This is a genomic window from Nocardia violaceofusca NBRC 14427, assembly GCF_963869435.1.
Taxonomy (GTDB): Bacteria; Actinomycetota; Actinomycetes; order Mycobacteriales; family Mycobacteriaceae; genus Nocardia; species Nocardia aobensis.
Map to the genome: position 1 here is coordinate 112984 of NZ_CAWMPM010000013.1, position 57671 is coordinate 170654.

The following is a 57671-nucleotide window of genomic DNA, read 5'->3' on the forward strand; positions in this document are numbered from 1 at the left end:
CGCTGGCGCTCACCACCGCGGCGGGATTCGGGCTGGCGGTGGTGGGCGCGTTCGCGCTGGCCCTGCTCGAACACGTCATCGGGCCGTGGTGATCGAGCGCCTTGGTGATCGAGCGCAGTGGTGGTCGAGCGCCGTGGTGATCCGCTCAGTCCGCTGTCGTCATCGGTTCGCGCAGTTCGCGTTTGAGTAGTTTTCCGCTCTGGTTGCGGGGGAGCGCCGCGGCGAAGCGAATGCGCTTGGGCACCTTGAACGGTGCGATCAGATCCTTGACGTGCGCGATCAGTTCATCGGCGGTCGCCTCGCGGCCTTCGTGCAGGACCACGACGGCGGTGACGGCCTCGATCCACTTCTCGTCCGGGATGCCGATGACCGCGACCTCGGCGACGGCGGGATGGGTGTAGAGAGCGTCCTCGACCTCGCGGGAGGCCACCAGGATGCCGCCGGTGTTGATGACGTCCTTGATCCGGTCCACGACGGTGATGTAGCCGTCGGCATCCCGCGTCACCAGGTCGCCGGAGTGGAACCATCCGTCGCGGAACGCCTCCGCGGTCGCGGCCGGATTGTCCCAGTAACCGCGGCACAGCTGTGGCGAGCGGTAGAGGACTTCGCCCGGCTCGCCGGGGCCGACGTCGTTGCCGTCGGTGTCGACGACGCGGGTCTCCACGAAGAACACCGGCCGTCCGCACGACGACGGCCGTTCGGCATGTTCCTCCGGGCGCAGCACCGTGGCGAGCGGCCCGATCTCCGATTGCCCGAAGCAGTTGTAGAAGCCCAGGTCGGGATAGCGTTCGCGCAGCCGGTTCAGCACCGTCACCGGCATGATCGAGGCACCGTACTGTGCCTTGCGCAGCGAGGAGAGGTCGCGGCGGTCGAGGTCGGGGTGGTTGGCCAGCGGCACCCAGACGGTCGGGGCGAGGAACAGCGAACCGATCCGGTCCTGTTCGACCCGGCGCAGAATCTCCGGGATGTCCGGAGTGGCCATCAGGTGCACGGTCGCGCCGACCGACAGGTAGGGCAGCATGAACACGTGCATGCCCGCCGAGTGGTACAGCGGCATGGCGACGAGCGGATTGTCGTCGGGACGCAGGTCCAGCGCGATCACCGACGAGACGTACTCGAAGACGAGCGCCTCGTGAGTCATCATGGCGCCCTTGGGTTTCGACGTCGTTCCCGAGGTGTAGAGCAGTTGGGCGAGGTCGGTCGCGGCCGCCCGGGACGAGAAATCGGAGACCTCGCCCGCCGCGTCGGCGACGGCTCGCAGCGATCCGCCGGCATCGCGCAGCGGTACGACGTACTCGACCGAGGTGAGGTCGCCGCGCACTTGGTCGAGAGTGCCGATCAGCGCGGGGTCGACAAGGACGGCCCGCGCACCCGACTGCGAGACGAGATAACTCAGCTCCCCACCCTTCAGGGCGTAGTTGACCGGAACGTGCACCAGGCCGGCCCGGGCGCAGGCCAGGAATCCGATCACGTACGCGTCGGAATTGGTGCCGTAGGCGGCGACCCGATCGCCCGCGACCAGGCCGAGGTCGAGCAGATGGGTCGCCGCCCGGGTGACCGCGGCGTCGAGTTCCCGGTAGGTGTAGGCCCGGCCGTCGAATGTCAGCGCGGTGCGGCCGGGGACCTTCGCCGCCGAACGGTGCAGCACCCCGTCGATGGTGTGCGTGCGGGGATCGAGACTCATAGGCGGGAGATTATCGGACGTCCAACTAGTTTGGCGGGGAATTCGCGAGGCCGGTGGGCGCCCGGTATTCGCCGCCGCGGCCTCATCGTCGCTCCGGCAGGACCAGGATCTTCACGTGTTCGTCGGGTGCGCGCAGGGCGGCGAACGCGTCGGCGACCCCGTCGAGTCCCACGCGGCCGGTGATGATCGCCTCGGCGTCGATCTCGCCCGACGCCAGGCGCCGCAGCGTGATGTCGTAGGCGTCCTCGTACGGACCGTGCCCGAAATTGACGGCGATGCGGCGGAACTGGCCCACCACCGGAACGATCGTCTCGGTGGCGAATCCCGCGGCCAGTACCTGGATGCGCGAATTGAACGGTAACCCGTGCATGAGGGTGTCGAGCATGCCCGGCCGGCCGCTGCATTCGTAGGCGATCAGCGTGCCCGCGGCGCCCGGGTCGACGAGCGAATGACGCTCCGCGACAAGGTCGTTCCACACCTGTATCGGATCCTGTTCGGCGGGGTCGACGGCGACGTCCGCACCTACCGCGAGCGCCAGGGCGCGGCGCTTGGGAGACGGTTCGGAGGCGACGACCACACCCGCGCCGTGCGCCTTGGCGGCGATGATCGCTCCCAGACCGATGGCGCCACAGCCGATCACGAGGGCCGAATCACCGGCGCGCAGACCGGACTGCTGCACGTGCATCTCGCCGACGTGCAGCGGTTCGGCCAGCGTGGCATGCTCCAGCGACAGCCCGTCCGGCACATGCCGGACCCAGACGCTGTCCACCACGATGTGCTCGCCGAACGCGCCGTGATAGTCGTTGGAATAGCCGATGATCGTCGGGATGCCGGTGCCGGCCTCGGTGGCCAGCCCGATGCCCGCCACGCGGTCGCCGACCGCGAAATCCGTGACGCCCGAACCTGTTTCGACGATCGTCCCGGCGTATTCGTGTCCCAGCACCACGGGTCGCGCGATGTCGAAGGTGGCCAGCGGATAACCGCTGTCCGCCGCGACCTGCACGAACCGCCCGGCATCCTTGGCCATCGACAGGTCGCTGCCGCAGATGCCGCAGGCGGCGACCGCGATGCGCACCTGGCCCGGGCCGGGAGCCGGTGGATCGGCGACCTCGGTGACAGCGAATTCCCCGTCGAGATATCCCACGGCACGCATCGATTCACGCTCCTGTCGCGGCGGATTCGCCGTAGTAGTCGGTGTGGGCCTTGCTGATCGCGGTGACCAGTCCGCCGATGAGGCGGTCGCGGTGATCCTCGGCATACTGCAGACTCGCCTCGCGGCCGCGGTTGCGCAGCCGGAAGTGCGGAATCACCTCCGAGGCGAACAGTTCGTAGCTGCGTTTGGTGTCCTCCCAGTCGGCCATGTCGACATGCAGGATCAGCAGGGTGCCGAAGCCGCCGGTCTTGTCGAGGAGCCGCTCGATCTGCGCGATCGCCTCGTCCGGTGTCCCGATGACGGCCTGGCCGAATTCGCCGAGGCTGTCGTTGCGCCAGTGGTCGATGATCCCCCGTCCGGATTCGGCCCACTCGGGTCGCTGTCCGGTCTGGCGGTTCACATAGGCCGCCATCGAACCGATCCGGCGCGCGACGGCGCGTTCGGCGTCGGCCCGGGTTTCGGCGAGGAACATCGGATTGACCAGCCGCCACCGCGAACGGTCCGCGCTGTGACCGTGCTCCGCGCACACCTTGTCGTAGATTCCCCAATTGCGGTCCAGCACATCGAAACCCGCCGGTGAGCTGGCGGCGAGCGACAGCAGTGAGAGGCCGTGGGTGCCGGCGAGCACCGAGCCGTTGGGGGAGACGGTGGAGGCCGTGGCGATCTCGATCCCGGCCGGGTCGTAGGTGGGTAGCTGAGCGCGAGCGTCGCGCAGCGTGAACCAATCGGTGGACATGTTCACCACGTCGCCGCGCAGCAGCGCCAGGATCGCCTCGAGCGCCTCGCCCTGGCGCCGCCGCTGGTCGGAGGGGTCGATCCCCATCATGTGCGCGTCGAGTGGGATCTTGCCCGGCCCGGTGCCGAAGATCAGCCGCCCCCGGGTCTGCAGATCGAGCTGGGTCATGCGGTCGACGGTGACCAGCGGGTGATGGTAGGGCAGTGACACCACGCCGGTGCCGAAGCGAAGCCGCTGCGTTCGCTCGGCCGCGGCCGCGATGAAAACATCGGGCGCGGGCACGATTTCGGCGCCGGTCGAATGGTGCTCACCCATCCACGCCTCGTCGAATCCGAGGTGATCGAGGTGTTCCATCAGATCGATATCGCGCCGCAGCTGCAGGGCGGGGTCGGCGTTCAGTGGATGGTACGGGGCGAGGAAGGCCCCGAATCGTAAGGATTCGGACGTGTGCACGGAGTCTCCTTCGAACGGCGCGTCTGTGATCTGCTTCACCGCGCTGTGTCCTGCTTAACATGGATCACTTGATCCAAAAGTTTCCTGTCTCGGTGACCGAGATGGATCGAGAATCTCTGCACCCCAACACTTTCCGTGTGCGTATGAGATAGGGTTGCCGGAATATCGGATCGAGCGAACCAGTACGGAGGTGGTCTGATGTCGGCTCCAGCGCCCAACCGCCAGGGCAACGCGACCCGCGGCCGGCTCGTCAAGACGGCCGAGCGTCTGTTCGCCGCGCACGGGGTCGACGCGGTGTCGGTGCGCGCGGTGAACGCGGCCGCGGGCCTGGGGCCGGCGTCGGTCAACTATCACTTCGGCACCAAGGACGACCTGATCACCGCGGTGCTGCTGGATCTCGGCGCCGCGGTGCGCGACAGCATTCGCGCCAATGCCGACCGGCTCGGCGCACGGGACGAGGCGCCGACCACCGAGGAGCTGGTGCGCGCCGTCACCGAGCCCTACCGCGATCTGCTCCTGCGGCACCGCACCCGCGGTATGCGGTGGGTCAGAATCGTCACCCAGGTCTCGGCGCGCGACCATCCCGCCCTGCGCGTGGTGGAGGAGAACCTGCGCGAGCGTCTGCACGTCCAGGTGCGGCGCACCTTTCCCGAGGCCGATCCCGCACGTCTGGAATCGCGCTGGGCCATCGCCCTCATGGGATTTCTGCAGGCGCTCGCCCGTGCGGGGGACTGGCATGGCCATCCCGATCCGCTGCCCGCCGAGGTGCTGACCGCCTACTACGAGGATCAGGTCGCCTTTCTGTCCGGGGGACTCGACCGCCTGCTCCGCGAGAAGAACTGATCTCGAGCCCGATTTCGCTGGTGGAGCATGTGGACCCGGCTTCCGGAGGTACATTCGTGTCCGTGGCGCCTGCCGTCACGGCTCGCGTCGGGAACCGGCTGTGAGGAGGCGAGATGGCGCGGGACAAACGCGAGGTATTCCAAGATCTGGTGGATCGGGTGCTCCACGGCGACGGCAGAACGCCGCGGGAACAGCGGGCGCAAGCCTTCGGAAACGCCGGACCGCCGCAGCTGCGCGAACTGGTCGACAAGGTGGCGACCCGGCCGACCGAGGTGACCGATGCCGACTTCGCCGCGGCGCGCGCCTCGGGGTTTGGTGAGGGCGAACTCGTCGAATTGGTGATCGCGGCAGCGGTCGGACAGTCCGCGCGCCAGTACGACGCGGGACTCGCCGCGCTCGTCGACGCGACCCGGGAGCGTGGCTGATGCGACCGGACGTCCTGAACCACGACTATCGGCCCGGAACCAAACTGCTGTTCAGGGCCGTTCGATTGTTCTCCGGTCAGCCGCTGCCCGATGCCGCGAAGCTGGTGTTCTACCGGCCGGACTTCTACGGCGCGCGAGCGAAGGCGTTCACGCACGCGGCGATGCGCGGCCCCTCCGAGTGGTCGGTCGCCGACCGGGAGCTGATGGCGGCGTATGTGTCGAAGGTCAACGCCTCCGCGTTCTGTATCGGTGCGCACACCGCGACCGCGGGACAGGCCTATGCCGACGAGGCGAAAGTCCGTGCGGTGCTCGACGATCCGGAATCCGCGCCGATCGGTGCGGGCCTGCGCGAGACGCTGCTACTGCTGGGCAAGCTGTCCCGCGACGGAGAGATCTCCGCCGACGATGTCCGAAAGGTGCTGTCCGCCGGGGTGTCACCACACCAGGTCGAGGACGCCATGGCGGTCTGCGCCGCCTTCAACACGACCAACCGGCTCGCCGATGCCTTCGGATTCGACGTGCTGAGTCCGGAGGGTTTCGGCGCGGGGGCCAAGTACCTGCTGAAGCGGGGTTATCGGTAGCGCCGGAGCGGTCCGCAGGTGTCTGCCCGGCGGAAATCTAGAACAAGTTCTCGCAATGGGTAGACAGTTTTGGTAAGTTGTCTACTAAGTCACGAGGGCCGCCCGCCGTGCGATCGATGCGGTTGCGACAACCCTTGTGTGACAACCGAAATCGCACTGGAATGCCAGTTCCGACCGAGGGGAAGATCATGGCCATCGTCCACCCACTGCCGACGACCGAGGGCGACCGGCGCACGCTGGCGCTGGACAGTCCGGTGGATCGCCGGCGCATCGGCGAACTCGAGGTGGACACCACCGCCGAGGTGCGGAGCGCGGTCGCGCGTGCCCGCGCCGCTCAGCCGGCCTGGGCCGCGCGCGGCATCGCCGAACGTGCCGAGATCCTGCGCGCCGCCGTCGGCGTGATCGTCGCCCGGCGCGCGGAGATCGCCGAGACCATCCGCACCGAGACCGGTAAGCCCGAGGCCGAGGCGCTCGGCGTCGAGATCGTGCCGGCCTGCGACTTCCTCAACTACTGGACCGCACGCGCCCGGCGTGATCTGCGCTCGCACCGGCAGCGGCTGCACGGCTATCTGAAACCGCTCAAGAAGCTGTACATGCAGTATCAGCCGCTGGGCGTGGTCGGTGTCGTGACGCCGTGGAACGCCCCGTTCGTGCTGTCACTCAATCCGGTGGTGCAGGCACTGGTCGCCGGCAACGCCGTGGTGTTCAAACCGTCGGAGGTGACGCCGCGGTCGGGTGAGTGGGTGGCGCGCGTGCTGCACGAGGCCGGAGTGCCGGAGGATGTCGTGCAGGTGCTGCACGGCGACGGCGAAACCGGTGCGGCACTGGTCGATTCGGAAATCGACAAGGTGTGCTTCACCGGCAGCGTCGGCACCGGCCGCAAGATCGCGGCCGCCTGCGCGACCCGGTTGCTGCCGTGCACCCTGGAACTGGGCGGCAAGGACGCCATGATCGTCTGCGCGGACGCCGATCTCGAGCGCGCCGCCGCCGGTGCGGTGTATCTGTCGATGTTCAACACCGGCCAGGTCTGCATGAGTGTGGAACGCATCTATGTGGTCGACAGCGTCGCGGACGAATTCATCCGGCTGGTCACCGAGAAGGCCGCGGCGGTCACCTACGGTCCCGGTGACACCGATATGGGCCCGCTGTTCTGGGATCGCCAGCGCGACATCGTGATCCGGCACATCGACGATGCGAAGGCCAAGGGCGCCGACATCGTGGTGGGCGGGGCCGCGGACACCGGTGACGGCCTGTACTTCCAGCCCACCGTCGTGGTCGGCGCACATCACGACATGGACCTGATGACCGAGGAAACCTTCGGTCCGGTGACCGCCATCATGCGGGTCCGTGACGAGGACGAAGCCATCCGGCTGGCCAACGACTGCAAATACGGGCTGAGCGGCTCGGTGTTCACCAAGGACGCCGCCAAGGCCCGGCGGATCGCGGCCCAGCTCACCACCGGTTCCGTCGTGCACAACGATGCGGCCGTCATCTACGGCGTGCCCGAGGCGCCCTTCGGCGGCCGCAAGGACAGCGGTGTCGGCCAGGTCAACGGCCCGGGAGCGCTGCGCGGCTTCACCCACGCCCAGCCGGTCCTGATCGATCGCTGGCAGCCCAAGCAGGAAAGCATCTGGTACCCGTACTCGGAGAAGACCATTCGCAACCTCGACGGTCTCATCCGCTACGGCTTCGGCAACAAGATCATGCGCAAGCTGCTGTCCTGACGAGCGCCCTCACGCCGTGCCCGGGCCGGGCAGCAGGGCGAGCAGATTGTGGACCAGCGGTCGCTCGTCGCCGGTGCGGTGCGCGGTGTAAATGGTTGTGTCGGCATCGGTTTCGGTCAGCGCGATGATGCGCGCCGAGGCCGGTGCCGTGAAGGTCGCGCTGCGCGGCGCGACCGTGATGCCGAGGCCCGCGGCGACCAGATAGAGAATGATGGTCCAGTTGGTGGCCTCCTGCACGATGCGGGGCCGGCGGCCCGATCGCAGCAGGGGCGCCAGGTTCCGGTCGTGGGCCAGCGAGCCGGCGGCGCGGGGGAAGAAGACCATCGGGTGGTCGACCAGATCGGCGCCGGTGACGGTATCGCGCGCGGCGAGCGGATGGTCGTCGGGCACCACGGCGACGAACGGCTCGGTCATGAGCGGTGTGGTGGTGGTCCCCGGCTGCGGGTCGGGATCGCGCACGATCGCGAGGTCCAGGGCGCCGTTGGCGAGCCGCTCCATCAGATGGCTGGTGAATCCCTCGACCAGGTCGACCTCGACCAAGGGATAGCGGTCGCGGAACGCGCGCACCCCGCGCAGTGGTTCGAGCGGCAGTACCGACGGCACGAAGCCCAGGTAGAGCGTCCCCTGTCCACCCTGCCCGATGCGGGAGACCTCGGCCAGATCGCGCTGCGCATGCCCCAGCAGGGCCTCGGCGCGCTCACGCAGTACGACGCCGGCGGGCGTGAGCGCCACCGTGCGCGAGGTGCGATCGAACAGGCGAGCGCCGAGCAGCGTCTCGAGCCGCCGGATCTGCTGGGTCAGGGCGGGCTGGGCGATGTGCAGGCGGGCGGCCGCGCGTCCGAAATGCAATTCCTCCGCGACGGCCAGGAAGTAGCGCAGGTGTCGCAGCTCTACCCCGTCCATATGCCGCCATCCATAAGTTCAAGATATCAATCGGAGCTATCGAATATTGGACGCTATGGGTTCCGGCGCGCATCCTGGTGAAGTGATTCTCGTCGAACCGATGTCCGGGCCGGCCGACGCCGCCGCCTTCAAAGAACTCAATCTGGAGTGGATCACCGCTCTGTTCGGCGTCGAACCGGCCGATCTCGCCACTCTGGACAATCCGCAGCGGATCGTGGCGGACGGCGGGCAGGTGCTGATCGCACGCGACGGTGACGACCGCGTCGGGTGCGTCGCCCTCATCGCGGAGGATCCGGGTGTTTTCGAGATCTCGAAAATGGCGGTCGCGCCGCGGGTTCGGGGCCGGGGGATCGGCCGCCTGCTGCTGAACGCCGCCATCGATCGCGCTCGCGCAGCCGGCGCGACCTCGCTGTTCCTGGCGAGCAACGGGCGTCTGGCCGATGCCGTGCACCTGTACGAATCGGTGGGATTCGTGCACGTGCCGCCGGCGCAACTGCGGCCGATTCCCTACGATCGGGCCGACGTCTTCATGAAATTCGATCTCACGCACCAGGTTTCGGCCGTCTGAACCCTTCTCGGGGATCAGTTGATCGGCGGACGTCCCTGCGTGTCCACGCCCGAGCCGTTCCAGTGGAACGACACCGTCGTATAGGTCCCGTCGGGGCAGGCGTTGCAGCTGCCCGGCGTCTTGTAGGTCAGTACGACGGTGTCGTCGGTACCGGCCCGGGAATCGACGGTGGTGAACGCCTGGGCTTTCGGCGTGGCGGTGCCGACGTAGTCGCCCCGGTGGAACAACAGTGCGTGCTCCGGGGAGCTCGCGGTGGCGCCCTGGGTGGTCACCACCACGACCGACAGTGTCGAACACCGGTTGTAGGTGCCGCGCAACGCGGGTGGGTTGTCGTTCCACGCCCAGGTGGCACCGCCACCGGCGTCGTACGGCGGCAGGGTCGCTACGGCCCGGCGGATCTCCGGCGCCGCGAGGTCGGTGGTGCAGTCCGCCGAGCCGGAACTCGTGGTGGCGGCGGCGGTTTCGCGCGTGGTGTGGCCGACCGGCGTCGGCGAAGAGTTGGCGGAACAGCCGGTCAGCGCGACGAGAGCCACGCCGGCGAGCACCGGCAGCCATGCCCTCCGCAGTGGTCGGCGCGGGATACGAGTGGCGGGGGAGCGTGGCGCAGCGACGGTCATATGTCGAGTGTGGCCGATGAGCTTGGTGACTCCTTTCGTTTTCCGAGCGAACGGTGACCCCAGTTTTCGTGTCAAGCAACTGGAACCTGCCGGGCGGCACGGCAACTGCGTAGCGTTCGACGGACACGTCGCCGGGGGAACGGCGACGCCGTCGGCTTCTGCAGAACAGGAAGACATCGTGTCCGAATTGTCGCCGGTTCCGGCCTGTCTCGCCCCCGCGATCGCCGATCGCACCTCGCTCGCCGCCGCCCCGGAACCGCGGCCGCAGCTCAGCGCCCGGGAAGTGGAAGTACTGCTCGCGTGGATTCTCGGCGAGACCAAAGGCGAGGTCTGCCGCAAGCTGTTCATCGCGCCCGGAACGGTCAACACTCACCTCGCCCGGATCCGGGAGAAGTACCGCACCGCGGGCAGGCCGGCACCGACGAAGGCCGCCCTGCTGGCGCGCGCCCTGCAGGACGGGTATCTGGATCTCGACGACATCTGACGTCGAGGCGGCGGATCAGCCCTGGTCGCCGGCGCGCGGTCCGGGGGCGTCGATCTCGATCCGCCGGATGCCGGAGCCGGGATCGTTGACCACGACCGTGGCCAGAATCGCCCTGCGCGGCGGCAGAATTCGAACATGGACCGTCCCGGCGACCGCGGTGGCCAACGCCGCGGCGACGGTGCCCAACACCCGGCGGCGGGCGGCGGCAGGCAGGTCGTCCAGGCCGTGGTCGTCGATCAGGACGACATCGACGCCACGCAACCGGGCATCGCGCGCCGCCGTCGTGACCGGTTCGGCGGCGAGCACGGGGGCGCGCAGCGTATCGCGCAGATGCGCCTCGATCAGGCGGCAGTCGTCGCGGGTGCGGTCGTCGAGCGGCTGCGGGCCGGCGATGCGTTCCAGAATCGGGCGAACCATATCGTCGAGACGCTGGATCTGGTCGCGGCGCTCGTCGAGCGCGGCGGCCGCCGCGGCTTCGGAACCCACCTGCCGGGTCGATTCCTCCCGCAGCCGGAAGATGGCCCGCGCCGCGGGACGAAGGGTGTAGGCGAAGAAGGTCGCCATCATCAACGGCCCCAGATTGATCGCCGAAATCGCGACGCCGTGACCGAAACCCTGACCGCTCTGCCACGACCACACGGCGGAGGTGGCGATCATCGACAGCAGACCGGCCCATGCGGCGCCGGTCCGCCCGCGCACGCACATGAACGTCGCGGTCACCGTCCCGCACCCGAACGACCACAGTTGCGCGACCGAGGTCGGGGGAATCGGCAGGTTGAACAGGGTCAGCGCCGCGGTCGCCGGAATCGAGACGGCCAGCACGGCGGTCGCGGGCAGGGGCAGCGGGTCGGGCTGGATGCGCAGCAGTGCCGCGGTCGCGGCGGCGGTGACGGCCAGTCCGGTGAGCACCGGCCACAGATGCCGGGTCTGCTGCACGGACGAAAGGCTCAGCGCCGCTTCCGAAATAAGGTAGAAGGCCGCGATCAGCCAGGCGGGCCGGGTATCCATGCCCAGGAGGGTGCGAGCATCGCGGACGGGTCCGGTGGCCGCGCTCATCGCTCGACCGCCCGCCACGACAAGTGAATCCGGGTGCCGGCGCCCGGACGGCTGCGCACCTCGACCTCGCCGCCGGGCAGACGGCGCACCCGTTCCACGATGCTGACGGCCAGTCCGAGGCGGTGGGAGGGGACCTTCGCCGGATCGAATCCGCGGCCGTCGTCGGTCACGACGACCTCGATCCGCCCCGCGTCGAATCGCATGCTCACCGTGCGCGCGGCGTGTGCTCCGGCGTGAATGACGCTGTTGCGCACGGCTTCCGCGACGGCGGCGCCCAGGACCTGGATCGGCTCGGCGGGAAAGCAGCGGTCGCCGCCGTCCGGGTCCTCTCGCACCGTGACCGGCAGCCGGTCGTCGACGTCGGCGACCGCGGTGCGGATGTGCGCGGCGGCCGTCGCGATCGTAAAACCTTGTGCGCCTTCGGAACCCACGTCGTCCAGCTTGCCCAGTGCGAGTTCGGCCTGGTGGCGTACCTCCGACCGCTGGGTTCCGCGCGCGGCGGCCAGCAGGGTCGACATCACCCAGTCGTGCAGCAGTGCGTTGAACCGGGCGCGTTGGACGGTGCGCGCGCTCGCCGCCGCGGCGGCGGCCGCGGCCTCGTGGGCTTCGGTCCGGGTGGCGTCCAGAATCCGTCCGGTGCGCATCGCCATCACCCCGGCCGCGACGAAGAGCAGGCAGAAGCTGATCGCGAACATGAGGTCCGGGACGAAGCGGCCGTTGTGGCCGGGCGCGCGGCAGAAATGGTTGATGAGCTGGACCGGGATCACCGCCGCGAGCAGTACGGCGACGGTGCGGCCCGCGGGCCAGACCAGTGCCGCGGACAGTCCGGCCAAGCCGGGGATGGTGGAGATCCACGCATCGGCGCGCAGCAGTTCGCCGTTCCACGCCACGGGCCACAGGGCGGCGGCGACCACGAAGCCCAGAGCGGTCACGGCGGCGGTCGCGCGAACCCACCGAAGGTCGGGATGAAACGAGAACAGACCCATCACCACGGCCGGACCGTAGACGATGCCCACGGCGAGCACCGTCCACCACAGGGCCAGGTCGTCGGCCTGGCTGATGATGGTCGCTGCCATCAGGAACAGATAGGCCACATACCCGGAGGACAGGAAGCGGGCGAACAACCGGGTGATGCGGTCCTCGGCCGGGCCGACCGTCGGCCGTGCGTCACCGGCGTCCGGATCTACCGGCGTCGACGTGGTATCGGCAGCCACCCGTCCTCCAGAGCGCGTTTGAACAGTTCGGTTTTGGTGCGCGACGGCCGCCCCGCCTCCGCGTACTTCTGCCGGATCCGGGCCAGATAGGCGTTGACCGTGTCTTCGGTCAGGCCGGTGAGCCGCGCGACGCGGGCCGCCGGTTCGCCGGAGGCGTACAGGGCCAGGACATCGCGCTGGCGGGGGCTGAGCGTGACCGTGGCGAAATTCTCGTCGGAGTCGATCGCGACCGCCCACTCCGTCGTAGGCACCTGGCGGCCGGCCGCGGCATCGCGCACGGCGGCGGCGACCACCCCGTCGCGTTCCGACTTCCGCACCACGCCGAGAACGCCGGCCCGGGCGGCCGCGCGCACCAGGAACGGTTCGTCACCGGAGGTGAACACCAAAGTTTCGATGCCGGCGGCCCGCAGGTGCTCGATATTGATGGCGGGGGAGGATCCGTCGGGAAGCCGCAGGTCGAGCACGACGAGTGCCAGATCCGTTGTAATGGACAATAATTCGGTCACCGATGCGGCCGTGGCGGCGATGGTGACGGTGGGCTCGCCGGCGAGGATCTGGCGCAGGCCCGCGATGGTGACCTGGTGATCCTCGACGACACCGATGCGATACGGGTCCCCCGCGACATTCTCCTGCACCCTGCCCCTCCTGTGCCGACCGTGCCCGGCGGCGCCGGTCCCGGCGCGCGAATACGGCAACGGATGATGATTGTTATTCACTCCGCCGGGGTAATTCATTACGTCCAGCCGTTCGAGCCTCCACGCACAACTGACCAGTCGTCGTGCGAAACACCGACTGGCGCACTCGCCGCGGCGGGGCAGACTGAGCGGTACGGGATGGCAGCGCCCCAGGTTCGAGGAAGGAGGCGTGGATGTCGTGACGGCAGAACCGCGCCACGTGCCCACGGTGACGGTGGATTTCGACGATCTCGCCGAACTGATCCTTGCCGTGCATACCGTGGTCACCGATGTGCCGCGCCGGCTACGCCGCCGGCACGACAACGTCGTCGACATCGTCGCGGCGACGGTCAGCGATATCCGGCCCACGGACGCGGGACGCCGACATCGTCTGCTGCGCACCCCGGCAGCTGCCTTCGCGGTGACCCAGCGCGGCGAAACGATCGACGTCGTCGTCGAGCAGGGCGATACCGTCGCCTACGCCAGCTTCTTCGATCAAACGCCCGCGGCTCACACGGATTTCGCGGCCTGGCTAGCCGAACACACCCACGACGCCCTCCGGGACCGGCACATCCACTCGATCCTGTCCTGAGCGTTGCGCCGAGGCCCGGTCAGCTTATTCGCTACTGCCCGAATCTGTTACTGCCCAACGGGTTTGCCGAACAGATCGAGCATGAACGGGGCGATCTGCGGCAGCAGGGTGGTCCACAATTCCGGGGCGAGCAGGACCGAGCCGGCGTCTTCGGTGTGGCAGCCCGCGGGCGCGGGTGTGCCGTCGAAGCGGTCGGCGAGGAATCTGATCATCAGCGGGACGGCGAAGGTGTCGAGGGTGAGATGTTCGCTGAAATGGTCGCGCAGATAACGGATGCGGGCGGTGGCGTCCGCGCAATAGGTCGCGACCAGATCGTTGACGGGCCCGACGGGAAGTAACCAGTCGGGGTTGGCGTGCAGCATGAACATCGGCATATCGGGGGTGTGGTGGCCCATCTTGATCTCGTCCATCACCGCCACGGCGCGCGGGTCGTCGAGCGGGTGTGGGATCGTGAAGAGGCTGTCGTAGTCGACGAACGGCACGACCAGGGAGGTCGGGACCTGGCAGAGGTTCTGTTTCGCTGCCACGAGCGCCCGGCCGGCGGGAGTCAGGTACTTGTCGAAAAGGTCTGCCAATTCGAGATATTCGCGGCTCGCGCCCACCGCACCGGCGAAGACGATGCCCGCGCCCGCGTTCGTGCTCGCCATTTTCAGCGCCCCGCCGACGTCGGCGGGGATACCGCCTTCGGCGGCGCCGACGATGGTCAGCTCCGGGGCGTAGTCGCGATGCAGTTCGGCGGCGTGGCCGGTGGCGAGCGCACCGCCGGAATACCCTATCATGCCCACCCGGGTGCGCGGCCCGTCCAGGCGCATCGGCGCGAAGTTCTCGGCGGCGCGGATACCGTCGAGGGTGATCCGGCCTTCCAGCGGACCCGCGCCGAAAGCCTGATCGGGGCCCTCGGTATCGGTGACGACGACCGCCCATCCCATCTGCGCGGCGGCGATCGGGACCGCGAACAGACTGCTGGTTTCGGCGGAGCCGGCGAGCGGGCCGAGCGAGCCCACCTGGCTCAGATACGAAGGGCGGCAATACTGTCCGAGCGAGTCCTCGGCGAACTGATACGACAGCAGGGGCCGAGGGGCCGGGCTGTCGGCGTGCGGTCTCATCACCGTGGTGACCGCGGGAATCGCGCGGCCGCGGGTGTCGGTCGAGCGGAACGACAGCTGCCAGGCATCGATGCTGAAGGGCAGGACACCGAGGTAGGCGAGGTGGACCTGCCGCGCCGCGATGATCTCGCCCGGCTGCTTACCGTCCACGATCGACTGATCCGGGTGATAGAACTGCGGGTCGAGTTCCGGTGGCAGTGGCGGAACCGGAAACGGCAGTGGCGGTGTCACCGGTACCGACGGTTGCGGGTCCGGTGGCGGGGCCGCCGTCGAGACCCCGGCGACCGTCAGAACGGTGGCCACGGCGAGGGCGGCCGCGACCAGTGCGGTCCGGCGGCGAGACGGGCGGATGCTGTGCGCGGTGACGTCCTTGTCCACCCTGTCAGCACACCGCACCGGCGGAACCGGGGGTACCGGCAATCCGACAGCCGGTGGCCGCGCCGTTTGGAAAAGTGCCCAAACGTGTTCAGGGCGCGAAGTGGTGCGCCTGCAGCCGCTGTGCGGTGAGAGCGGCGGCCACGGTCATCGCCTCGGTGGGGTTCTGCGGATCCAGCCCGATGAGATCCCGGACCCGGCACAGGCGGTAGTTGACGGTGTTGCGGTGGATGTCGAGGCGGCGAGCGGTGGCCAGCTGGTTCAGGCCGGTCGCCAGGAACAGCTCCAGGGTCCGGGTCAGGACGGGTTGGGTCTCCAGCGGTGCCAGCACCGCCGCCAGTCCGGGCCGGGCGGCGTCGCCGGCCGCAATGGCGTATTCGAACTGCAGATCCGTTCTGCGGCAGAAATTTTCGGCACGCTCGAGGCAGCGCCCGAGTTCGGCGAGGATGCGGGCCTCGGCGTACCCCGACGGGATGTCGGGCCGGGCCGCGGTCGCCGTGCCCACCCAGTACGCCGGTGCGGTCCGCGGCAGGCGGGTGCGCAGCGATGCCGTCGTGTCGCGGCCGTCGTCGCCCGGCGGAAGCGGGATCAGCGCGACCCACCCCGAAATGTCCATGCGCACAAGGACTCCCGGCATCGATTCGACTCGATGCCGCAGATCGGCCGCCACGTCGCCGATATCGGGGCCCAGCCGGAACACCGTGATCAGGTAGCGCTCGGCGAGCCGGACCGTAGGCCGCCCCGGCCATTGCTGCGGATCACGGCCGGTGAGCAGGGCCTCGGTCACCGCGCGCCGGTGTTCCATGAATTCCCAGCGTGGATCGTGCGCGCGGTCGGTCGCGGCCGCCACGATGCGCTGGGTGAGCAGCCCGAGGTAGCGCATCAGCGGCGCGGCCGCCGTCAGCAGCAGTTCGCGCTCGCTCGCCGTCGCCGAGTCGAGCAGGCGATCCCAGACGACACTCGCACCGAGCCGGTAGCGGTCGAGGACGTCGGTGACCGCCGCGCCGTCGCGGACGCGTTCGACCGCGAGCCGCACCATATCGGCGGTGTCGTCCTCGCCGGGTTCGATCCCGGTACGCAGGTAGCGGAAGAACAGGTCGACATTGAGTTTCACCCCGTGCGCGAAATCCGCGGCCACCAGCGATTCCGGCAGCCGCGGATACGGCGGCACCACCCCGTAGAACCCGTCCACCATCGCCACGACGCTACGGTGCAAATCCTCGATTCCCGGCCCGGTGGGCGGTGTCATGGCAGGCCCCTCCATCCCGCGCGACGCTTACGGCGACGACATTCGCTCGATGGTATCGGTACCGGGCCGGGCTGGTAGGCGGTTCAGCGGGCGTCCGAATCGACTCCGGCGATCCGATCGGCCGTGGTGAGCGGGATCGGGGTGAACATGGCGGGTTCGTCCCCGGGGACCAGCGCGGTCGGGCCGTAGATCCAGTCGGTGAACGAGTAGTCGCCGGTCTCGCGGGCGCGCAGGAGAACATTGCGCTGTTCGCGGGGCCGGCCGTCGAGATGCCACAGTTCGCCCCAGGCGCGGGCGGTGAGTACGACGCGGCGGCAGTGTTCGGGACGAACCGCCTGATAGGCGGCCAGGGCGCCGTCCCAGTCGACGGTTGCGCCGGCGCCGCGTCGCCGTCGGGCGTGTTCGGCGAGAACCCAGCCGTCCTCGATCGCCATGATCGCGCCCTGGGCCATATATTGCAGCGGCGGGTGGGCGGCGTCGCCGAGGAGAGCGATCCGGCCGTCGACCCAGGTGCCGATCGGATCGCGGTCGTACATGCGCCACCACTTGTCGCGCCACATGTGTGGCAGGCGTTCCCGCACGAATGCGCAAGTGCCGGCGAAGGCGTCGTCCAGTTCGTCAGGGGTGCCCCAGTCCGCGAGTCCGGCCAGCGCCTTGTGGGATTCGAAGACCGCGACCTGATTGAGCAGATCGCCGCCGCGCAATCCGTAGTGGACGAAGTGGCACCGCGGGCCCACGTACACCACGACCTCGGACAGATCGACCGGCCGATCGACCGACGCGATCGGCACGGTCCCGCGATAGGCGACGTACGCCGAGGAGACCGGGCGATCGTCGGCGAACCGGCGCCGCGCGACCGAATGCAGTCCATCGGCCGCGATCACCACCGGCGCCTCGTGGACGGCACCGGAATCCGTTGTGGCGGTGGCATTCTCGCCACCCTGCGCATACGCGGTGACTCGTTGCTCGGTGAGCAGTTCGACACCGGCGTCGCGGCACGCGTCGAGGAACAGGGCGTGCAGGTCGCTGCGGTGGATGACCAGATACGGATATCCGTACCGTCGTTCGAGGTCGCGCAGGTCCAGTGCGGTCAGTTCGCTCGCGTCGACCGCATCACGCATCACCATGCGGTCGGGGACGACGCCACGCGCCCTCGCCTGCTCCAGCAGTCCGTACTCGGCCAGGATGCGGGTGCAGTTCGGGGCGAGCTGAATGCCGGCGCCGACCTCGCCGAACCGCTCCGCCCGCTCCAGGACCCGGACCCGCAGTCCGAGGCGTGACAGCGCGAAAGCGGTACTCAGTCCGCCGATTCCGCCGCCGGCGATCACGACATCGGAGGTGCTCATAGGGCAGCTTCCTTACAACCAGGGGCCGAGGTCGGGGACGTCGGCGAGCGAGTGGGGACGACCGGCGAGGTAGGCGGCGACCTCGGGCAGCGGGCCGCGTGGCAGCGCGTCGAGTCCGCGTCTGGCGCGGATGTCGTCGACGAGCGCGGACAGGAATTCGCCGGGAAGGTCGGCGAAGCCGGCGCCCGTGCCGAGATCGACGGTATGGACACACACTTCCCGTGCCCGCAGCCACGGGATCTCCGTGGCCGGCACGGTCCGCCCCTGCGCGGTGACGACCTCGCGACGCCAGTCGTCGCCGGTCAGGGAACCCATCGCTGCCGACAGCGCGCGTACCGACCCGTTCAGCCAGGCCACCAGATCGGCCGCCGAACGGGTCGCGCCCTGTTCGATATCGGAATCACGTTGCCGCGCCGAGGAATACATCGGCATGCGGATGCCGGTGCTGGCCCAGTGCACCAGATTGCCGAGCGCGTCCGCGTTGGCGGCGACGTGCGCGACGAGGTGCTTGCGCGTCCAGCCGGGCAGCGGGCTCGGCGCCGACATCGACGCCTCGTCCAGAAGAGCGACCTGGGTGCCGAACAGGGAGGTGCCCTGCTCGGCCCAGCGCAGCGCGTCCGTGAGCGTTCGCCCGGTCACGATGCCTTCACGACCTTGTTGGTGCACGCACCCAGGCCGTCGATCCGGGTGACCACGGTTTCCCCACCCACGAGATACACCTTCGGATCCCGGGCGTGCCCGACACCGGCGGGGGTTCCGGTGGCGATCATGTCGCCCGGGTTCAGGCGGATGATCGTGGAGACGTACTGCACGAGGCGGACCGGATCGAACAGAAGGGTGCCGGTGTCGTCGTGCTGCATGACGACACCGTCGACGATGGTCTCGACCCGCAGTGCGGGCCGGACGCCGCCGACCTCGTCCGGTGTCACGACGTAGGGGCCGACCGGCGTGACGGAATCCCAGATCTTGCCCTGGGTCCATTCGATGGTCCGGAACTGCCAGTCCCGCACGGAGATGTCGTTCATGACGGTGAAGCCCGCGATGGCGTCCGTGGCCTGCTGCTCGGTGGCCCGGCGCACCGGCTTGCCGACGACGACCACCAGTTCGACCTCCCAGTCGAGAGCGTCGGTTTCGGCGGGTTTCACGATCGGATCGTCGGCGCCGATGAGGGAGTCGGCGTATTTCGGGAAAAGTGTGGGGTAGCTGGGCAGTTCGCGGCCCATCTCCCGAATGTGGTTGGTGTAGTTGTGCCCGACGCAGATCACCTTCGACGGGTTCGGCACGACGGGAGCGAAGTCGGCGCCCGCTACCGGCCAGGTCTGCCCGGTGGCCGCGGCGGCGACCGTGGGCCAGTCCTCGCGGGCGAACAGCGCGCCGAGGTCGTCGTAGCCGAGGTCGACCAGACGGTCGCCGTCGAGGCGGACCGCGCGGGTGCCGCCGTCGACGCGGAGGGTGGCGAGTTTCATCGGACGGTCTCCTGACGGTCGAGGTGGAGTGCTTCGAAGACGGGCGCATCCGAGAACCGGAAGAGGTCCAGTGCGCCGGAGTCGGAATCGGTGCGGCCGGATTCGGAGGTGACGGACAACGATTCCCACGACGGGACGACGAACAGATCGCCGCGGGTCACCGACCACGTCGTGTCGCCGACGGTCACCGTGCCCGAGCCGTCGAAGACCTGGTACACCGACGAACCGGTCTCGCGCACGGGTGCGGTCTGTGCGTGGCGAGCGATCCGGTGGAACTCGGCGCGAATCGTCGGCAGCACGTCGGCGCCGTTGTGCGGGTTGGTGAATCGGACCGCCGCGTGGCCGGGTTCGACGGTGCCGCCGTACCCTTCCCGCTCCAGCTGCAGCTGGTCGGTGAGGGCGGCGTCGGTGTGCTCCCATTTGTAGGCCAGCAGTGGCGAACCGGGCGCGACCTCGCCGACCGACAGCGGCCGCAATCCGGGATGACCCCACAGTCGTTCCGAGCGTGAGCGCTGGGGCGTGATCCGTTCGGCCGCATCGATATCCGTGCGTCCGAATTGGAAGAACTGCGCCTCGGTCAGGTATTGGAACGGGATGTCGAGCCCGTCGATCCACGCCATGGGCGACGCGGTCGCGTTGTGATGGGCATGCCAGTTCCAGCCCGCCTGCGGCAGGAAATCGCCGCGGCGCATCGGGACCGCGTCGCCGACCGCCCGCTCACCGCTGCCGCCCACCACCGTCCACACACCCGAGCCTTCGACCACGAAGCGGAACGCGTGCTGGGTGTGGCGATGTTCGGGCGCGTCCTCGCCGGGCATCAGATATTGGATCGCCGCCCACAACGTCGGTGTGGCGAACGGCCGCCCGCCCAGGCCCGGATTCGCCAGTGCGATCGCACGACGCTCGCCGCCGCGGCCGACGGGGACGATATCGCCGGCCTCGGCCGCGAGCCGCAGCAGCCGCTCCCAGCGCCACAGATGCGGCACCGCCCGCGAGCGGGGATGGGCGGGCATCAGATCGCCGATCTCGGTCCACAGCGGCACCAGCAGTTCCTGTTCGAAACCGCGGTACAACCGCTCGAGCGCGGGCGTCACATCCGGCTGATCCGGCGCCGCGACCGCTCGCAAGCGGACAGGGGTGTCAGTCGTGCTCATAACGCCTACAGTGACGCGTGCCGCGGCGCCGGAAAACAGAATTCTGCTCAGCAGAACCAGGCCCGGTTCGACTTCGTACGGGTCGCTACCAGTATCGGACCTGCTTCCCGTCGGTGTCGGTGATGAAGACGAGCGCGTCGGCGGTGTCGAGATCGGCACGGCGCAGTGGGATGTGGCCGAGGACCATCGGCTCGCCCGTGGCGATCGCCGCAGGCAGCGAATCGCGCAATTCACTGGCGGGAAACAGGGTTCGGCGTGTCGTCGCCTGCGCCAGCACACCCTGCAGGCTGGCCGGATCGCAGGTGGTGGCGCCGTCGGTCGTCACGACCGTGTAGCGGTCTCCGAGCGCGAGGGCGACGAGCGCCCCGGCGCCACCCCAGCCGGGCGTGTCCTCGCCGGGGGAGTGCGCGCGCTGGAGGTGGGCGTTGTGTGCGAAGACGAGACTCGGCCCGCGGTGCCGCTCCCGCTCGACGATCGCCAGCAGGTTGTCGGCCATCAATTCGGCGCGCACGCTCAGCAGGGCACCGAGGCGATCGGCGGCCGGAGTGGCCATGGCCGCGTGGTAGCGCAGCAGGCCCTGGGCGGTGCGCGCCTGGGCGACCGCCCGGTCGTAGCCGATCGGATCGGCCGGTCGCAGACCGGGACCCGCGCGGTGCAGCGCGCCGGCGAGGTCGTCGGCGACGACGCGCAGAGCACGGGCACGGTCGGAATTGCCGACCGAGGCGGCCGGATCGAACATGGCCGCCTCGTTCGTCCACTCGGTATCGGCACCGAGCAGGGCGTCGAGGTCACGTGCCGACTCCGGCCGCAGCGCCGCGGGCAGATAGCCGGCGACCGCCGAGAGCGGGTCGCGCGGACTCGGCGCGGCGGAGATCTCCACCGGCGCGTCGAAACCGTAGCAGCGCAAGCGATCTCGCGGTGGCCGCCCGGCGTTGTAGGCCCGCAGCCATTCGACGAGTTCGCGGTTGCCCGGGACCGCGCCGAAGCCGTGGCTGAACCCGGTGGCGAGGACCTCGTCGATATCCGCGGTGGCGCCGTGGATGTAGTCGTCGACGCGGGTGGCGGCGAAGAGATCGATCTCCAGCGCGATCGACCGGAATCCCCGCTCCACGAGGTGGGCCAGAATGTCGTTGCGCAGCAACGGGAATGCCGCGATTCCGTGCGTCGGCTCGCCGAGCCCGAGCAGCGCCGGAGGTTCGGGACGCGCGGCGAGCAGTTCGTCGAGCGTGCGGCCCAGGCTCGCCGGGTCGTCGAGTGGGCGGCCGATGGCACGCAGGGCGGTGGCAGTGGACATGGATACCCCTTTCCGGCATCGAATACCTTCGACACTATCGTTGAAGGTTCGAGTGAAACTTCCGCGGAAATGAGCTGGTATAACACCGGTCGAAGTCTAAAACGGAGGTATATCCTGCGACCCGTCGATCTCGCCCGCGAACACGGATTGTCCCCGCAGGCGATCCGCAATTACGACGATGCGGGCATCCTGCCGCCGACCGGCCGCACCGAGACCGGTTACCGCCGCTACACCCCGCGGCACGCGCTGGCGCTGCGCGCCTTTCTCGCCCTTCGCGCCGGGCACGGGCATCGGCAGGCCGCGGAGATCATGCGCGCGATCCATCGCGACGACCTCGAATCCGCCTACCGGCTCATCGACGCCGCACATGTCGCGCTACTGACCGAACGCGGGACTCGCACCGAAGTCGCGACGGCCCTGAGCGGCCTGTCCGCCGCGCCACCACCGGTTCCCGGGCCGCCGATGACCGTGGGCGAACTCGCGCGCCGGATCGGGGTACATCCGGCGACCCTGCGCACCTGGGAAACCCACGGCATCCTGCGCCCCGACCGGGACCCCGCGACGGGCTACCGCCGGTACGGCCCGGACTGCGTGCGTGACGCCGAGATCGCCAGGCAATTGCGCCGCGGGGGCTACCTGCTGCCGCAGGTCGCGCAGTTTCTGGAGTCGTTGCGAGAGGCGGGCGGCGCGGCGGCGCTCAGGGTATTTCTCGAGGCGTGGCAGCAGCGTCTGATCACCCGTAGTCGCCATCTGCTGACCGGCGCCGCCCGGCTCGACGAGTACCTGACGCTGGTGGACCCGGCCCGGTAGCCGGTCCGGATGTCGCGCGGACTCGTAATGGGTTGTGGCGGTTGGCCGATGGGTATGTCAGGGACATCATCACACCGAAGGAGGCAGCGTGAAACGATGGATCGTGCGGACGTTGGCGATGGCCGGTGCGGCAGCGCCGTTGGCGTTCGGCGGCGTGGCCGGCGCCGACACTCCCGGGCCGGTGTACTTCTCCGCCGGGACTTTGAACTGCTCGATCGCCGACGACGGCAGCGTGGGATGCGACCTCGCCACGCCGACGTGGATGTCCATCCAGCTCGGCACCAACGTTTCGGTGCCGGTTCCCTTCCCGGTTCGCGAGGTCGTCATCGACGTGCCGTGGGCGCCCGCGCATCCGGGGTTCGATGCCGGGACTCCGCACACCCTGCCCGGCGGCAACCCCGATATCTCGACCTACGGCCAGAGCGCCGGGTCCGGGCCGACCGCCGGCCCCGCGGTCTCACACGCCGGATCGACGTGCGCGGTCGGCTTTCACGGCAGCTTCTCCTGTGATGCGAAGGGCCACCACTTCTTCTATTACGAGGCCATCACCGGCAGCTGATCCAGCCGGCGGAAACCCTGTCGCGCGATTCGCCCGTGCTTCGATCGATGGATCCGGACGAATTGCGCGACAGGCTTTTCCGGGACTGTCACGTACCGTTCAATTCGGGCAGTTCGCTGGCCCAGCGCGCATATGTGTGTTCCGGCGTGACCGTGACGACGTCGGTGATCGCGAGCAGGTCGGCGGGGATCACCCGGTCGGCGAAGTGGTCGAGGCTCGGAACGACGACGGCCTCGGCATCGAGTCGCACCACCGCGTCGATCAGCTGCTGGATCGGATCGCAGGTGCGGTTGCTCAACGCCACGGTCTTGCATAGGTTGTAACCCAAACGCCCTGCCAGCCAGCGTATTTGGGACTCGTCCCAATGCTGGTGCCGTCGCGACACATCTCTGCGTAGATATCCGAGGGCAAGGAAGGTCATATCGGTCCATCCTCGAGTCGACTGCACGCGGGCGAACTCGTAGGCCAGGGAGCTTCTCTCTCAGCATCTTTCTGGCAAACTCAAGCTTAACGGTGTTTTTCGTGCCGTGACAACCAGCGGCCGCGGGACCGGCAGGCGGGTGTCCGGTCGAGTTTGCTGAGGGGGACACCGATTTTCGCAGGTAGCGGCCATTTTTCAGCGGCCGGCGCACTGCGCCGAAGATCAACGGGGACACGCGTTCAGGGCACTTTCATCGCCGCCGCATGCCCTCTGCTCGGCACACGGTGGCGCGAGTGTAGAGCGGACATCAGGCAGCCCTGTCCGACTTCCGGCTACTCGGCGAAATAGTGTGCGACATCGGTCTTTTCGGGTGCGGTGACCGAGAGCGCGGCCCATGGCCGGAAACGCGCGTGGCTCCAGCACCACACTGTGCTGGAGCCACGCGAAGGCCGACGATGTCGGCCGGTCTCGGTCAATCCCGGTCGAATGCCGGTTCCGAGGTGTCCGGTTCGGCGGCCTCGCTGCCGGCGGGCAGGTCGTAGCCGAGCCGCACGTCGTGTTCGACCGCGCCGCCGGCCACCTCGACCCGGGCCTCGCGCGGCGGGTAACCGCGGACCACGACGGTGTGGGTGCCCTCGGTCAGGTCGGTCACGCTGTAGCGGCCCTCGCCGTCGGTGCGGGCCGTGCCGAGGACCGCGCCGGTCTCGTCGAGAACCGTGACCAGCGCGTCGGGGACCGCCCGATCACCGGCCCGGACCGAGCCGGTGAGCACGGCCAGCGGGACCAGCTCCACATCGTGGTGCAGCACGCCGCTGTCGGGCACGGTCAGGGTCATGGCTGTCGGGCGCAGATGCGCGGCCACCGCGACCAGCGTGTAGGTACCGCCGACGACACCCGAGCACAGGTATCCGCCGTCGGCATCGGTGACCGCCGCGCCGACCACCTGGCCGCGCAGATCGGTGAGGGTGACGGTGGCGTCGGGAACCGCCCGGCCCGCCGCGCGGACGAAGCCGGACAGTTCACCCGAACCGTGCAACGTGACGTCGAGGCGCTGCGGCCGCCCGTCGACCGCGACGGTGACCGCGGTCGGCTGCTGTCCGCGCGCCGACACGATCAGCACGTAGCTGCCGGGAGCCGGCGGATCGATCACATACCCGCCCCGCGGGTCGCCGGTGGCACGCGAGACCTGATGTCCCTGCTGGTCGATCAGCGTCAGCGCCACACCGTCGAGCGGATGGCCGTCGGTGCGCAGCACATGTCCGCTGATCGAGCGCTCCGACCGGGCGGGCGGTGCCGCGGCGGGCATCACCGCGGTGGCCGCGAGGGCGTGGCGACCGGCGGGAACGGGATGTCCGTTGGTGGCCGGCCGCCCTGTTTCGGCCTCGGCGTCCGCGTCGGTGACCAGGCCGGCGTCGGCCGCTTCGGCCAGTTCCTGCGCCTCGTGCTCGACGTAGTCGCCGCGGGCGAACCAGGAGGCGATCGAACCGAGCAGCATCATCACCGCGGCGGCGAGGAACACCACCACCAGACCCGAATGGAACGGATCGGAGATCAGGTGCGGGAAGAACTCCTGGCCGGTCAGTACATCGGAATGCACGCCCGGCTGGTCCAGGGTGCCGCTCGGGCCGAGCAACTCCTTGAACGGGTTGTAGCCGAGGAAGGTCGCGAACAGGCTGCCGACCGGCGGCATATCCGCGATCTGTCCCGCGACATCTGCCGGGACGCCCTGGCCCTTCAGCCCGGAATTCATCGCACCGGGCAGCGTGCCGGACAGGCCGACGATCATCAGCGAGAAGAAGATGCCGATCGACAGTGCCATACCGCCGTTCATCAGCGTCGCGCGCATACCGGAGGCGACGCCGCGCTGCGAGGCCGGGACCGCGGACATGACCTCGGCGGTGTTCGGCGAGGTGAAGATGCCCATGCCGAGGCCGTTGAGCAGAATGATCAGCGCGAACAGCCAGTAGTTGAAGTTCACCGGGATCACGATCAGCAGGACGAAGGTGATCGCGGCGAGCAGCAGGCCGCCGGTGGCGAACAACCGTCCGCCGAAGCGGTCGCTCAGATAACCGGACAGCGGGCCCGAGACCAGGAAGCCGATGGTCAGCGGCAGCATGTAGATACCGGCCCACAGCGGCGTCGATTCGAAGTCGAAGCCGTGCAGCGGCAGCCAGATGCCCTGCAGCCAGATGATCAGCATGAACTGCAGGCCGCCGCGGCTGATGGAGGCCATGAGGCTGGCGAAACTGCCCAGCGCGAAGGTCCGGTTGCGGAACAGGCTCAGGTGGAACATCGGCTGCTTCGACTTCGCCTCGATGACGCAGAACAGCACGAGCAGCACGATGCCGCCGATGACGCCGGTCAGCACCCAGGGGTTGCCCCAGCCGGTCTTGGAGTCGCCGTAGGGCTGGATGCCGTAGGTGATACCGGCCAGCAGCGCCGTGAGGCCGAGGGCGAAGGTGACGGTGCCGGGGAGGTCGAGCGATCCGGGCTGGCGGGCGCCGTTGTCGTGCAGCGACTTGTAGGACCAGATGGTGCCGAGGATGCCGAACGGCACGCTGACCCAGAAGATGGCCTTCCAGTCCCATTCGGCGAGCAGCCCGCCGATCAGCAGACCCAGGAACGAACCCGCGACCGCCGCGACCTGGTTGATACCCAACGCCATACCGCGCTGCCTGGCGGGGAAGGCGTCGGTGAGGATGGCCGTCGAATTGGCCATCAGCATGGCGCCGCCGATACCTTGCGCCACGCGCCAGGCGATCAGCCATATCGCGCCGCCGCCGAGATCGAACGGATCGAACGACAGCGCTATCGCGCAGACGGTGAATATGACGAAGCCGAGGTTGTAGATGCGGACGCGGCCGAACATGTCGCCGAGGCGGCCGAACATCACCACCAGCACCGCGGAGGTGAGCATGAAGCCCATCAGCATCCACAGCAGGTAGCTGACGTTGGCGGGTTCGAGCGGGTTGAGGTGGATCCCGCGGAAGATCGCCGGCAGGGAGATGATCACGATCGACGAGTTGATCGTGACCATCAACATGCCGAGGGTCGTGTTCGACAGTGCCACCCACTTGTAGTGCGGGTGGTCGTGATCTACCCGGAGCCGGCGGCCGATGGTCTGGATGTCGGAGGCATCCAGGTCCTCGGCGGGTTGGGCGGAAGCCAAGTTCTCTCCCTCATCGACAGGAAAACGGAATGGGTCTCCAAATAATATAGTTGCGATGGCTAACTAATTGAAGAGGAGTATGTCACGTCCGAATTGTCCGGACTCCAGGTTTGATTCGGCGGATATCTATTCACGGTGCGACGCGACCGGCGCCATCGAACGGGGGACACGTCTGCGGGAACTTCCGGCAACCGCTGAGCAGCGGGTAGCGTATCGCCGCGCAACACTGCTCTCGGATCGCCCTTTGTGTGTCGTTGACCCGATGGTTCACCTTTTCGAAAGGAATTGCATGCCAAAGGATTTGACGCAGTTGCAGTTGCTCATCGAACTAGAGCCGGTCGTCGCGAGCCAACTGGACCGGCATCTGGCCACCGCCAAGGAATGGCACCCGCACGATTACGTGCCCTGGGACGAAGGCCGCAATTTCGCGGCACTCGGTGGCGTCGATTGGGATCCCGAACAGTCCCGGCTGTCGGAAGTGGCGAAGGTCGCCATGATCACCAATCTGCTCACCGAGGACAATCTGCCCTCCTATCACCGGACCATCAGCGAACATTTCTCCCGCGACGGCGCCTGGGGGACCTGGGTCGGGCGGTGGACCGCCGAGGAGAACCGCCACGCCATCGCCATGCGCGATTATCTGGTGGTCACCCGCGGGGTCGATCCGGTGGCGCTGGAGCAGGACCGGATGGTGCACATGACGCGCGGGGTGCACGCGCCCGATCACTTCCACGGCATGCTCAACCAGGTCGCCTACGTGACGTTCCAGGAGTTGGCCACCCGTATCAGCCACCGCGCCACCGGCCGGGTGTGCAACGACCCGATCGCCGACACCATGCTCGCGCGAATCGCGGCCGACGAGAACCTGCACATGATCTTCTACCGGTCGCTCGCGGCGGCGGCGTTCGATCTGGCGCCGGATCAGGCGATGGAATCGGTCACCAAGATCGCGAAGACGTTCGCGATGCCCGGAAACGGAATGCCGAACTGGCGGCGCAACGGTGTGCTGATGGTCAAGCACGGCATCTACGATCTGCGCCAGCATCTCGACGAGGTGCTGACTCCGGTGCTGCGGCACTGGAATGTCTTCGGCCGCACCGATTTCACCGAGCGGGGCGAGCGCGCCCGCCAGGAGCTCGCCGAGTATCTCGACAAGCTCGGGCGCGACGTCGTGCGCTTCGAGGAGCAGCGGGCGCGCATCCTGGCCCGCGAAGCCGCCAAAGCCGAGGCCCTGCACCCCGCCCGGGTATGACCGGGCGGGGGAGATCAGCGGGCCATGGGTTTGCCGTGGCCCGGAATCAGCAGCCGTGGCCGTCGTGCGATCAGCGATTCCGCGGTGGTGTGGGTCTGTGCCTCGTCGTGGTTGAACACCTCGGGTAGTGCTTGGAGTCCGGTGTCGGGCAGCAATGGATGACCGGTGACCAGTGCGTCGCCGCTGAAGAGGATGCCCTCGTCGGGCATGAGATAGGCGGTGTGGCCGGTGGTGTGCCCCGGCGTGGGGACGGCCACGATACCGCCGGGCAGCCGGCGCAGGGTGTTCTCGTCGCCGGTGGTGGCGGTGGGGACGCTCATGCGGACGTGGCCGCCCAGCGCGCGCAGCGTCTGGAACACCCACCGCGGTCCCCCGGGAGTGCGGAGCTGGCGGGCCATATCGGCGGGAGTGATCTGCTGCAGATACTCCCGGCGGGCGTGCGCGGCCTCGTCCGCTCCCGTGTAGACCGGCACACCGGTGCGTTCGACCAGGGTCGGGATGGCGCCGACGTGGTCGAGATGGGCGTGGGTGAGCAGAATCGCCGCCAGGTCGGCCGGTTCGTGGCCGATCTGGCGCAGGGAATCGAGCACCGCGCCGGTATCGCGCGGATAGCCGGCATCGACGAGGACCACGCCGGAGTCGCCGGTGATCAGCGACCAGTTGACGTTCGTTCCGGCCACCACGTACACCGAATCGGCGACCTGCTCGATGACGCTCATGCGACAGCCGCCGGACGCTCGAGCCGGACCCATGGCACCGGCATCGGGCCGGAGGCGATCGCCCATGCCGCGATCGAGAGCCCCGCGGCGATCCCGCGGCGATCCTGGGAAGCGGTCGTGCCGGGGACGGACCGGTGCTGCCGGTCGCCGAAGTCGAAGTGGTTCTGCACACCGGCGATCGTGGTGGCGGCGGCCGCATCGCGCAACCGCACGACGCTCGTTTCGCGCGATCGGTCGCGACGGACCGGCCGATGAAGCTTACGCAAATCTGCTGTGCGCGTCAGCACGCGGCGCGGGTGGGGAGCGAAAGCGGTTGTCCGGCAACCAGTTCGGCGGGGCCACGCGGTGTCTGCAGGGTGATCGGGTCGCCCGAGGTGAGGGTTAGCGTCGTGGTCACGGGCCCGATGTGGACGGTCAGGCGGGTGTCACCGACCGCGAGTTCGCGCACGGTCAGGCCGGCGGGGAAGCCGCTGGGCAGCATCGGATCGATGGCCGGGCCACTGTCGGTCCAACGCCATCCGAGGGGCGCGTAGAGCAGTCCCTGCAGGAATCCCGCGGCGCCGGTGACGAAGATCCACGCCGACTGTCCCTGCGCGTTGGCCCCCGACCGGTCCCCGCGTGCCTCGGCCTGGAATTCGTACGGTTCGCGGGCGTAGGGCTGCACGGATCGGTCCAGATAATCCTGGGTGCGGCAGGGGTCGTAGCGGGCGCTGAGGATCGCGCCGACGCTGTTGCTCATATTCGGGCCGTCCGGATCGGTGCGGTCGAAGTAGTACCGCATGGTCGCGGACGGTGAGTAGCCGGGCGCCGCGTAGGTGAACGGATAGCTGAGCAGCACCGTGTCGGCCTGTTTGATCGGGGCGCCGGTGTAGCCGAGATATTCGGCGGGCACCCCGGGCGCGATATCGGGCGGCATCGCCATATGCGCGCCGATATCGGCCCAGCGCGGGTCGACGGGAAGTCCGGACAGTCCGGCCGCTCGGGCGGCGATATCCATCGTGTTGCGCACGCCGCCGTTGGTGAGGGCATTGTCGATCGAGAAGGCGACGTACTCGTCGGATCCGGCGGCCGGGGCGAAATGGTAGGCGCCGTCGGGCAGTTTCGGCCCGATCCGCGCGGTCAGATAGTCGGCGATCGCGGTGATCACCGGGGCGCCGCGGGTACGCAGCCAGTCGCGATCGCCGGTGGCCAGGTAGTACTGCCATTGGGCCAGGGCGATCTCGTTGTGCAGATGTTCCTCGGTGAGGCCACAGCCGATCGGGGACGCGCAGCGCTGGGCGGGCCCGTCGTTCCAGGGGTACAGCGCGCCGGGCAGGCCGTAGCCGCGGGCGTTGGCCCGCGCGGCGGGCAGTGCGGCGGCGCGGAAGTCGACCACGGTGCGCGCCAGATCCGGGTACAGCGCCAGCAGGGTCGGGAAGATCCAGGTCTCGGCGTCCCAGAACGTCATGCCGCCGTAGTCGTCGGACGACAGTCCCGCGGGTTGCACCGACCAGCGCTCGCCCGCGCGGACGCTGGCCAGGACGGAATACAGTGCGGCGCGGATCCATCGGGTGTAGTCGGTGCGGCCCGGGATCTCGAGGGTGGGCTGCCACAGCCGGTCCCACTGTGCGGCGTGGGCGGAATGTGCGGCCTCGAAGCCCTGGGCGCGACCCGCTTCGGCCGCGGCGGTGGCGGCGGCCAGGGGATCGGGCCCGTAGTCGGTGGAGGAGATGCCGGTGTAGGCGGTGAAGGTGTAGCTGTCGTTCCCGGTGGCGGGCAGAACGTACCGGATGCCGTCGGCGCCGGGCAGTGCGGTGCCGGCGGCCTGCGGCGGGGAGTCGACGGACGACACCACGAACGCGGTGTCGGCGGTCCCGTCCGCGCGGACTCCCGCCACCGTGCGTCCGCTGCTCGGATCGGCCGTCGCCGTCACCGAAACGACCCGGCGCGCCGCCGCGCCGTCGATCCGGTCGACGACCGCGACCTCACCGGCGCGATCGGGTGTGACGGTCAGTTTCTGCACCGCGAGGTCCGGCCGGTCGCGGGAGACGAAGGTGTCGTAGCGAAGCCGCAGCCGGTGTTGCGGGTCCGGTGTCCAGTCGGCCCGGGTGGTGACCGTCGCGGTGCGGTAGTCCAGCGTCTGCCGGTACTCGTGCACCGTGGCCGGATCCACGTCCGCGTCGTATCGGTGCCCGCCGACCTCGACGGTGAGTCCCGACCAGGCGGGCAGCGCGGCGATCACCTGGGTGTACTGCGGTGAGGGCTCGGCCTGCGCGTAGAAACCCGCCAGATACGTTCCGGTATAACGGGATTGCTGCAGTGGGAACGAGGTGCGCACCGCATCGCCGTAGTCGTGGTATCCACCACCGCTGGGCGGCAGTACCGTCCCGATCCGGCCGTTACCCAGATAGGGCGCGGCGTGGAAATCGCCGGGTGCGAACGATTCCGACGTCGCGGACCACAGCTCGTCCGCCGGGGCCGCGGTCACCATCGGCGGCGGTGCGGCCACCACACCGAGGACGACGATCACTACCGGCCACAGGCGCCGACGCCGCGCAGCGGGCGTCCTTCGGATCGGGCTCACCCCGACGATCGTCGGAACCTGCCGCCGCGCGGTCAACCCGACACGCTCGGTGCCGCGATATCGGGACGCGAATATCGCCCGGCGCCTCAGTTCTCGGAGAAGTCGATCCCGTTTGCGGAGAAGTCGATCTGGGCGGCCGCGTTGCCGACCGCGGTCACCATGCCGGTGCCGATCGGCCCGCGCGAATCGAAAAGTGTTGCGGTGCCGACGGATACACCGTTGCCGGTGAGGTGGGTCGCGGCTTGCAGCCCGATCCGGTCACCGACGGGCAAGCGGTCGAGTGCCACGGTGAGATCGGCGTTGATGTATCCGATGCCCTGCGATCCCCAGTTGGTCACCAGGCTCGTGGACTCGGCGGCGACCACGGCCTCCACGAACGCGCTGCGTTCCTCACCCTCGACCGCGCCCAGCGGGACCGCCCACAGGCTCTTGCGGCCGGAGTTCTGATGGTCGCCCATCGACGTCGACCAGTCGTTGTCGCTGCGGTACCACCAGTCCACCCCGGCGTCGGTGGGCGGGTCGAACGGATGCTCGGAATGCCACTCCTCGCCCGGAGGGGCGTCGGTGGCGCGCAGCTGGACGAGCCGCGCCTCGGCGACCTCGACCTCACCCTGGCGGACCGTGGCCGAGGCGATGTGGATCCGCCGACCGGCGCGGATCACCTCGGTGTGCACCTCGAGCGGCTGTCCCTTCGCCGCCTTGAACAGATCGATGGTGAACCGAGCCGGGACGAAACCGGGCAGCCCGTGTTCCCGTTCGAGGGTGCGCGCGGCGGCCGCGCAGACGGCGGGGCCGCTGAGCATGTCCGCACCCCAGCGGCCGTACGCCCACTTGCGGGGCAGGTACCGACCGTCGTCGTCGACGGTGAACATGGCAGGCATATCGGTCATCAGCCCATAGTGTCCTATCGCTCCCGGCGGCCCGCCGCCGACTCACTTGGTGGGCAGGGCGTTCTGCAACCCGCCGACGTCGGTGATCTTCCAGTCCGAGTTGCGGTCGATGGTGAGCGAGTAGGTCACGGTGGTGCGGCCGCCGTCGGGTGTCTGCGCGCTGGTCGAGGTCACGTCCAGATAGGCGTTCACCTTGTAGATGCCGTCGGATTCGGAGGTCACCGCGGCGGACAGCGGCGTCGCCTTCGAGGTCCACTGCAATGGCAGCAGGATCTGCTCGAGTTGCGGTGCGGTCGCGTCGAATTTGGCCGCCAGTTGGGTGGTGGTGCCGGCCTTCAAGCGCTCGATCCAGCTCTTCACATCGTGGTAGTCGATGGTCGAGGCGCCGACGGCGTACTTCGACGCGATATCCGCGGCGTGCCGGTCGTCGGCGGCGGCGGTATCGCGATCGGCCAGCGTGGAGCGTGCCGAGAAGTACAGGCACCCGAACGCGATGCTCACCGCCAGCAGGGCGACGATCACCGCGGTGGTCAGTACGGTGGAGAGCCGGACGGCGATCGTCAGCGCGGCTCGTCGCTCACCGGTGGGTGCGGAAGCCGGTGTGGCGCCGGTGTTTTCGTCCTTGTCCGCCTTCGCCGCGGCCGGGGTGTCCTTCTCGTCCACTGCTGTGCTCATCGGTTGGTTCCTCCTGCCGGTCGGGCTGGGTGGTATTCGGCTATTTGACGGCGATCCGGAAATGCAGCGTCCCGTCGGGATCGACGCCCTGCAGTGCCTGGCTGATCAACGCGCTGACGTCGATGTGGGGCGAGGAGTGGACGGCCTCGGTGAGTACCGGCTGCAGGGCGGGGCCCAGTGGTGCGACCGCCGGTCCGATCTTGTTCAGCAGGTCGGTCAGTTGCCCGAGGAAAGGGACCAGTCCGTCGCCGGTGTAGTAGTTGTCCACGGGTTGTTTGTTCGACAGCACGGACCCGCCCTCGACGATCTCGATCAGCATGGTGCCGAACCGGCCGAGTTGCGGTCCCGCGGTCTCCAGCGAGGGGCCCAGCCAGTCCATATTCCCGCCGACGGCCTGCATATCGGCGAACAGCTGCCGGATGGCGTCGGTGCGGCTCAGCAGGGTGGCCGCCAGCAGATCGGATGAATGCTGCAGGGTGCGCATCGCCTGATCGGTACCCGTCAGCGCGGTGTCGAAGGTGTCGACCAGCCGCGCCACCGTCTCCGGGTGGATCTGCTCGAGCAGTGCCACCGCCCGGGTCGACAACGCCGTGATGGTCATCGGCAGATGCACCCGCTCGGTCGAGATCGTCTGCCCGTCGCGCAGATACGGCCCATCCGGGCTCGTCGAGGCGAATTCGATGTACGGTTCGCCGAGCGCCGACAGCTGTTCGATGTGGATGTCGCTGGTGGCCGGGATGTGGTACTTGTCGTCGATCCGCAGCCGGACGAGCACGCCGGAGGCTTGTTTGCGCACCGTCTCCGCCTTGCCGACCGCGACCCCGTCGAACAGCACCGGCGAATTCGGCCCCAGCCCACCGGATTCGGTGAGCCGGAGATCGGCGGTGAGGTAGGACTTGCGCGGATCGAGGTGCAGCACACCCACCGTCATGTAGACGATGCCGAAGACGAGGACGGCGGCGATCGCCGTGAGCGAGACGATCGATCGAATTCTCATCGCACCGCTCCGATCATCCGCAGCGTGTCGACGATGCGGGTGGTCTGCTCCTCGGGGGGCATGCCGGGGGCCGGAGACGGCGATATCGTGACGCCGACCAGGTCGACCTTCGGGCCGCGCTCGGCGAACGGAATGATCCGGGACTGCAGCAGATTCGTCAGTCTCGCCATATTCGACGGGGAGCCGGTGTCGAGCGGCGCACTGCCGAACAGCATCGGCACCACCGCACGGGCCGCGGCCGTGGTCGAATCCAGCACCGGCCCCAGCCAGGTCGTCGACGGCGCGAACGGGCCGAGGGCGGTGAGGACGAAGACGACGCCGATTTCGGCGCGGATCACGTCGGTGGTGTGCTGCACCCCGTCCGGGGTGAGCAGGGGATCCCACGTCGAGGTGTGATTCAGCAGGCCCTCGTCGACTGTGGCCTGGATTCCGCTCACCAGCTGGTGAATCGAATCGGTATGTGCGGCAAGGTCGTTCAGGTCCGCACCGAGCACGTCGGAGATCCGCGCGGTCACCGCCGCATCCGCGGGCATGATCCCGTTCACGGTGTGCACGATGTTCTGGATGTCGTGTACCGCGCCGCTGCCGACGAAGGTGGCCAGCTGCGCGAGGATGTCCTCGATGGGCAGTTGCGGGCGCGTGTCGGAGATCGGGATCGTCGCGTCCGGGCCGATCTCGCCGGCGGTGGGGTGGGCCGGTTCGGTGAGCGCGATGTGGACGTCGCCGAGCGGTGTGGCCTGGCGCAGCTGGGCGGTGGTGCCGACCGGTAGCCGGACCGAGGTGCGGATGGCGACATCGGCGATCACATAACCCTTACGCGCGGCAGCCGTGCCGGTGGCCGGTGCCGGGTCGACGACGGTGATGTGGGTGAGCTGCCCGATCCGCACCCCGTTCGCGATGACCTTGGCGCCCTGCGGGAGATTGAGGACATCGGCGAACTGGATGCGCAGACGGTAGGTCGGTCCGCCGACGCCGGTGCCCGGCACCGGGATGTCGGCCGGCTGGAAACCGCAGGCCGTGGCCGACGCGGCGAGGGTGGCGGCGACCAGCGCGCAGGCGCAGATCCGGCGCAGGTTCACGGTGCGTCGTGTCATTTCGCGCTCACCGCCGACAGGAGTACCGGCAGGGCCGGCACGGTCACCACGCCGTTGCCGGCGGTCCCGCACTGCTGTCCCGCGACCGCTCGCAGCGCCGCGCAGATCTGGTCGGTCTGCTGTTGGGGCAGCGCCAGTTTCGGCGGTGCGTACCCGATGGTGAATTCGCCGCTGACCGGATCGACCGCATCGGTGAAGCCGGTGGCGAGGGCCGGCGTCATGCGGATGATCTCGGCGAGCGAGCCGACTCCCGAGGCGATGAGTCCAGACAAGCCGGGGACGTTGTTCAGCGCGCGCAGTGCGGGGGAGCCGAGCTTCATGACCACCTCGTTGAGTTCCGGTAGGAGCCCGGCGAGCGCGGTCACCAGATCGGCCACGGGCGGGAAGGCGAGGGTGTTGATATCGGAGAACGTCTCGGTCAGCCGCGGCACGATGTTCTCCAGTTCCGGCCATCCGTTGCGGGCGCGATGGGCCAGTGCGGCCAGATCATCCATGAGCTGACCGAGATGTCCGATCGCCGCGTCGGGGGAGGCGAGCGCCCGGCTCAGTTGCTCGATGAGCGCGTTGAGCTGCTGTCCGGTACCGGATGTCGCCCGGTCGAGGGCGTCGAGACCGTCACCGACGGCGGTGCGCTGTGCGGGATCCGCGGACGAGTTCAACTGATCGGAGAGTTTCGCCAGGGCGTCGAAGGTTTCCGACATGCTCTTGGGCGTCAGGGTTTTGGTGATGCATCGGCCCGGATCCCAACCGGCTCCGGCGGGTTCGGCGCCGATGAGTGCCAGATTGCGATCGGCCAGGATGGTGTGGCTGACCGTCACCGCGCCGACGTCCGGCGGGAGTGTGCGGTCGGCGCGCACCGTGAACCGCACCTTGGCCGCACCGTTGTCGGGTTCGATGGCGGTGACCTTGCCGACCTGAACGCCCATGACGGTGACGGCACTGTCGGTGTAGAGGCCGATGCTGTCGGGCATTTCCGCGCAGTAGCTGCGCGTCGCCGGTTCGGATCTGGTCATCTTCACACCGAAACCCGCGGCCAGCACGAGGACCAGCACGACCGCCGCCGACATCAGGCCGCGCGACCCGAGCATCTTCGTCAGCATCAGCATCCCCCTCCGGGAACCGGAACGCAGATACCGGTGACCGTGGCGGCGGACTGGTCGACGCTCACTCCGCCGCCCGGCTGGACCAGCGGCGTCAGGCGCTGCTCGAAGGTGTGCAGGGAATCGAGCAGGGCGCCCATGCGATCGCCGAGTTCCCGCAGCTTCGGAATCGCGTCGACGAGCGGCTGCGCCTGATCGCGCAGCGAGTCGTCCCAGATCCGGCCGAGCGGGACCAGCTTCTGCACCAGCTGGGCCAGGCCGTGCAGCGCCCAGCTGAGCTGTTCCCGGTTGTCGGCGACGACGTTCTCGAGGATGCCGAAGGTCCGCATCAGGGTGACGAGGGTGTCGGAATTCTTGTTCAGCGCCGTCAGATATTCGTCGGTCAGCGCCAGCGTGTGCGAAACGTCCGCGTTCTGCCGATCCATCACGGCGACGATGTCGGCGACCGCGCGGCCGGCGTGCCGGAGCGCGTCCGGACTCTTGTCGATCGCACCGGACAGCGCGGCGAGGTCCCGGCGGAGGGCGTCGCCGTCGGTCCGCTGCACGGGCTCGACCGCGTCCTGGAACGCCTGGGTGAGGTTGTAGGGCAGAATGACGCGCTGAGCGGGAATGACGATGTGGCCCAACGGGTTCGATCCCGCCGGCTGTACGGCCAGATAGTAGCCGCCGACGAGGGTCAGCATCCGCACCGCCAGGGTGGTCTGATCGCCGATGGCGACGCCGTCCTTCACGGTGAACGTCATCCGCACCCGGTCGGGCAGGAGCCGCAGCGCTGTCACCTTGCCGACCGGAATTCCCGCGATCCGGACGTCGTCGCCCGTGCGTATCGAACCGGCCTCCGCGATATCCGCGGAATACATACGCTCCGGGGTGGTTCCGACGATGTCGATGACGCCGATGGCGGCCACCAGCACGAGGACGGCGACAATTCCGCCCATGCCCCAGCGTAATTGGGTGCCGCGCTCGTCGCGGCCGGTGAATATCGCGCGGCGGGCGGTACGCACCGCGATGGCGATCGACGAGGGTGTGATTACCGGTGACATAGCGTGATCCTCTGTCCGGCGATCAGGACGGCCAGCGGTGCGGGCGCCGCCGCGATGCCGTGCGAGCAGGTCATATTCGCGTCGGGCCCGGTCGGGGGCACGGTCGTCGCCAGGGTCTGGATCAATCCGGGGAGCCGTCCCAGCACGTCGGCGGCCTGGCTCGGGTTCGGAAGGACCCGATGCAGCAGCGCGTCCAGGTCGCGATTCTTCTCGCCGGTGACGCCCAGGACATCCAGCAGGTCCAGCAGCGGGCGCAGCATCGGCGGAATTTCCATCGCGAATTGCACCAGTCCGGGCAATTTGTCGGTGATGGTGACGAACAGTTCGGTCAGATTCGTCATCAACTGCATGGCGTTTCCGGACTTTCCGGCCATATGCGCGGAAACCTGGGCGAAATTGTTCACCAGAATCGACAGCACCTGTGCGCGGTCCGACGCGTACCGGCTCAGCGTGTCGATGGCGTCGAGCGCCGGCCCGATGCCGTTGCCGTCGCCCTGAACGACGGCCAGCATACTGCTCGCGAACCGATTCAGATCGTCGGGTGACAGCTGCGCCAGCACCGGCTGCAAGCCGTTGAACAAGGTGGTGATGTCGAAGGCCGGAATCGTATGCGCCGTATCGAAGGCCGACGCCGAGGTGCGGCGGGGGCCCAGTTGATCCGGCTGCCGGATCTCCAGGTACCGGAAGCCGGTGAGGTTCTGATACCGCACGGCCACAAGGGTTTCGGTGTAGAGCGGATGGCCCTGTGTCACCGTGAAGCGCACGCGCGCCAGGGCCCCGTCCAGTTCGACGCTGCGCACCTTCCCGACCTGCACCCCGTAGAGCCGGACGTCGTCGCCGGTCCGTAGTCCGTTCGCATCGGTGAACATCGCGGTATAGGTGTCGGTGTCACCGTCGACCGGCCGCTCGATCAGCCGGAACACCCCGGCCAGCACGACGGCCATGGCCAGGACGGACAGGGCGACGCGAATCCACAACGCACGTGTCGACACTCAGTGGCCTCCTGCGCCGGGCCGGTGGGACAGCAGCGCCGCCAGCGGCGCCGCCAAACCCGGAACGGTGGTGAGGTCGACGCGCGCGTTCAGCACCGGTCCCGCCGGTGAGTCGTGGAAGCCGGCGCCGAGCCGGTCGAGCAGTTCACGCAATTCGCCCTCCGATCGCTGTGGGTCGGAGACCGAACCGGCGACCTGGTCGAGCATCGTGACGGCGATCGGCAGCAGGCCCCCGACATTGCGCTGCGCGGTGTAGAGGGTTTCCGTTGCCACCGGGAGCATCTCGTTCTGAACGCGGTTGAACATCTCCGAGAAGCGATCGACGTTCTCCTTCGTCGCGAGCTGCTGGTTCGTCAGATCCGCGTGCAACAGTTCGGCCGCGCCGGCGAGCAGTGCCGGTACGCCGTGCAGCGCCGAGCCGAACTGGCCGAACACCAGTGACGGGGGCAGTTGCTGGGTTTCGGTGAACGAGCGCGCGGTCGTGCCGATCGCCTGCAGCAGCGGGGTGAAGGCGCCGATGTCGTGCGAGGTCGTGCGCAGCACCTCGGTGAGTTTCGGGGTCAGCACGTCGTCGGTGAGCCGGCCCGTGGATTCCAGCAGCGCGGCGAGGGTGGCATCGCGCGCCCGGTCCGCGTCGCGATCGCTCAGGTCCACGGTCGAGCCGTCCCGCAACTGGGCGCCGCCGCTGATCGGATTCAGTTGCAGCGCAGTGATTCCGAAGAGATTGCCGGGCGCGTAGTCGACGGTCAGTGCGTCGGTCAGGCCGAACAGTTGCGACCGGCGCAGAGCCAGTTCGACGCGCTGGCGGCCGGCTCCGGCCATGGCGACGGCGGTGACCGATCCGACCCGGACACCGTCGAGCCGGACATCGGTTCCGGGGCCGACACCCTCGCCGACCTGTGCGGTGACGAGGTCGACGCGGATATCGTCGGCCGGTCGGCTGTCTGGCAGCAGCCGCCAGCCGACGACTATCACCGCGGCGAGGGCGACCGCCCCGATGCCGAGGATCCGGGCGCGGCGGGGCCCGACCTCGGTGCCGGGCAGGGCATAAGGAGGCATGGGGTCATCCGGTGAACGTGATGGGGGACTGGAATCCCCAGAGAACGATGGTGGTGAGCATGTCGAGCGCGATGATCGAAACGAGGCTGGCCCGGATCGCGCGTCCCGAGCCGACGCCGACGCCCTCCGGGCCGCCGGTCGCGAAAAAGCCTTGGTAGCAATGGATCAGGACGACGGCGACGGCGAAGACCATCACCTTGATCGTCGCGGCGATGACGTCCCAGCCCAGGACGAACTGATCGAAATAATGGTTGTAGGTGCCGGCCGGTGTGCCGTGGATGGTGGTGACGATCAGCGCGCAGGACAGATAGCTCAGAATCAGGGCGACCACGAAAGCCGGTGCGACGGCGATGATTCCGGCGATGACCCGGGTGGTCACCACGAACGGCACCGACCGCACGCCGAGCGATTCGAGCGCGTCGATCTCCTCGGAGATGCGCATCGAGCCGATCTCCGCGGTCATCCGGCAACCGGCCTGCGCCGCGAAGCCGACACCCGCCGCGATCGGCGCCAGTTCCCGGGTCACCCCGAATGCGGAGATCAGACCGCTGAGCTGGCCCAGCGAAAGCAGGTTGAGCGCGCTGAACGCCTCGATGCCGATGGAGGCGCCCATCGCCGCCCCGAGCAGCAACATCAGCGGGACCACTCCGCCGCCGATGATGACCGAGCCGCGGCCCCACGTCATATCGGTGATCACCACGATTGTCTGGCGCCGGTAGTGCCGCAGCGTGTACGGCAGCGACGACACCACTTGCCAGCCGAATCCGAGCACGAAGCCGATCGATTCGAAGGGCCGCAGCGGATGGGCGCGCCCGAGGCGACGCGCCCATCGCAGGCCCGCGGGCGCGTACGGGGTCGCGGTCATCAGGCCATCCTCACCGGGAAGAACATGGTGACGACCTGCGTGATCGCGGTGTTGAGCACGGTGACCGCGGCGATCGACATGACCACGGCCGCGTTCACACCGTCGGCCACACCGCGCGGGCCGCCCCCGGCTTCGAGCCCGCGCTGGCAGGCGATGATCACCACCAGGAAGCCGAAGATCAGTGCCTTGATCAGAGACACCCAGATGTCGAGGGTGGTGGTGAAGGCGCCGAAGGACTGCCAGTAACTGCCCGGCGTCACCCCGAGCGCGGCGACCGCGACAGCGAATCCGGAGGCGATACCGACCGCGATGATCAGGATGTTGAGCAGGGGAGCGACCAGCATCATCGCCGCGATCCGTGGCACGACCAGGCGCTGCACCGGATCGATGCCCATGACCCGCATGGCGTCGACCTCCTCGCGCACGGTCCGCGCGCCCAGATCGGAGGCGATGGCCGCCGAACCGGCGCCGCCGAGCATCATCGCGGCCGCCATCGGCGCGCCCTGTTTGATCACCCCCAGCCCGCCCGCCGCGCCGATCATCGAATCCGCGCCGAGTTGCGACACGATATTGCCGACCTGGGTGGAGACGATGACGCCGAACGGAATCGCCATCAGCACACTGGGAATCGCGGTGACCTTGATCAGAAACCATGCCTGGGTGAGGGTTTCGCGCGTCTGAAAGCGCATCCGCACCGCATCGCCGAGGCCTACCCCGATCGCGTGGGAGCCCATCTGCAGCGCTCTGCCGAGCGTGGCGAGACTCGACAGCACCGTGTCGGAGAAGTTGCGGCGCAGCACTTGCGTCGCCCTGGGTTCCCGTCCCCCGGGGTGTACATCCAGATCAGTGGTCGACATCGAACCTCCGTCCGCCGAACCATGCGGCAGAACGTACCATATGACCTGGACCACATTCCAGACACCAATCCAGATGGGTGCTCTGATCTGTGGGCACGAGTCGGCGATCCGTCGGTGAAGGGGAAAATCGCGTGCTGTCCAGGCGGTTTCAGTGCAAGGGCAGCCAGCCCGGCCACTGCCGCGGGCCTTCGTCGCCGCGGATGCAGGCCAGCCGCCACCGCGCCTGGTCGCGGTGCACCGGATCCGCGCCGGCGGCGCGGACGGCATCCATCGTCATCCGGAACTCGAGGATGTCGCGCAGCAGGAAAAACCCCGGCCACCGCATGACGTCCCGATGGTAGGTATCGCAGAACTGGGCGTATTGCGCGCTGGTGATCCAGCCCAGTGAGGCGTAGGCGATCGCGGTCGGCACCAGATCCCATTCCGGCGGGCCGATCGACAGGTTCTCCAGATTCAGCATCAGCACGTCGTCGTCGACGGTGGCGGCGAAATCGCGGCCCCATGCCTCGCCGTGGATGACGCACCACTGCATCCCGTTCGGCAGATCCGCCCACCGCCCGCGCAATTCGGCGAGATGGTCGTGCAGCCAGCGGCGGTCCTCGCCGGTGAACAGATCGGTGGTTCCGATCATTTCGGCGATTCCGCGAAACGGCTGCAGCTGGCCGAGCGCGAACGTCGTCGGCGGCGCCAAGCTGTGCAATCGGAGCAGCGCCGCGGCCATATCGTCCACGGCGCCGTGGTGGTACAGCGGCGGAACCTGCCAGAAGGTCACCGTCCGGCCCTGAATCTCGAGCGGTTGCCGCACATTGGGCAGGGTGTGCAGGGTGGCGACGCCGGATCTGGTGAGCCAGTGTGCGGCCTCGATCTCCCGGCGCGCCTCGGGGCGATGATCCGGGTGGCTGATGCGCACCACGACCCCGCTGGGCAACCGGTAATCGGTGCCCGCGCCGAACCGCATTTCCTGGGCGCCCCCCGCTTCCATGCCGGCACTCAAACATGCGGCGCGCAGAACCGACAGATTCCCGTTTCCAGCCAGCTGTGCGGTCATGCGCATACCCGAGTTCCTGCCGAATCCCTCATCCTTGCTCTCATTGTGATCGATCGGCGGATCGCCCGACGCGGTTTCGGGCAACCTCCTGGTTACCGATTGCTGAGGTCGAGATCACGTTCGCCCGGTCGGAGGCTGCCTCACATCCCTGTTAGTGTTCTAACCGGAGATTCACTCCGCTTCCGTCTCGTGGGGAGGAACCACCCGTGGCGCGCGTCAAATCCCGCCCGCACTACAACGTCGTCTTCGCGGTGCTGTTGCTCGGCATCTCGGCGTACGCATTGCTGCAGTCGATGGTCGTTCCGGTGCTGGCCTTGCTGATTCCGGCCCTGCACACCACACAGAGCACCGCGACCTGGCTGATGACTGGATATCTGCTCTCGGCCTCGGTGGCGACGCCGATTCTCGGGCGGATCGGCGACAAGGTCGGCAAGGAACGCATGCTCGTCGTCACCCTGGTCGCGCTGACGATCGGCTCACTGATCGCGGCGCTGACCGAATCGGTCGGCGTGATGATCGTGGCGCGGGTGATCCAGGGCCTGGGCGGCGGCGTGATTCCGTTGGCGTTCGGCATCATTCGCGACGAATTCCCGGCGAAGAAGCTGCACGGCGCGGTGGGTATAGCCTCCTCGCTCATCGCCGTCGGATCCGGTCTGGGCCTGGTGCTCGCGGGCCCGATCGTCGAGCATCTGAACTACCACTGGTTGTTCTGGGTGCCGATGATCATCACCGCGATCGCCGCGGTGGCCGCGATCGTATTCGTGCCGGAGTCGCCGGTGCGCAGTCCGGGCAATATCAATTGGGGCGCGGCGATTCTGCTGTCGGCCTGGCTGGTGGCGCTGCTGCTGGCGGTGAGCAAGGGCCCGTCGTGGGGCTGGGGCTCGGCGCTGACCCTGGGCTTGTTCGCGCTGGCCGTGGTGGCGGCGGCCGCCTGGATCGTGGTCGAGCTGAAATCGACCACCCCGCTGATCGATATGCGCACGATGCGGATTCCGGCGGTGTGGACGACGAATCTGGTTGCCGTGCTGACCGGCGCCGGAATGTACGCGATGATGACCTTCCTGCCGCAACTGCTGCAGACACCCGAATCGGTGGCGGGATACGGGCTGAGCGCCAGCATCACCCAATCCGGGCTGTACATGTTGCCGCTGTCGGTGGCGATGTTCGTGATCGGCCTGTCGATCGGGCCGCTGGCGGCGCGCATCGGGCCCAAGGCGATCGTGCTGATCGGCAGCGTCATCACCGTTCCGGCGTTCGTGATGCTCGCGGTCGGACACGACCACGGCTGGGAGATCTACCTGGCCGGTGCGCTGCTGGGTATCGGTATCGGACTGGCCTTCTCGTCGATGCCGGCCATCATCGTCGCGGCGGTGCCGCCCGCCCAGACCGGGGCGGCCACCGGGATGAACGCCAACGTCCGCACCGTCGGTGGTGCGATCGGCAGTGCGATCTCGGCGGTGCTGCTGACCTCGGGCGCCGCCACCGCGCACGGTCTGCCCGCGGATTCCGGGTATTCCCGGGTCTTCTGGTTCCTGGCCGGTGTGTCCGTGCTCGCCGCGCTGGCGGCCCTGATCATTCCGTCGGTGCGCGCGCACGCGCCGCAGGCCGCCGCGGGGGAATCGGGCCGTGCGGAGCAGCCGGAGCTCTCGGAGCCGGAACTCGTTGCCGCGCACGACGGTAATGCGGTGGTCGCCGGAATCGCCGGTGTGTCGGCGCCGCAGGCGGTGGATATGGCGGGCGACGACCGGGCGCTCGGCGGCAGCATCCGGCGGGAGAACGGCGGGCCGGTGCCGGACGTGGCGTTGACGTTGATCGACCAACGCGGACACCAGGTTTCGCGCGCCACGGGTGGATCCGACGGTAGCTACCGCCTCCCCGCCCCGGCGCCCGGCAGTTATGTGCTGATCGCTTCCGCCGCCGCGCATCGCCCGGTCGCCGTCACCGTCGTCGTCGGCGCGGTGGCCCAGACGGTGGATCTGACGCTGCCGAGTTCCGGCGAGCTCACCGGCACCGTCCGCCGCGCCGGCGACGGGAAACCCGTTGCGGGGGCGACGGTTACCCTGACCGATCCGCGCGGGGAGGTGATCGGGGCGGCGGTCACCGGCGGCGACGGCGGCTTCCGCTGCGGTGGTGTCGCGTCGGGCACCCACACCCTCGTCGTGGTCGCCGACCGGATGCGTCCCACCGCTGTCACCCTCACCATCCCCGACAGCGGACTGCTGCACCACGACGTCGACCTGGAACCGATGGCAACCCTGGCCGGAGCCGTGGAGGCGCACGGCAAGGCGGTCGCCAACGCGGAGGTGACCGTCCTGGACGCGAGCGGCGACCGGATCTCCACCGCCCGCACCGACGGCAACGGCCGCTATGTGGTCTCGGACCTGCCGGCCGGTCACTACACGGTGGTAGCGCGTGGATATCCCTCGGTGAGCAGCACCGTCACGGTCGGCGCGGGCCGGATCACCCACGATGTGGAACTCGGGTACGACGAGTCGGCAGCCGTGGGCTGCCGCTGATCAGGCCTCGATCTGCGGGTGCAGCCGGTTCACCGACCACACTCGTTGTCTGCGGACGACGAGTGTGGTCGCACCCAGGAAGAGGACGAGGAATCCGGCCAGCACGATCAGGTCGCGGACGAGATTGCCGGTGAGCCCGCCGGAGATGCCGACGCGCAGACCACCAACGACAATGCCTCACCGATCGCGCCCAGCGCGACGCGCAGGAAGTGATCGATCGCCACGAATGCCGCCGCGGCCAGGATCAGCAGTCCGCCCACCCAGACCGGATGCAGCGGATCGAGTCCGAGCCCCAGTTGTACGACGAGGTAGAGCAGCAGCCCACCGGCCGCGGCGATGACGGCGACCGGCAGCCATCCGGCCGCGGCGACCGTGAGCGCGCCGACGCGCCCGGCCAGTGCGCGCAGGTTGAGCGGGCGGATGAACAGGTAGGCGAGCAGGCCGACCACCCACAGCGCGATCGCGAAGAAGAACGGTGCGAAACCGCGCCCGTACACACCGGCGGGATGCAGGTTGTCCATGGTGATGCCGACGGGTGAACCGAGGACGTCGGCGGCCTTGGCGGTCTGCTCGGGGCTGGTGTCGGGAATCTTGGTGACGGCGCCGTCGACCACCCGGGTGATGTCGGCGGCGCCGGAATTGAGCTGATCCGCACCCGTCTGCAGCGTCCTGCTGCCCGCCTCGAGCGCGCCGAGCCCGGCGCCGATCTGCGCCGCCCCGCCGCCGATGGTGCGCGAGGCCGCCGTGAGTGCCTGCAGAGGTGCGGCGGCCCCGGCGACGGCCTGGCCGACCGTCCCTGCGCTGCTCTGTAATTCGCTCGCCTGCTGGGCGGCTTGCTGCGCGGAGGTCTGAGCCTGGTCGGCGGTGGTGTTCGCGGCGGTGGCGGTCTGGGCGAGGGTCTGCGTGTTGCGGCGAGCGGTGCCCAGCAGGGGATCGAGCGCGAATTCCGGGTGGGCGGCGGCGAATTGGTCCAGTGCGGTCGAGCCCTGGGTGGCGGTGCGGCTGACGATGCCGGTGGCGTCGCGGACCAGACTCAGACTCTGCGCGGCGGCCGAGCTGGCGTTGGCGACCGTGCCCGTCGCGGCGGGCAATGCGGCGACACCCGCATTCGTGATCGCGGTGATCGCCTGGTCGGCGCGGGTACCGGCGTCGGCGAGTTGCCCGACGCCCTCGGTGATCGATCCGGCGCCGGCCTGGGCGGCGGTGATGCCCTGGGTGAGCGCGGCGCTGCCCTGTTGCGCGAGCACTGTCCCGTCGAGCAGTTGTGCGCGCCGACGGAGGCGATCTGCAATTGCTGTTTCACCTGGGACAGATCGCCGTAGATGGCGGTGGCGTAGGCGGCGTGCGCGGCGGTGTCGATCTGGCTCTGCAGTTCGGTTTTCGCGGTTTGCGCGACGATGCCCACGATGTAGTTGTTCGCGTCGTTGAGCGTGATACCCATGGTGGCGCGTTCGGGGATCGGGTTCTGCGCGGTGGCCAGTTTGTGGCTGAAGTCCGGCGGCACGGTGATCGTGAAGTAGTAGCGGCCGTGCCGCAGACCGTCCAGCGCCTCGTCGGCGTCGACGAAATTCCAGGCGAAGGCTCCCGACGCCTGCAGCTGCTGAGTGAATTGCTTTCCGGCGTCGATCATCTGGCCGTTGGCGACCGCGGGCCGGTCCTGGTCGACCACGGCGACCGGAATGCGGTCGGTGCGCCCGTAGGGATCCCAGTTCGACCACAGATACAGCGACCCGTACAGCAGCGGAATCATCGCCAGCCCGACCGGGACCAGTCGGCGCATCGGTGCCCGGAAGCGGAGAAATTCCAACAGGGCCAGGCGAACCGCGGTCATCGCTCACTCCTCCGGAAGGGGGATCTGATCTCGCTCGGTCGGGTGCGGCAGGTCGATCACCGCGACGGAATCGTCGAGCGACGGCGGCGGAATCGTCGTCGTCGCGATGACGGTGCAGCCCAGTCCGGTGAGCATGCGCAATGCCTCCCACAGCCGTTCGGCATCCGTCTCGCCACAGCCGCGTTCGACATCGTCGACGGCGATCGCGGTCGGCTGTTCGGCGGCCGCCAATGCCACCGCGAGCAAGGTCCGCTCGCGCGGCGGCAGTTCGGCCACCGTCGCCGTCGTGGGCGCGTCGACATCGAGCATGGTCAGCGCGTCGCGGATGGCGGCCCTTCCGCGGGCCGCCGATCATCGTCCGCTCGGTGACGATATCGCCCACGCGCAGTTCGTCATCGAGGCCGACCGCCGGCTCCGCCCGCGCCACCGCGACGAGTTCCCGCACCCGCGCGCCGTCGCCGGGCAGGCGATAACCGCCCACCGCGACACTGCCCGCCACCAACCGCATCCGTCCGGCCAGCGCCAGCAGCAGCGAGGTGCGCCCGGATCCCGAGGGCCCGGCTACCACACCCAGTTGACCGGCCGCGACAACCCCCGACACTCCCGCGAACGCGCACCCCCGTGCTCCGCGAGCCGTGATGCCGCGCGCGATGATCTCTACACCGTGGAAAGCCATCGGGGCGTGCGCCCCGGTCCCCGTCCGCAGCGACATCCCGCCGTTCAGCCCAGCACCACGAACAGCACCACGATGACGATCAGCACGATGACCATGGTGACCACCAGCAGGATCGGGCTCTTGCGGTTGGTCACCGGCGAGTCGCTCAGCGAGACGTCCTCGCGCTCGGGATTCGCGGGCCGGCTCTGGTCGTCGAACCGGTCGGACATCGAGCACCTCCGGGTCTGCTGGCGGTTGCTGCGTAATACCCGGGCCGCCGGTCGGCAAACGCGCCGCTAGTCCGGGGTCTTCGCTCGCGGGATGCGGGTGTGCACGGTGAGTAACAGATGGTCGAAAGCGGTGATGTGTTCCGGCGGAGGCGGCGCGACCAGGGGAAGTTCCTCGATGATCTGCGCGGCCAGGTCGCGCAGTTTGGTGTTGGTTTCCTGGGACCGCCACGCCAGCACCTTGAAGGCCTGTTCGGCGTTGATGCGGTACATGCGCATCAGGACACCCTTGGCCTGTTCGATCACCGCGCGATTCTCGATCACGTCGGGTAGGGCGGCCGAGAGAATTTCGCGTTCGTTCTCGGCGAGGGTGTCGGTGAGGTCGATGTAGAAGCCCGCGGTGGCGGCGACCTGCCCGGCGTCGTCGTAGATGCGATCGGCGACGACCATCACGTTGTGCACGTTGCCCGCGGTATCGACGAACCGGTGCCGGCTGGAGAACGATTCGCCCAGTTCGATCGCGCGGGCGATGGTTTTGGCGACTTCCTCGCGGTCGTCCGGATGTTTGTGCGCGAGCAGCAGTTCCGTGGTCGGGACGACGCCGCCGGGGGTGTAGCCGTGCATGCGGTACACCTCCTCCGACCATTCCCAGCGACGGGTGGCGAACCAGAACCGGAACGACCCCACGCGGGGGATATCGCGGACGGTGTCCGAGATGGTCTCGGGTGTCGCGTGGTTGCGAAGCGGGTCGGTTCTATGCACGAGCATCATTATGTTCGGCCGCCCGGCATCCTGCCGTTGTTCGAACGCACAGTGGACTGAACCGTTCGTTTTCCGTCCTGAGGCTGCCCTATCGCGGGAAAAACGCCGGTCCAGCGGTCAGCCGGCGAGCGCCATGGCGGGCGAGCGCCCGTAGTGGCGACGGTAGAGCGCGGCGAAGCGACCGGGGTGGCCGAAACCCCACGCGGCGGCGATCGTGGCGACGCTGTCGCCGTCGTCGGCACTGCCCGCGATCAGATCTTCGTGGGCGCCGCGCAGCCGCATGCGCTTCAGGTACGCGGTCGGGGTCGTATCCAGGTGCCGGCGGAAGGCGATCTGCAGCGCCCGCACGGTGACATACGCCGCCGCGGCGATGTCGGTCACCGCGATGTCCTCGTGGATGTGGGATTCCATATAGGCCACCGCGCGGCGCACGGTCAGCGGATGCGCGTCCCGGCGATCGACCGGGGTCGGCTCGAGGCCGGCCGTGTTCGGAAACGCGTGCAGTACGGTCGCGGCCAGATATTGCGACGCCGTGGCCGCCACCAGCGGCGGCACGTCACCGTCGTAGGAGGCGGCGAGTTGCTGCATATGTGAGATGACCGCGGTGAGCCGATCGCCCGCCTCCGGGGTCACGGTGCGATGGCCCGAGAGGGCCACCTCTCCGCTATCGGGCCGATTCGCCGAGGCGACTCTGCCGAGTAGGGATGGATCGAACATCGTGATGGTGAAGTCGGCCTGGTGGACGACACCGGAGTACGGCAGATCCGGCGGGGTCAGAATTCCGATCTCGCCCGGCCCGAACGTGTCGTTGCCCGCGTCGACGTACTCTTCCTCGACCCATCCGGCCTCCACTCCGATCAGGCAGATCTTGTTGAGCGGATCGGCGTCGTAGCTCATATCGAATCCGAGTTCGAGCCGGTCGAGACTGACCGGGCCCAGCATGTCGCGCGCGATCCGGCTGCGGACCGGCACTTCCGTGGCGTTGCCGATCTCCATGGTCGTGTAGTTCCGATTCAGGAACTGCTCGGTGGCAGCCAAGCTGTCGCTGTCGAACTCTACTGTCATCGGTCGGTGATCCTCCGCTGTACCACTGCCACTGCCACTGCCATGCCACCGCCCCGGTCACGTTCGCCTGCGACGGGTGCGTCGTACGGACATGGAAGCCTACTTGTCCACAGTGTTTCCCCGGCGTGCGTTGTGTCACCCGATGGTGACGTGATTCTCGAGGCAGTAACGAACGCGCGCCGGAAACGATCAGAGCAGCGACGAGAGTGGGCTGCGGTGCAGGTCACGGCGCAGGTGCGCGACGTCGTCGCAGACGAATGCCGCGCCGTCGGCCTCCAGCTCACCGCGGGAGATACCGCCGCTCAGGACACCGATCGCCGCCACGCCGAGCGTGGTGCAGGCGCGCATGTCCCAGACCGTATCGCCGACGAACACCGCTCGCTGCGCCGTGACACCGGCCCGGTCCAGGGCCACCTGGACGATGGTCGGATCGGGTTTGGCCGTCTCCACGTCTTCGGCACCGGTCACCGCGTACAACACCGACTCGCTGTCGAGCAGGTCGCGCAGCCGGGCCAATTCGTCCGGCGGTGCGGATGTGGCGAGGACGACGCGCAGGCCCGCCTCGTGCAGATGGCGCAGGATCTCGCGGGCGCCGGGCAGCAGGGTCAGTTCGCCGGCGCGCTCGAGGTAGTAGCGGCTGTGCAGATCGCCGGCGGTATCGGCGGTCTCGCTGTCGAGATCGGGGGCGAGGGTGCGCAGCAGTTCGTCGCCGTCCATGCCGATACTGCGGTGGATCCGCCAGGTCGGCACATCGGCGTCGACGTCGCGGAAGGCTCGATGCCAGGTCACGGCATGCAGATAGTTGGAGTCGACGAGCGTGCCGTCGATGTCGAAGAGGACGGCTGCGGGTTCGGGCACGGCATCTCCTTCTCTCCTGTACCAGCCTGCGTGACGAGCCATTCGAGAGCAGATGCCACTGTACCCAGCGTGATGCCGCGGCGGCGGCGGACATCCCCGCCGCAGCCGTCGGACGGTCACGGGACTACTTTCGCCCTCACCGGTTGCTCATCACCGGCGCGGGCTCGGAAGGCGCGCGGTCCGGATCATCGAAAAGATCTGCCGCGGTGCGGGTTTCGTTGCTCTCGGTCGCGCCCGCCGGGTCGCGACGCAACCAGCGCGGTGCCCACCAGCAGGCATCGCCGAGCAGGCGCATCGTCGCCGGAACCAGCAGCACCCGCAGAATCGTCGCGTCGATGAGCAGGGCGGCGACCATGCCGAACGCGATGTACTGCATCATCACCAGATCCGACAGCGCGAAGGCGCCGGTGACGACCAGCAGGATCAGCGCCGCGGCGGTGATGATGCGCCCGGTGTGGGCGACCCCGGCGCGAATCGCCTCGCGGGTGGACGCGCCCGCGGCCCGCGCCTCGACCATGCGCGAAAGCAGGAATATCTCGTAGTCGGTGGACAGCCCGTAGATCACCGACACGATCACCACCAGCACCAGCGACATGATCGGCTGCGGGGTGAAGCCGAGCGGCCCGGCGCCGTGCCCGTCGATGAAGATCCAGGTGAGGATGCCGACCGTGGACCCGAGCCCGAGCAGATTCAACGCGCCCGCCTTCAACGGCAGCACCAGTGAGCGGAAACTCCATGCCATCAGGGCGGTGGTGGCGAGGAAAACGAGGGCGACCACCAGCGGTATCCGGTCCACGAGTGCGTCGATACTGTCCTTCTCGATGGCGGGCTGACCGCCGACGAGCAGGGTGGCGCCCTTCGGCAGGGGCATCGAGCGCAGGTAGTCGATCGCCGCATCCTTGTCGGCCGTGGATGCGAGCACGGTTTGCGTGGTGAACACGCTCGACTGCGCGGGCCGTTGCAGCCAGGCGGGGAAGGGCGCCGCGAGTCCCGGGGCGTGGCCGGCCTCTGCCAGCACGGTCTCCCTGGCGGCGGGATCGTAGGTGATCAGCACCAGATCGATCGGGTTGATGCGGCGCAGCGGGAAGATCTCGTCGAAGTGCTGCTGCGCCAGTCGCGTCGGATGATCCGGTGGCAGGAAGCGCTCGTTGATGGCGCCGAAGGCCAGGTCCCGGATCGGCGCGATCAGCACCAGCAGTCCGATGACCACCGAAACCGCGACGAACAGCGGCCTTTTCATGACGCGGTCGGCGATCCGCCCCCAGAGATTGTCGGGAACCCGGCCCGGCGGTGTGGTCCGGCGGAACCAGGACACGCCGAAGCGGTCCACCCGGTGGCCGAGCACCGCCAGCATCGCGGGCAGCAGTGTGATCGAGGTGAACGCGGCCAGCGAGATGGTGATGATGGCGCCGTAGGCGAACGAACGCAGAAAACCCTGCGGGAACACCAGGATTCCGGCGGCGGCCACGGCCACGATGGTGGCCGAGAACACCACCGTGTGGCCCGCGGTCGCCACGGAACGGCGTACCGCGTCGTCGACGTCACGACCGTCGGCGAGTTCGTCGCGGAACCGGCTCAGCACGAACAGCCCGTAATCGATCGCCAACCCCAGCCCGACCATCGAAACCACCGGCGAGACGAAGGAATTGACCTCTGTGACGGTGGTGAGCAGCCGGATGAGGCCCCAGGCGCCGAGCACGGTGAGCCCGCCGACGATCAATGGCAGCGCCGCGGCCACCACCCCGCCGAAGAGGAAGAACAGCAGCACCGCCACCGCGGGAATCGCGAACAGCTCCATGCGCTGCTGATCGTGGGCCATGGTGTCGTTCAGCGCGCCGGCCACCGCCTGCCCGCCGGCCACCTCCATATTCACGCCGGGAACGTCGAAGGCATGCGCGACGGCTCGGAAGTTGCGCATCTGCGCGGTGGGGTTGTCGCCGTGGATGGCGATGGAGGCGAAGGCGTGCTCACGATTCGCGGAGCCGAACATATCCGGAAGCGCCACACCCGTTGCGGTGGGCCAATATGCGGCGTTCACCCGATCGATCTGCTGCGGGAACCGCTTCGGCAGACTGTCCAGGCTCGCCACGATCGGCGCGGCGAACGCCGGATCGTCGATCGTCGTGCCGGGCGGGGCGTGATAGAGCACGACCACATCGGCACTGTGGTCGCGTCCGAAGACCTCCTCGTGCACGTGCGCGGCTCGCACCGATTCCGAGGACGGATCGTCCCAGCCGCTGGAGCTCAGATGTTCGCCGAGGCCGAGCCCGTACCAGCCGAGGGCGAGCAGTCCGGCCACCAGCACACCGATCACCGTGAACCGCCGGCGCAGCACGAGATCGGCCCAGTGATTCGATTCGGCGGACAAATGCCGGCTCCCAACTGTTTGCGCGGATCGGTTCGGCTGTCGTTTCGCGACGCTCGTCGCGAGACCGGGCCTGCGGTTTCGGCGGAATTTCCGGAAATTAACCGCCGCGTTGTCGTAGGGACGGCAGGCAGCTGCCTCGAGAAAATGAGCGTTCGGGGAAAGATAGGATGCTCTACGCGCGAATTCGGCCGGCGCACAGCAATTTTCCGACGGATCATAATCGCGGCGCGACAGTCTTGTGAGCGGTGAGCAAAGCCAGGCGCCGCACCGGGCGGCAGCACCGTGGACTGTATCGAATATCGTTGCGTCCTAACGATTTCAGAGACCGATCGGTCGGCGTGGAACATATCGCCGCGGCGGCTGGGCGGGTTCACAAAACCGTCGCGCGCGGTTGGTTGGAGGGTCCAAAAGTGGGGTGAATCTCTTCCATCTCCGATCACGGTCAATAGCGTGGGCGCCATCGGTCACATGCCCAGGACCGCAGAGAGACGAGTGAGTCGCCGAGAGCAGCCGGTGGCCTCTGAACGCGAGACCGGAGGATATTCGTGTCGGATATTGCAATTGTGGGTATCGGCTGTCGATTCGCGGGCGGAATCGACTCGCCCGAGACATTCTGGGACTTCGTGGTCGACAAGCGCGACGGCGTGGTCGAGATGCCGGCGGATCGATGGGACTACCGCAGGTACTACGACCCCGAGCCCCGCACCCCGGGCCGCAGCTACACCAAGCGCGGCGCCTTCATGACCGCCGACCCGTGGCAGTTCGACCCCGACTTCTTCGGGATCTCCCCGCGCGAGGCGACGGTGCTCGACCCGCAGCAACGCCTCATGCTGGAGGTGACGTGGGAGGCGCTCGACGACGCCGGGATGGCCGGGCGCGCGGCCGGTTCCTCGGTCGGTGTGTACGTCGGCGGATTCGTCGTCGACCAGTCCGTGATCGGCGTGGTCGGGCCGGCGCTGTTCCACACCGATATGCACACCCCGGCGAGCGCGTCCTACACGATGCTGTCGAATCGAATCGCGTACGCGCTCAATCTGGTCGGACCCGCGCTCACCGTGGACACCGCGTGTTCGTCGTCGCTGGTCGCGTTCCATCTGGCCTGCCAGGCCCTGGACAACGACGACTGCCGGGTGGCCCTGGCCGGCGGCGTGAACGTGATGCTGCAGCCGGAAACCTTCGTGCTGATGTGCAAGGGCGGTTTTCTCGCCGCCGACGGCCGCTGCAAATCCTTCGACGCCTCCGCCGACGGATACGGCCGTGGCGAGGGCGCCGGCATGGTGGTGCTGAAGAAGCTCGACGACGCCGTGCGTGACGGCGACCGCATCTACGCGGTGGTCAAGGCCACCGGCTCGAATCAGGACGGGCGCACCACCGCCATCACGGTGCCGAATGTCGATTCCCAGGAGGCGCTGGCCCGCACCGTCTGCGAACGTTCGGGCCTGCCGCCGCAGTCGATCACCTACCTGGAGGCGCACGGTACCGGAACCCTCGTCGGCGACCCGGTCGAATTGCGCGCGCTCGGAAAGGTTTTCGGTGCCCCCACCGGACGCACCGAATCGGTCGGCGTCGGGTCGGTGAAGGCGACGATCGGCCACACCGAGGCCGCCGCCGGAGTCGCCAGCGTGATCAAGGCCGCGCTCGCCATCAAACACCGCACCCTGCCCCCGCAGGGCTGGCTGGACAAGCAGAATCCCGACATCCCCTTCGAGGAACTGGGCCTGCACGTGCAGACCGAGGCGCAACCGCTGCCCGCCGACGCCGGCCCGATGTCGGTGGCGGTCAACGGTTTCGGCTACGGCGGAACCAACGCGCACGCGATTCTGCAGGAGTACGTCGGTCCCGCACCGGCGTCCGCCGGACCGCACCGGCATCTCGGCATCCTGCCCATCTCGGCGCGCAGCACCGCCGCGGCCCGCGCGCTGGCCGGGCGATTCGCCGATCTGATCACCGAGGGCGCCGACCCCGATCATCTCGCCGAGGCGGCCTGGACGCGGATGGCGCACCACGCGTTCCGCACCGGCGTGCTGATCGGTGACTCCACCGAGGAGTTGGTGCGGGAGCTGCGCGGCTACGCGGCGGGCGAGGGGCGCGATGCCTCGCGCACCATCGTCTCGCGTGCGCCCGAACCGGTGTTCGTGTTCTCCGGAATGGGCCCCCAGCACTGGCGGATGGGGCGGGAACTGCTCGCGGCCGGTGGGGTGTTCGCCGACACCGCGGCCCAGATCGATGCCGAGTTCCAGGCCCTGGCGGGCTGGTCGATCGTCGAGGAACTGCGCAAGCCGGAGGACGAATCCCGGGTCACCCGTACCGAAGTCGCGCAACCGGCCAACTTCCTCGTCCAGGTCGGCCTCGTGCGCGAGCTGGAGCAGTACGGCATCACCCCGGCCGCCATCGTGGGACACAGCGTGGGCGAGGTGTCGGCGGCGTATGTGAGCGGCATGTTGTCGCTGCGCGACGCCGTGCGGGTGGCCTACCACCGCGCCCGCCTGCAGGCGACCACCGCCGGCACCGGCGGCATGCTCGCGGTGGGACTGCCGAAGGACAAGGCCCTCGAACTGATCGGCGACGATCCGGGTATCGATATCGCCGCGGTCAACAGTCCCAGCGCCGTCACCCTCTCCGGCGATGTCGAACGGCTGGACCTGCTGGCCGAAAAGCTCACCGAGGAGGGCGTTTTCGCTCGCCGCCTGCGCGTCGAGGTGCCCTACCACAGCCGCCTGATGGAACCGATCGAAGCCGAATTGCGTTCGGTGCTAAACGATCTCGCGCCGCGGAATCCGACCGTGCCGCTGTATTCGACGGTGACCGGTATGCGGGTCTCCGAGGCCGATTGGGACGCGTCCTACTGGTGGTCGAATGTGCGGCAGCCGGTCCGGTTCTTCGATGCCGTCGGCGCCCTGATCGGCGCGGGTCACCGGATCTTCCTCGAGATCGGCCCGCATCCGGTGCTCTCGGGCAATATTCGCGAAGCCCTGCTCGGCGCCGATGTGCAGGGGACGACCGTGCCGACACTGGACCGCGAACAATCCGACGCCGACAGTCTGCGCCGCACCCTGATCGGCCTGCACGCCGCGGGCGTGCTCGACCGCGATCTGCTGTTCCCGCCCGATCGCCCGGCCACCCCGCACCTGCCGCTGCCGCGCTACCCGTGGCAGCGCACCCGCCTGCACTCCGCGCTGCCGCTGTTCGAACAGGCCCGGCTCGGCACGCCCGGCGGCTACGCCATGCTCGGCGATCCCGATGTCGAAGGCCGGCCGGAATGGCTGCTGCAGGTCGGCACCGAATTGCTGCCGTGGCTGTCGGATCATGTGGTCAACGGCATCAAGATCATGCCCGGCGCCGCGTATCTGGACGCGGCGCTGAGTGCCACCAAGTCGCGCATCGGCTCGGAACAGGTTGCGCTGGAAGGGGTTCGGTTCGTCGCGCCGCTGATCATGGGCGCCCCTGACGTGCCGCTGGTCGCGCTGAGTATCGAGGAGGCCAGCGGCCGGTTCCTGATCAGGTCCCGCAGTGCCACCGGCACCGCGTGGACGGTGCACGCCTCCGGGCGCACCCTCACCGGCAGCCACGAGCAGACCACGGTCGCCGTTCCGGAGATCGAGGTCGGCATCGACGTCGACCCCGCGATGTTCTACACCGGCCTGGCCGCGGCCGGACTGCAGTACGGGCCGTCGTTCCGGCGGGTCACCTCGGTGCGCGTCGGCCGGGATGTGGTGGTGGCGACCGTCGACGGCGCGATCGCCGCGGATTCCGGTCATCTGGCCCATCCGGCGGTCGTGGACGCCGCCATGCAGTGTGCGGCCATGCTGTTCGCCGACGAACGCATCGACGAGGGCGTGATGGTTCCGGTCGGCGTCGGCGCGGTGCGGTTGCTCGCGACGCTGCCCGAGACGGTGACGGTGGTCGCCCGGCGCGATCCGAACGCGCGGCTGCGCGCCGATGTGGATCTGCTCGACGCCGACCACAAATTGGTCGTCCGCCTGTCCGGCCTGCAGATCGGCGCGCTGCGGCCCGGCGACGATCCGCTGCACCGGATGGCCGACTTCTATTACGCCGAGACGTTCGAGGAACGCGATCCGATCGACCCGGCCGCGCTGGCAGAGGCCGGCTCGGTGAGTACCGTGGTGGTCCGCCTGGGCGAGACCGACCGGGCCGACCGGTTGGTGGCCGCGCTGGCGGATTCCCGTCTGCACGTGGTGGATTCGACCGGACCGGAACTGGAGTCCGAGCTCGTCGAGCAGTTGCGCGCGGCCCGCGACGAGCCGGCTCGGCGGTTGCACATCTGCGTGGTGGCCGGTGCGGTCGCCGACGACGTGGCCGACTTGTGGACGCTCAAGCGCATCGCGGTGGCGATCGCCGACTTCGTCGAACCGTCCAGTGAAAATGGCACGCCGCAAACGATTTTCGGCGACGGCCTCGTGCACTGCACCCTGGTCACCGAATCGGCCTTCGCCCTGCCCGGCAGTCCCGTCGCTCCCGATACCGGACAGGCCGCGCTGGCGGGCGCCCGGCGCGTGCTGCTCAACGAGCAGACCGCCCTGCGGTGGCGGCTCGTCGACGTCGAACCCGCCACCCCGATCGCCGATCTCGTGGCGGAGCTGGCGGTGCCCGGCGCCTTCTCCCTCGACAACAGCGACGAGGTGCTGCTGCGCGACGGTAAACGCTGGGCGACGGTGATCACCAAACCGCTGCCCGAGCGCCTGGAAGCCTTGGAAACCTCGGCGCCGCTGACCGATCCGGAGGCCAATTTCGAACTCGACATGCCACGTACCCGGCTGCTGTCGGCATTGGCGTGGCGGGAATGTCCGCGGGTGGCACCGGGCCCCGGTGAGATCGAGATCCGCATGCAGGTCATCGGATTGAACTACAAGGATCCGCTGAAGGTCATCGGGCTGCTCGGCGAACGCGAGCTCGCACCGACGTATTTCGGCACCGTGCCCGGCATGGAGGGTGTCGGCACCGTGGTGCGGATCGGACCGGGAGTCGAGGGCGTCAAGGAGGGCGATCTGGTCGGTGTGGCCGCCAAGGGCATGATGCGCCGCTTCGCGGTCGTGGACCGGCAACTCGCGGTCGTCCTGCCCGAGGGCACCGATCCCGGGCACTGCACCAGCATCATCGCCTTCGGCACCGCCGAATACGCCCTGCTGGATCTGGCCCGGCTGGAACCGGGGGAGACGGTGCTCGTGCACGGCGCGGCCGGTGGTGTCGGGACCGCCGCCATCCAGGTCGCCAAGGCTCGCGGCGCCACCATCATCGGCACGGCCAGCACCCCGGAACGGCGCGCGCACGTGCTGGCGATGGGCGCGGACTACGCGGTGAATTCACGCTCGCTGAACTTCGTCGACGAGGTCGCCGCGATCACCGGCGGCGCGGGCGCGGATGTGATCGTCAGCAGCGCACCCGGTGAGATCCTGCGCCAGAACTTCAATGCCGCAGCCGAATTCGGCCGCATCGTCGAGGTCGGCAAGGCCGACATCTACACCGGCGGCCTGCTGGAACTGGCCAACTTCGACAAGAACCTGTCGTACTTCTCGATGGATCTGGACCGCCTCGTCAAGGTGAAGCCACAACGGCTCGCG

The 57671-nt window shown here is 68.6% G+C and carries 51 protein-coding genes and 1 pseudogene (2 of these 52 only partly in view); 13 read left to right on the forward strand and 39 right to left on the reverse strand.

Going from position 1 to position 57671, the window contains the following annotated elements:
* On the forward strand, window positions 1-92 hold the final stretch of the coding sequence (locus AC5592_RS12380) for a hypothetical protein (RefSeq protein WP_157121786.1). The gene continues 307 nt to the left of window position 1, outside the view; only the last 92 of its 399 coding nucleotides appear in the window; its start codon lies beyond the left edge, outside the window; its stop codon occupies window positions 90-92.
* A gap of 53 nt (window positions 93-145) precedes the next feature.
* Here AC5592_RS12380 and AC5592_RS12385 read toward each other — a convergent pair whose 3' ends face one another.
* From AC5592_RS12385 to AC5592_RS12395, 3 genes are all read right to left on the reverse strand, one after another.
* Window positions 146-1684, reverse strand: coding sequence for an acyl-CoA synthetase (locus AC5592_RS12385; protein ID WP_063064250.1), 1539 nt, complete (start codon window positions 1682-1684; stop codon window positions 146-148).
* Between the two features lie 82 nt (window positions 1685-1766).
* Window positions 1767-2837 carry an alcohol dehydrogenase catalytic domain-containing protein gene (locus AC5592_RS12390; RefSeq protein WP_063064251.1) on the reverse strand — a complete coding sequence of 357 codons (1071 nt, stop codon included), beginning with the start codon at window positions 2835-2837 and terminating at the stop codon, window positions 1767-1769.
* 4 nt (window positions 2838-2841) lie between these two features.
* Window positions 2842-4026, reverse strand: coding sequence for an LLM class flavin-dependent oxidoreductase (locus AC5592_RS12395; protein WP_036505708.1), 1185 nt, complete (start codon window positions 4024-4026; stop codon window positions 2842-2844).
* A 198-nt stretch (window positions 4027-4224) separates the two neighbouring features.
* Here AC5592_RS12395 and AC5592_RS12400 point away from each other — a divergent pair, with 198 nt between their 5' ends.
* From AC5592_RS12400 to AC5592_RS12415, 4 genes are all read left to right on the forward strand, one after another.
* Window positions 4225-4869 (forward strand): TetR/AcrR family transcriptional regulator, encoded by a 645-nt coding sequence (locus AC5592_RS12400; RefSeq protein WP_063064252.1) that lies wholly within the window; start codon window positions 4225-4227, stop codon window positions 4867-4869.
* Window positions 4870-4982: 113 nt separating this feature from the next.
* Entirely contained in the window at window positions 4983-5294 is a 312-nt protein-coding gene (locus AC5592_RS12405) for a carboxymuconolactone decarboxylase family protein (protein ID WP_063920291.1), read from the forward strand.
* The gene (locus AC5592_RS12410) at window positions 5294-5875 is read left to right on the forward strand and encodes a carboxymuconolactone decarboxylase family protein (protein ID WP_036505689.1); all 582 of its coding nucleotides are present in this window, start codon (window positions 5294-5296) and stop codon (window positions 5873-5875) included. The genes AC5592_RS12405 and AC5592_RS12410 overlap by 1 nt, the downstream gene beginning before the upstream one ends.
* Before the next feature lie 188 nt (window positions 5876-6063).
* Window positions 6064-7599, forward strand: coding sequence for an aldehyde dehydrogenase family protein (locus AC5592_RS12415; RefSeq protein ID WP_036505688.1), 1536 nt, complete (start codon window positions 6064-6066; stop codon window positions 7597-7599).
* A gap of 9 nt (window positions 7600-7608) precedes the next feature.
* Here the strand turns inward: AC5592_RS12415 and AC5592_RS12420 are convergent, their stop codons facing one another.
* Entirely contained in the window at window positions 7609-8502 is an 894-nt protein-coding gene (locus tag AC5592_RS12420) for a LysR family transcriptional regulator (RefSeq protein WP_036505687.1), read from the reverse strand.
* A gap of 82 nt (window positions 8503-8584) precedes the next feature.
* On the opposite strand from AC5592_RS12420, the gene AC5592_RS12425 reads away from it, so the two are divergent.
* Window positions 8585-9070, forward strand: a complete 486-nt coding sequence (locus AC5592_RS12425) for a GNAT family N-acetyltransferase (protein ID WP_198163819.1) — start codon at window positions 8585-8587, stop codon at window positions 9068-9070.
* Window positions 9071-9084: 14 nt separating this feature from the next.
* Here AC5592_RS12425 and AC5592_RS12430 read toward each other — a convergent pair whose 3' ends face one another.
* Window positions 9085-9687, reverse strand: coding sequence for an LppP/LprE family lipoprotein (locus AC5592_RS12430; RefSeq protein WP_084506592.1), 603 nt, complete (start codon window positions 9685-9687; stop codon window positions 9085-9087).
* Between the two features lie 178 nt (window positions 9688-9865).
* On the opposite strand from AC5592_RS12430, the gene AC5592_RS12435 reads away from it, so the two are divergent.
* Window positions 9866-10171 (forward strand): LuxR C-terminal-related transcriptional regulator, encoded by a 306-nt coding sequence (locus AC5592_RS12435; protein WP_232329325.1) that lies wholly within the window; start codon window positions 9866-9868, stop codon window positions 10169-10171.
* 15 nt (window positions 10172-10186) lie between these two features.
* Here AC5592_RS12435 and AC5592_RS12440 read toward each other — a convergent pair whose 3' ends face one another.
* Genes AC5592_RS12440 through AC5592_RS12450 form a run of 3 tightly spaced genes read right to left on the reverse strand, consistent with a single transcriptional unit; the run spans window position 10187 to window position 13076 of the window.
* Window positions 10187-11179, reverse strand: a complete 993-nt coding sequence (locus tag AC5592_RS12440; RefSeq protein ID WP_157121788.1) for a DUF8320 family protein — start codon at window positions 11177-11179, stop codon at window positions 10187-10189.
* A gap of 44 nt (window positions 11180-11223) precedes the next feature.
* Window positions 11224-12441, reverse strand: a complete 1218-nt coding sequence (locus AC5592_RS12445; RefSeq protein WP_063064255.1) for a sensor histidine kinase — start codon at window positions 12439-12441, stop codon at window positions 11224-11226.
* The gene (locus AC5592_RS12450; RefSeq protein ID WP_063064256.1) at window positions 12411-13076 is read right to left on the reverse strand and encodes a response regulator transcription factor; all 666 of its coding nucleotides are present in this window, start codon (window positions 13074-13076) and stop codon (window positions 12411-12413) included. Before AC5592_RS12450 ends, AC5592_RS12445 begins: the two co-directional genes overlap by 31 nt.
* A 238-nt stretch (window positions 13077-13314) precedes the next feature.
* Between AC5592_RS12450 and AC5592_RS12455 the strand changes: the two genes are divergently transcribed.
* Window positions 13315-13707, forward strand: coding sequence for a hypothetical protein (locus tag AC5592_RS12455; protein WP_157121790.1), 393 nt, complete (start codon window positions 13315-13317; stop codon window positions 13705-13707).
* A 47-nt stretch (window positions 13708-13754) separates the two neighbouring features.
* Here the strand turns inward: AC5592_RS12455 and AC5592_RS12460 are convergent, their stop codons facing one another.
* The 7 genes from AC5592_RS12460 to AC5592_RS12490 form a co-directional block, all read right to left on the reverse strand.
* Window positions 13755-15191, reverse strand: a complete 1437-nt coding sequence (locus AC5592_RS12460) for a lipase family protein (RefSeq protein ID WP_063064257.1) — start codon at window positions 15189-15191, stop codon at window positions 13755-13757.
* Between the two features lie 88 nt (window positions 15192-15279).
* Window positions 15280-16437, reverse strand: a complete 1158-nt coding sequence (locus tag AC5592_RS12465; protein WP_198163820.1) for a PucR family transcriptional regulator — start codon at window positions 16435-16437, stop codon at window positions 15280-15282.
* Window positions 16438-16520: 83 nt separating this feature from the next.
* Window positions 16521-17783: an FAD-dependent oxidoreductase gene (locus AC5592_RS12470; protein WP_063064259.1), complete on the reverse strand. Its 1263-nt coding sequence runs from the start codon at window positions 17781-17783 to the stop codon at window positions 16521-16523.
* Between the two features lie 12 nt (window positions 17784-17795).
* Window positions 17796-18422, reverse strand: a complete 627-nt coding sequence (locus tag AC5592_RS12475; RefSeq protein WP_063064260.1) for a maleylpyruvate isomerase family mycothiol-dependent enzyme — start codon at window positions 18420-18422, stop codon at window positions 17796-17798.
* Complete coding sequence (locus AC5592_RS12480; protein WP_036505679.1) at window positions 18419-19249, reverse strand: fumarylacetoacetate hydrolase family protein; 831 nt, start codon at window positions 19247-19249, stop codon at window positions 18419-18421. The genes AC5592_RS12475 and AC5592_RS12480 overlap by 4 nt, the downstream gene beginning before the upstream one ends.
* On the reverse strand, window positions 19246-20403 hold the full coding sequence (locus AC5592_RS12485) for a cupin domain-containing protein (RefSeq protein WP_036505678.1): 1158 nt from the start codon (window positions 20401-20403) through the stop codon (window positions 19246-19248). Before AC5592_RS12485 ends, AC5592_RS12480 begins: the two co-directional genes overlap by 4 nt.
* A gap of 85 nt (window positions 20404-20488) precedes the next feature.
* Window positions 20489-21697, reverse strand: coding sequence for an erythromycin esterase family protein (locus tag AC5592_RS12490; protein WP_063064261.1), 1209 nt, complete (start codon window positions 21695-21697; stop codon window positions 20489-20491).
* 114 nt (window positions 21698-21811) lie between these two features.
* Between AC5592_RS12490 and AC5592_RS12495 the strand changes: the two genes are divergently transcribed.
* Together AC5592_RS12495 and AC5592_RS12500 are read left to right on the forward strand one after the other, a co-directional pair.
* A complete protein-coding gene (locus tag AC5592_RS12495) occupies window positions 21812-22507 on the forward strand; it encodes a MerR family transcriptional regulator (protein WP_063064380.1) in 696 nt (231 codons plus the stop codon).
* Window positions 22508-22595: 88 nt separating this feature from the next.
* Window positions 22596-23066, forward strand: a complete 471-nt coding sequence (locus AC5592_RS12500) for a hypothetical protein (protein WP_232329326.1) — start codon at window positions 22596-22598, stop codon at window positions 23064-23066.
* Between the two features lie 88 nt (window positions 23067-23154).
* On the opposite strand, the gene AC5592_RS12505 is transcribed toward AC5592_RS12500, so the two are convergent.
* The 3 genes and pseudogenes from AC5592_RS12505 to AC5592_RS12515 form a co-directional block, all read right to left on the reverse strand.
* Window positions 23155-23487, reverse strand: a complete 333-nt coding sequence (locus AC5592_RS12505) for a hypothetical protein (RefSeq protein WP_036509068.1) — start codon at window positions 23485-23487, stop codon at window positions 23155-23157.
* Between the two features lie 472 nt (window positions 23488-23959).
* Entirely contained in the window at window positions 23960-24793 is an 834-nt protein-coding gene (locus AC5592_RS12510; protein ID WP_232329344.1) for an MSCRAMM family protein, read from the reverse strand.
* A gap of 144 nt (window positions 24794-24937) precedes the next feature.
* A pseudogene (locus AC5592_RS12515) lies at window positions 24938-26530 on the reverse strand (MFS transporter); the annotation flags it as partial.
* Between the two features lie 415 nt (window positions 26531-26945).
* On the opposite strand from AC5592_RS12515, the gene AC5592_RS12520 reads away from it, so the two are divergent.
* Window positions 26946-27908 (forward strand): acyl-ACP desaturase, encoded by a 963-nt coding sequence (locus AC5592_RS12520; RefSeq protein WP_063064262.1) that lies wholly within the window; start codon window positions 26946-26948, stop codon window positions 27906-27908.
* Between the two features lie 14 nt (window positions 27909-27922).
* On the opposite strand, the gene AC5592_RS12525 is transcribed toward AC5592_RS12520, so the two are convergent.
* From AC5592_RS12525 to AC5592_RS12590, 14 genes are all read right to left on the reverse strand, one after another.
* Window positions 27923-28627: an MBL fold metallo-hydrolase gene (locus AC5592_RS12525; RefSeq protein ID WP_063064263.1), complete on the reverse strand. Its 705-nt coding sequence runs from the start codon at window positions 28625-28627 to the stop codon at window positions 27923-27925.
* Window positions 28624-28839 carry a hypothetical protein gene (locus AC5592_RS12530; RefSeq protein ID WP_063064264.1) on the reverse strand — a complete coding sequence of 72 codons (216 nt, stop codon included), beginning with the start codon at window positions 28837-28839 and terminating at the stop codon, window positions 28624-28626. Before AC5592_RS12530 ends, AC5592_RS12525 begins: the two co-directional genes overlap by 4 nt.
* A 68-nt stretch (window positions 28840-28907) precedes the next feature.
* Window positions 28908-31190, reverse strand: a complete 2283-nt coding sequence (locus AC5592_RS12535; RefSeq protein WP_157121794.1) for a glycoside hydrolase family 65 protein — start codon at window positions 31188-31190, stop codon at window positions 28908-28910.
* 86 nt (window positions 31191-31276) lie between these two features.
* Window positions 31277-32080 (reverse strand): acyl-CoA thioesterase domain-containing protein, encoded by an 804-nt coding sequence (locus AC5592_RS12540; RefSeq protein WP_036509058.1) that lies wholly within the window; start codon window positions 32078-32080, stop codon window positions 31277-31279.
* 42 nt (window positions 32081-32122) lie between these two features.
* Complete coding sequence (locus AC5592_RS12545; RefSeq protein WP_036509055.1) at window positions 32123-32755, reverse strand: hypothetical protein; 633 nt, start codon at window positions 32753-32755, stop codon at window positions 32123-32125.
* A gap of 40 nt (window positions 32756-32795) precedes the next feature.
* Window positions 32796-33752 (reverse strand): MlaD family protein, encoded by a 957-nt coding sequence (locus tag AC5592_RS12550; RefSeq protein ID WP_063064266.1) that lies wholly within the window; start codon window positions 33750-33752, stop codon window positions 32796-32798.
* On the reverse strand, window positions 33749-34846 hold the full coding sequence (locus AC5592_RS12555) for an MlaD family protein (RefSeq protein ID WP_063920292.1): 1098 nt from the start codon (window positions 34844-34846) through the stop codon (window positions 33749-33751). Before AC5592_RS12555 ends, AC5592_RS12550 begins: the two co-directional genes overlap by 4 nt.
* Window positions 34843-35952 (reverse strand): MlaD family protein, encoded by a 1110-nt coding sequence (locus AC5592_RS12560; RefSeq protein ID WP_051025439.1) that lies wholly within the window; start codon window positions 35950-35952, stop codon window positions 34843-34845. The genes AC5592_RS12555 and AC5592_RS12560 overlap by 4 nt, the downstream gene beginning before the upstream one ends.
* Complete coding sequence (locus AC5592_RS12565; protein WP_084506598.1) at window positions 35946-36989, reverse strand: MlaD family protein; 1044 nt, start codon at window positions 36987-36989, stop codon at window positions 35946-35948. Before AC5592_RS12565 ends, AC5592_RS12560 begins: the two co-directional genes overlap by 7 nt.
* A complete protein-coding gene (locus AC5592_RS12570) occupies window positions 36977-37981 on the reverse strand; it encodes an MlaD family protein (protein ID WP_036509048.1) in 1005 nt (334 codons plus the stop codon). The genes AC5592_RS12565 and AC5592_RS12570 overlap by 13 nt, the downstream gene beginning before the upstream one ends.
* Complete coding sequence (locus tag AC5592_RS12575; RefSeq protein WP_063064267.1) at window positions 37982-39040, reverse strand: MlaD family protein; 1059 nt, start codon at window positions 39038-39040, stop codon at window positions 37982-37984. It lies immediately after the preceding gene.
* 4 nt (window positions 39041-39044) lie between these two features.
* The gene (locus AC5592_RS12580) at window positions 39045-39905 is read right to left on the reverse strand and encodes an ABC transporter permease (RefSeq protein ID WP_063064268.1); all 861 of its coding nucleotides are present in this window, start codon (window positions 39903-39905) and stop codon (window positions 39045-39047) included.
* The gene (locus tag AC5592_RS12585; protein WP_036509045.1) at window positions 39905-40762 is read right to left on the reverse strand and encodes an MlaE family ABC transporter permease; all 858 of its coding nucleotides are present in this window, start codon (window positions 40760-40762) and stop codon (window positions 39905-39907) included. Before AC5592_RS12585 ends, AC5592_RS12580 begins: the two co-directional genes overlap by 1 nt.
* A gap of 148 nt (window positions 40763-40910) precedes the next feature.
* Complete coding sequence (locus AC5592_RS12590) at window positions 40911-41816, reverse strand: aminoglycoside phosphotransferase family protein (protein WP_157121796.1); 906 nt, start codon at window positions 41814-41816, stop codon at window positions 40911-40913.
* Between the two features lie 200 nt (window positions 41817-42016).
* Between AC5592_RS12590 and AC5592_RS12595 the strand changes: the two genes are divergently transcribed.
* Entirely contained in the window at window positions 42017-44326 is a 2310-nt protein-coding gene (locus tag AC5592_RS12595; RefSeq protein ID WP_063920293.1) for an MFS transporter, read from the forward strand.
* A 1033-nt stretch (window positions 44327-45359) separates the two neighbouring features.
* Here the strand turns inward: AC5592_RS12595 and AC5592_RS12600 are convergent.
* The 7 genes from AC5592_RS12600 to AC5592_RS12630 all read right to left on the reverse strand — a co-directional run bounded on the left by AC5592_RS12600 (window position 45360) and on the right by AC5592_RS12630 (window position 52092).
* Window positions 45360-46157 carry a YhgE/Pip domain-containing protein gene (locus AC5592_RS12600; RefSeq protein WP_063064271.1) on the reverse strand — a complete coding sequence of 266 codons (798 nt, stop codon included), beginning with the start codon at window positions 46155-46157 and terminating at the stop codon, window positions 45360-45362.
* A 3-nt stretch (window positions 46158-46160) separates the two neighbouring features.
* On the reverse strand, window positions 46161-46466 hold the full coding sequence (locus AC5592_RS12605; protein ID WP_063064272.1) for a hypothetical protein: 306 nt from the start codon (window positions 46464-46466) through the stop codon (window positions 46161-46163).
* 411 nt (window positions 46467-46877) lie between these two features.
* On the reverse strand, window positions 46878-47042 hold the full coding sequence (locus AC5592_RS12610; RefSeq protein WP_157121798.1) for a hypothetical protein: 165 nt from the start codon (window positions 47040-47042) through the stop codon (window positions 46878-46880).
* 66 nt (window positions 47043-47108) lie between these two features.
* Window positions 47109-47807 (reverse strand): PAS and ANTAR domain-containing protein, encoded by a 699-nt coding sequence (locus AC5592_RS12615; RefSeq protein ID WP_371507203.1) that lies wholly within the window; start codon window positions 47805-47807, stop codon window positions 47109-47111.
* A gap of 111 nt (window positions 47808-47918) precedes the next feature.
* Window positions 47919-48866, reverse strand: a complete 948-nt coding sequence (locus tag AC5592_RS12620; protein ID WP_063064273.1) for a helix-turn-helix domain-containing protein — start codon at window positions 48864-48866, stop codon at window positions 47919-47921.
* A gap of 189 nt (window positions 48867-49055) precedes the next feature.
* Window positions 49056-49766, reverse strand: a complete 711-nt coding sequence (locus tag AC5592_RS12625) for an HAD family hydrolase (protein ID WP_063064274.1) — start codon at window positions 49764-49766, stop codon at window positions 49056-49058.
* Between the two features lie 94 nt (window positions 49767-49860).
* Window positions 49861-52092, reverse strand: a complete 2232-nt coding sequence (locus AC5592_RS12630) for an MMPL family transporter (protein WP_063064275.1) — start codon at window positions 52090-52092, stop codon at window positions 49861-49863.
* Between the two features lie 545 nt (window positions 52093-52637).
* Here AC5592_RS12630 and AC5592_RS12635 point away from each other — a divergent pair.
* Window positions 52638-57671, forward strand: partial view of a type I polyketide synthase gene (locus tag AC5592_RS12635; RefSeq protein WP_084506602.1) — the 5' portion only. It continues 1410 nt past the right edge of the window; only the first 5034 of its 6444 coding nucleotides appear in the window; its start codon is at window positions 52638-52640; its stop codon lies beyond the right edge, outside the window.

Coding starts and splice junctions, on each gene's coding strand:
- AC5592_RS12400 (WP_063064252.1), top strand. CDS start 4,225: ATGTCGGCTCCAGCGCCCAACCGCCAGGGCAACGCGACCCGCGGCCGG.
- AC5592_RS12545 (WP_036509055.1), bottom strand. CDS start 32,755: ATGAGCACAGCAGTGGACGAGAAGGACACCCCGGCCGCGGCGAAGGCG.
- AC5592_RS12580 (WP_063064268.1), bottom strand. CDS start 39,905: ATGACCGCGACCCCGTACGCGCCCGCGGGCCTGCGATGGGCGCGTCGC.
- AC5592_RS12590 (WP_157121796.1), bottom strand. CDS start 41,816: ATGCGCATGACCGCACAGCTGGCTGGAAACGGGAATCTGTCGGTTCTG.
- AC5592_RS12485 (WP_036505678.1), bottom strand. CDS start 20,403: ATGAGCACGACTGACACCCCTGTCCGCTTGCGAGCGGTCGCGGCGCCG.
- AC5592_RS12550 (WP_063064266.1), bottom strand. CDS start 33,752: ATGAGAATTCGATCGATCGTCTCGCTCACGGCGATCGCCGCCGTCCTC.
- AC5592_RS12415 (WP_036505688.1), top strand. CDS start 6,064: ATGGCCATCGTCCACCCACTGCCGACGACCGAGGGCGACCGGCGCACG.
- AC5592_RS12470 (WP_063064259.1), bottom strand. CDS start 17,783: ATGAGCACCTCCGATGTCGTGATCGCCGGCGGCGGAATCGGCGGACTG.
- AC5592_RS12480 (WP_036505679.1), bottom strand. CDS start 19,249: ATGAAACTCGCCACCCTCCGCGTCGACGGCGGCACCCGCGCGGTCCGC.
- AC5592_RS12565 (WP_084506598.1), bottom strand. CDS start 36,989: ATGTCACCGGTAATCACACCCTCGTCGATCGCCATCGCGGTGCGTACC.
- AC5592_RS12555 (WP_063920292.1), bottom strand. CDS start 34,846: ATGACACGACGCACCGTGAACCTGCGCCGGATCTGCGCCTGCGCGCTG.
- AC5592_RS12605 (WP_063064272.1), bottom strand. CDS start 46,466: ATGCTCGATGTCGACGCGCCCACGACGGCGACGGTGGCCGAACTGCCG.
- AC5592_RS12420 (WP_036505687.1), bottom strand. CDS start 8,502: ATGGACGGGGTAGAGCTGCGACACCTGCGCTACTTCCTGGCCGTCGCG.
- AC5592_RS12385 (WP_063064250.1), bottom strand. CDS start 1,684: ATGAGTCTCGATCCCCGCACGCACACCATCGACGGGGTGCTGCACCGT.
- AC5592_RS12430 (WP_084506592.1), bottom strand. CDS start 9,687: ATGACCGTCGCTGCGCCACGCTCCCCCGCCACTCGTATCCCGCGCCGA.
- AC5592_RS12615 (WP_371507203.1), bottom strand. CDS start 47,807: ATGCTCGTGCATAGAACCGACCCGCTTCGCAACCACGCGACACCCGAG.
- AC5592_RS12520 (WP_063064262.1), top strand. CDS start 26,946: ATGCCAAAGGATTTGACGCAGTTGCAGTTGCTCATCGAACTAGAGCCG.
- AC5592_RS12510 (WP_232329344.1), bottom strand. CDS start 24,793: ATGCCCGCCGCGGCACCGCCCGCCCGGTCGGAGCGCTCGATCAGCGGA.
- AC5592_RS12490 (WP_063064261.1), bottom strand. CDS start 21,697: ATGTCCACTGCCACCGCCCTGCGTGCCATCGGCCGCCCACTCGACGAC.
- AC5592_RS12505 (WP_036509068.1), bottom strand. CDS start 23,487: ATGACCTTCCTTGCCCTCGGATATCTACGCAGAGATGTGTCGCGACGG.
- AC5592_RS12410 (WP_036505689.1), top strand. CDS start 5,294: ATGCGACCGGACGTCCTGAACCACGACTATCGGCCCGGAACCAAACTG.
- AC5592_RS12575 (WP_063064267.1), bottom strand. CDS start 39,040: ATGCCTCCTTATGCCCTGCCCGGCACCGAGGTCGGGCCCCGCCGCGCC.
- AC5592_RS12465 (WP_198163820.1), bottom strand. CDS start 16,437: ATGACACCGCCCACCGGGCCGGGAATCGAGGATTTGCACCGTAGCGTC.
- AC5592_RS12600 (WP_063064271.1), bottom strand. CDS start 46,157: ATGACCGCGGTTCGCCTGGCCCTGTTGGAATTTCTCCGCTTCCGGGCA.
- AC5592_RS12620 (WP_063064273.1), bottom strand. CDS start 48,866: ATGACAGTAGAGTTCGACAGCGACAGCTTGGCTGCCACCGAGCAGTTC.
- AC5592_RS12625 (WP_063064274.1), bottom strand. CDS start 49,766: ATGGCTCGTCACGCAGGCTGGTACAGGAGAGAAGGAGATGCCGTGCCC.
- AC5592_RS12585 (WP_036509045.1), bottom strand. CDS start 40,762: ATGTCGACCACTGATCTGGATGTACACCCCGGGGGACGGGAACCCAGG.
- AC5592_RS12560 (WP_051025439.1), bottom strand. CDS start 35,952: ATGCTGATGCTGACGAAGATGCTCGGGTCGCGCGGCCTGATGTCGGCG.
- AC5592_RS12540 (WP_036509058.1), bottom strand. CDS start 32,080: ATGACCGATATGCCTGCCATGTTCACCGTCGACGACGACGGTCGGTAC.
- AC5592_RS12610 (WP_157121798.1), bottom strand. CDS start 47,042: ATGTCCGACCGGTTCGACGACCAGAGCCGGCCCGCGAATCCCGAGCGC.
- AC5592_RS12390 (WP_063064251.1), bottom strand. CDS start 2,837: ATGCGTGCCGTGGGATATCTCGACGGGGAATTCGCTGTCACCGAGGTC.
- AC5592_RS12440 (WP_157121788.1), bottom strand. CDS start 11,179: ATGGATACCCGGCCCGCCTGGCTGATCGCGGCCTTCTACCTTATTTCG.
- AC5592_RS12525 (WP_063064263.1), bottom strand. CDS start 28,627: ATGAGCGTCATCGAGCAGGTCGCCGATTCGGTGTACGTGGTGGCCGGA.
- AC5592_RS12405 (WP_063920291.1), top strand. CDS start 4,983: ATGGCGCGGGACAAACGCGAGGTATTCCAAGATCTGGTGGATCGGGTG.